General features: G+C 61.0%; 56 protein-coding genes, 2 tRNA genes and 1 pseudogene (2 of these 59 cut by a window edge). 26 read left to right on the forward strand and 33 right to left on the reverse strand.

The annotated features are described in order from the left end of the window. The 3 genes from IVB22_RS33225 to hflX form a co-directional block, all read left to right on the forward strand. Positions 1–1107 carry the 3' portion of a sigma-54 dependent transcriptional regulator gene (locus tag IVB22_RS33225; protein ID WP_247521377.1) on the forward strand. 264 nt of this gene lie to the left of the window's left edge, so 1107 of the gene's 1371 nt are visible here — the last part of the coding sequence; its start codon lies off the left edge, out of view; it ends in the stop codon at positions 1105–1107. A 304-nt stretch (positions 1108–1411) separates the two neighbouring features. Next, positions 1412–1660, forward strand: a complete 249-nt coding sequence (hfq, locus tag IVB22_RS33230; RefSeq protein WP_006020546.1) for an RNA chaperone Hfq — start codon at positions 1412–1414, stop codon at positions 1658–1660. 11 nt (positions 1661–1671) lie between these two features. Next, a complete protein-coding gene (gene hflX, locus IVB22_RS33235) occupies positions 1672–3051 on the forward strand; it encodes a GTPase HflX (protein ID WP_247521378.1) in 1380 nt (459 codons plus the stop codon). A 60-nt stretch (positions 3052–3111) separates the two neighbouring features. On the opposite strand, the gene mazG is transcribed toward hflX, so the two are convergent. After that, positions 3112–4005, reverse strand: coding sequence for a nucleoside triphosphate pyrophosphohydrolase (gene mazG / locus IVB22_RS33240; protein WP_247521379.1), 894 nt, complete (start codon positions 4003–4005; stop codon positions 3112–3114). 129 nt (positions 4006–4134) lie between these two features. On the opposite strand from mazG, the gene queC reads away from it, so the two are divergent. Next, positions 4135–4848: a 7-cyano-7-deazaguanine synthase QueC gene (gene queC / locus IVB22_RS33245; RefSeq protein WP_247521380.1), complete on the forward strand. Its 714-nt coding sequence runs from the start codon at positions 4135–4137 to the stop codon at positions 4846–4848. Here queC and IVB22_RS33250 read toward each other — a convergent pair. The 3 genes from IVB22_RS33250 to nthA are packed head-to-tail and all read right to left on the reverse strand — an operon-like array spanning position 4845 to position 6537. Then, entirely contained in the window at positions 4845–5231 is a 387-nt protein-coding gene (locus IVB22_RS33250; RefSeq protein ID WP_247521582.1) for a nitrile hydratase accessory protein, read from the reverse strand. The genes queC and IVB22_RS33250 overlap by 4 nt on opposite strands. Further along, a complete protein-coding gene (nthB, locus tag IVB22_RS33255; protein ID WP_247521381.1) occupies positions 5231–5890 on the reverse strand; it encodes a nitrile hydratase subunit beta in 660 nt (219 codons plus the stop codon). Before nthB ends, IVB22_RS33250 begins: the two co-directional genes overlap by 1 nt. Next, positions 5890–6537, reverse strand: a complete 648-nt coding sequence (gene nthA / locus IVB22_RS33260) for a nitrile hydratase subunit alpha (protein WP_247521382.1) — start codon at positions 6535–6537, stop codon at positions 5890–5892. The genes nthB and nthA overlap by 1 nt, the downstream gene beginning before the upstream one ends. Before the next feature lie 62 nt (positions 6538–6599). Here nthA and IVB22_RS33265 point away from each other — a divergent pair, with 62 nt between their 5' ends. The 6 genes and pseudogenes from IVB22_RS33265 to IVB22_RS33290 all read left to right on the forward strand — a co-directional run bounded on the left by IVB22_RS33265 (position 6600) and on the right by IVB22_RS33290 (position 12331). Continuing rightward, positions 6600–7361: a hypothetical protein gene (locus tag IVB22_RS33265; protein ID WP_249805527.1), complete on the forward strand. Its 762-nt coding sequence runs from the start codon at positions 6600–6602 to the stop codon at positions 7359–7361. A 73-nt stretch (positions 7362–7434) separates the two neighbouring features. Next, complete coding sequence (locus tag IVB22_RS33270) at positions 7435–8241, forward strand: enoyl-CoA hydratase/isomerase family protein (protein WP_247521384.1); 807 nt, start codon at positions 7435–7437, stop codon at positions 8239–8241. Positions 8242–8475: 234 nt separating this feature from the next. Beyond that, positions 8476–10383 (forward strand): adenylate/guanylate cyclase domain-containing protein, encoded by a 1908-nt coding sequence (locus IVB22_RS33275; protein WP_247521385.1) that lies wholly within the window; start codon positions 8476–8478, stop codon positions 10381–10383. After that, positions 10380–11652 (forward strand): annotated as a pseudogene (urtA, locus tag IVB22_RS33280) (urea ABC transporter substrate-binding protein). Before IVB22_RS33275 ends, urtA begins: the two are co-directional and overlap by 4 nt. Positions 11653–11687: 35 nt before the next feature. Further along, entirely contained in the window at positions 11688–11870 is a 183-nt protein-coding gene (locus IVB22_RS33285) for a hypothetical protein (RefSeq protein ID WP_247521386.1), read from the forward strand. A gap of 83 nt (positions 11871–11953) precedes the next feature. After that, positions 11954–12331, forward strand: a complete 378-nt coding sequence (locus tag IVB22_RS33290) for a rhodanese-like domain-containing protein (protein WP_247521387.1) — start codon at positions 11954–11956, stop codon at positions 12329–12331. A 34-nt stretch (positions 12332–12365) separates the two neighbouring features. Here IVB22_RS33290 and IVB22_RS33295 read toward each other — a convergent pair whose 3' ends face one another. Further along, positions 12366–13568 carry a Xaa-Pro peptidase family protein gene (locus IVB22_RS33295; protein ID WP_247521388.1) on the reverse strand — a complete coding sequence of 401 codons (1203 nt, stop codon included), beginning with the start codon at positions 13566–13568 and terminating at the stop codon, positions 12366–12368. A 382-nt stretch (positions 13569–13950) separates the two neighbouring features. Here IVB22_RS33295 and IVB22_RS33300 point away from each other — a divergent pair, with 382 nt between their 5' ends. From IVB22_RS33300 to IVB22_RS33310, 3 genes are read left to right on the forward strand one after another with little or no spacing between them, the layout of a single operon-like run. After that, complete coding sequence (locus IVB22_RS33300) at positions 13951–14970, forward strand: TRAP transporter substrate-binding protein (protein ID WP_247521389.1); 1020 nt, start codon at positions 13951–13953, stop codon at positions 14968–14970. A 15-nt stretch (positions 14971–14985) separates the two neighbouring features. Further along, positions 14986–16884, forward strand: coding sequence for a TRAP transporter large permease subunit (locus IVB22_RS33305; RefSeq protein WP_247521390.1), 1899 nt, complete (start codon positions 14986–14988; stop codon positions 16882–16884). Positions 16885–16911: 27 nt separating this feature from the next. Beyond that, positions 16912–18561: an acyl-CoA synthetase gene (locus IVB22_RS33310; RefSeq protein ID WP_247521391.1), complete on the forward strand. Its 1650-nt coding sequence runs from the start codon at positions 16912–16914 to the stop codon at positions 18559–18561. Between the two features lie 103 nt (positions 18562–18664). On the opposite strand, the gene IVB22_RS33315 is transcribed toward IVB22_RS33310, so the two are convergent. From IVB22_RS33315 to metG, 4 genes are all read right to left on the reverse strand, one after another. Next, positions 18665–19297: an antibiotic biosynthesis monooxygenase gene (locus IVB22_RS33315; protein WP_247521392.1), complete on the reverse strand. Its 633-nt coding sequence runs from the start codon at positions 19295–19297 to the stop codon at positions 18665–18667. Positions 19298–19456: 159 nt separating this feature from the next. After that, complete coding sequence (locus IVB22_RS33320) at positions 19457–20254, reverse strand: MBL fold metallo-hydrolase (protein WP_247521393.1); 798 nt, start codon at positions 20252–20254, stop codon at positions 19457–19459. Next, positions 20251–21042 carry a TatD family hydrolase gene (locus tag IVB22_RS33325; RefSeq protein WP_247521394.1) on the reverse strand — a complete coding sequence of 264 codons (792 nt, stop codon included), beginning with the start codon at positions 21040–21042 and terminating at the stop codon, positions 20251–20253. Before IVB22_RS33325 ends, IVB22_RS33320 begins: the two co-directional genes overlap by 4 nt. A gap of 14 nt (positions 21043–21056) precedes the next feature. Beyond that, the gene (gene metG / locus IVB22_RS33330) at positions 21057–22610 is read right to left on the reverse strand and encodes a methionine--tRNA ligase (protein ID WP_247521395.1); all 1554 of its coding nucleotides are present in this window, start codon (positions 22608–22610) and stop codon (positions 21057–21059) included. On the opposite strand from metG, the gene IVB22_RS41730 reads away from it, so the two are divergent. Further along, positions 22591–23115: a hypothetical protein gene (locus IVB22_RS41730; RefSeq protein WP_247521396.1), complete on the forward strand. Its 525-nt coding sequence runs from the start codon at positions 22591–22593 to the stop codon at positions 23113–23115. The genes metG and IVB22_RS41730 overlap by 20 nt on opposite strands. Here IVB22_RS41730 and IVB22_RS33340 read toward each other — a convergent pair. From IVB22_RS33340 to IVB22_RS33350, 3 genes are read right to left on the reverse strand one after another with little or no spacing between them, the layout of a single operon-like run. Continuing rightward, a complete protein-coding gene (locus IVB22_RS33340) occupies positions 23049–24089 on the reverse strand; it encodes a DNA polymerase III subunit delta' (protein ID WP_247521397.1) in 1041 nt (346 codons plus the stop codon). The genes IVB22_RS41730 and IVB22_RS33340 overlap by 67 nt on opposite strands. Beyond that, complete coding sequence (gene tmk, locus IVB22_RS33345) at positions 24086–24772, reverse strand: dTMP kinase (RefSeq protein WP_247521398.1); 687 nt, start codon at positions 24770–24772, stop codon at positions 24086–24088. The genes IVB22_RS33340 and tmk overlap by 4 nt, the downstream gene beginning before the upstream one ends. Positions 24773–24774: 2 nt before the next feature. Continuing rightward, on the reverse strand, positions 24775–25932 hold the full coding sequence (locus tag IVB22_RS33350; protein WP_374207784.1) for a D-alanyl-D-alanine carboxypeptidase family protein: 1158 nt from the start codon (positions 25930–25932) through the stop codon (positions 24775–24777). Between the two features lie 282 nt (positions 25933–26214). Between IVB22_RS33350 and IVB22_RS33355 the strand changes: the two genes are divergently transcribed. Beyond that, a complete protein-coding gene (locus IVB22_RS33355) occupies positions 26215–27159 on the forward strand; it encodes an alpha/beta fold hydrolase (RefSeq protein ID WP_247521400.1) in 945 nt (314 codons plus the stop codon). Here IVB22_RS33355 and IVB22_RS33360 read toward each other — a convergent pair. Beyond that, on the reverse strand, positions 27156–28079 hold the full coding sequence (locus tag IVB22_RS33360; protein ID WP_247521401.1) for a septal ring lytic transglycosylase RlpA family protein: 924 nt from the start codon (positions 28077–28079) through the stop codon (positions 27156–27158). The two genes, IVB22_RS33355 and IVB22_RS33360, sit on opposite strands and share 4 nt — an antisense overlap. A 1078-nt stretch (positions 28080–29157) precedes the next feature. Between IVB22_RS33360 and IVB22_RS33365 the strand changes: the two genes are divergently transcribed. Beyond that, positions 29158–29271 (forward strand) — tRNA-Ser (locus IVB22_RS33365). 227 nt (positions 29272–29498) lie between these two features. On the opposite strand, the gene IVB22_RS33370 is transcribed toward IVB22_RS33365, so the two are convergent. After that, positions 29499–29750: a hypothetical protein gene (locus IVB22_RS33370; RefSeq protein WP_247521402.1), complete on the reverse strand. Its 252-nt coding sequence runs from the start codon at positions 29748–29750 to the stop codon at positions 29499–29501. After that, on the reverse strand, positions 29747–30163 hold the full coding sequence (locus IVB22_RS33375) for a hypothetical protein (protein WP_247521403.1): 417 nt from the start codon (positions 30161–30163) through the stop codon (positions 29747–29749). Before IVB22_RS33375 ends, IVB22_RS33370 begins: the two co-directional genes overlap by 4 nt. 798 nt (positions 30164–30961) lie before the next feature. Here IVB22_RS33375 and IVB22_RS33380 point away from each other — a divergent pair. Both IVB22_RS33380 and IVB22_RS33385 read left to right on the forward strand, forming a co-directional pair. Next, entirely contained in the window at positions 30962–31255 is a 294-nt protein-coding gene (locus tag IVB22_RS33380) for a hypothetical protein (RefSeq protein WP_247521404.1), read from the forward strand. Beyond that, the gene (locus IVB22_RS33385; RefSeq protein ID WP_247521405.1) at positions 31248–31550 is read left to right on the forward strand and encodes a hypothetical protein; all 303 of its coding nucleotides are present in this window, start codon (positions 31248–31250) and stop codon (positions 31548–31550) included. The genes IVB22_RS33380 and IVB22_RS33385 overlap by 8 nt, the downstream gene beginning before the upstream one ends. A gap of 69 nt (positions 31551–31619) precedes the next feature. Here the strand turns inward: IVB22_RS33385 and IVB22_RS33390 are convergent, their stop codons facing one another. Beyond that, on the reverse strand, positions 31620–32621 hold the full coding sequence (locus IVB22_RS33390; RefSeq protein ID WP_247521406.1) for a hypothetical protein: 1002 nt from the start codon (positions 32619–32621) through the stop codon (positions 31620–31622). A gap of 178 nt (positions 32622–32799) precedes the next feature. Here IVB22_RS33390 and IVB22_RS33395 point away from each other — a divergent pair, with 178 nt between their 5' ends. The 5 genes from IVB22_RS33395 (at position 32800) to IVB22_RS33420 (ending at position 36435) form a co-directional block, all read left to right on the forward strand. Next, on the forward strand, positions 32800–33798 hold the full coding sequence (locus IVB22_RS33395) for a DUF2971 domain-containing protein (RefSeq protein ID WP_247521407.1): 999 nt from the start codon (positions 32800–32802) through the stop codon (positions 33796–33798). Between the two features lie 21 nt (positions 33799–33819). Further along, positions 33820–34557, forward strand: coding sequence for a hypothetical protein (locus IVB22_RS33400; RefSeq protein WP_247521408.1), 738 nt, complete (start codon positions 33820–33822; stop codon positions 34555–34557). 209 nt (positions 34558–34766) lie between these two features. Further along, entirely contained in the window at positions 34767–35399 is a 633-nt protein-coding gene (locus IVB22_RS33405) for a PEP-CTERM sorting domain-containing protein (RefSeq protein WP_247521409.1), read from the forward strand. A 596-nt stretch (positions 35400–35995) separates the two neighbouring features. Beyond that, on the forward strand, positions 35996–36295 hold the full coding sequence (locus IVB22_RS33415) for a hypothetical protein (RefSeq protein ID WP_247521411.1): 300 nt from the start codon (positions 35996–35998) through the stop codon (positions 36293–36295). Next, positions 36292–36435, forward strand: a complete 144-nt coding sequence (locus IVB22_RS33420) for a hypothetical protein (protein ID WP_247521412.1) — start codon at positions 36292–36294, stop codon at positions 36433–36435. Before IVB22_RS33415 ends, IVB22_RS33420 begins: the two co-directional genes overlap by 4 nt. 24 nt (positions 36436–36459) lie before the next feature. Here IVB22_RS33420 and IVB22_RS33425 read toward each other — a convergent pair whose 3' ends face one another. The 11 genes from IVB22_RS33425 to IVB22_RS33475 form a co-directional block, all read right to left on the reverse strand. Beyond that, the gene (locus IVB22_RS33425; protein ID WP_247521413.1) at positions 36460–36639 is read right to left on the reverse strand and encodes a hypothetical protein; all 180 of its coding nucleotides are present in this window, start codon (positions 36637–36639) and stop codon (positions 36460–36462) included. 1018 nt (positions 36640–37657) lie between these two features. After that, positions 37658–39124: a hypothetical protein gene (locus IVB22_RS33430; protein WP_247521414.1), complete on the reverse strand. Its 1467-nt coding sequence runs from the start codon at positions 39122–39124 to the stop codon at positions 37658–37660. 151 nt (positions 39125–39275) lie between these two features. Then, on the reverse strand, positions 39276–39884 hold the full coding sequence (locus tag IVB22_RS33435; RefSeq protein ID WP_247521415.1) for a hypothetical protein: 609 nt from the start codon (positions 39882–39884) through the stop codon (positions 39276–39278). Then, the gene (locus tag IVB22_RS33440; protein WP_247521416.1) at positions 39881–40090 is read right to left on the reverse strand and encodes a hypothetical protein; all 210 of its coding nucleotides are present in this window, start codon (positions 40088–40090) and stop codon (positions 39881–39883) included. Before IVB22_RS33440 ends, IVB22_RS33435 begins: the two co-directional genes overlap by 4 nt. Before the next feature lie 368 nt (positions 40091–40458). Beyond that, positions 40459–40713, reverse strand: a complete 255-nt coding sequence (locus IVB22_RS33445; protein ID WP_247521417.1) for a hypothetical protein — start codon at positions 40711–40713, stop codon at positions 40459–40461. Beyond that, positions 40710–41072: a hypothetical protein gene (locus tag IVB22_RS33450; RefSeq protein WP_247521418.1), complete on the reverse strand. Its 363-nt coding sequence runs from the start codon at positions 41070–41072 to the stop codon at positions 40710–40712. The genes IVB22_RS33445 and IVB22_RS33450 overlap by 4 nt, the downstream gene beginning before the upstream one ends. Continuing rightward, positions 41072–41788, reverse strand: a complete 717-nt coding sequence (locus tag IVB22_RS33455) for an ATP-dependent Clp protease proteolytic subunit (RefSeq protein WP_247521419.1) — start codon at positions 41786–41788, stop codon at positions 41072–41074. Before IVB22_RS33455 ends, IVB22_RS33450 begins: the two co-directional genes overlap by 1 nt. Before the next feature lie 3 nt (positions 41789–41791). Then, positions 41792–42292, reverse strand: coding sequence for a hypothetical protein (locus IVB22_RS33460; RefSeq protein ID WP_247521420.1), 501 nt, complete (start codon positions 42290–42292; stop codon positions 41792–41794). Between the two features lie 502 nt (positions 42293–42794). Next, entirely contained in the window at positions 42795–43073 is a 279-nt protein-coding gene (locus IVB22_RS33465; RefSeq protein WP_247521421.1) for a hypothetical protein, read from the reverse strand. A gap of 491 nt (positions 43074–43564) precedes the next feature. Beyond that, positions 43565–44776, reverse strand: coding sequence for a virulence-associated E family protein (locus IVB22_RS33470; protein WP_247521422.1), 1212 nt, complete (start codon positions 44774–44776; stop codon positions 43565–43567). After that, positions 44773–44994: a hypothetical protein gene (locus IVB22_RS33475; RefSeq protein WP_247521423.1), complete on the reverse strand. Its 222-nt coding sequence runs from the start codon at positions 44992–44994 to the stop codon at positions 44773–44775. Before IVB22_RS33475 ends, IVB22_RS33470 begins: the two co-directional genes overlap by 4 nt. A gap of 514 nt (positions 44995–45508) precedes the next feature. Here IVB22_RS33475 and IVB22_RS33480 point away from each other — a divergent pair. The 3 genes from IVB22_RS33480 (at position 45509) to IVB22_RS33490 (ending at position 47336) form a co-directional block, all read left to right on the forward strand. Further along, complete coding sequence (locus IVB22_RS33480; RefSeq protein WP_256467489.1) at positions 45509–46009, forward strand: Arc family DNA-binding protein; 501 nt, start codon at positions 45509–45511, stop codon at positions 46007–46009. Continuing rightward, complete coding sequence (locus tag IVB22_RS33485) at positions 46006–47178, forward strand: tyrosine-type recombinase/integrase (protein ID WP_247521425.1); 1173 nt, start codon at positions 46006–46008, stop codon at positions 47176–47178. Before IVB22_RS33480 ends, IVB22_RS33485 begins: the two co-directional genes overlap by 4 nt. Before the next feature lie 68 nt (positions 47179–47246). Continuing rightward, a tRNA-Ser gene (locus IVB22_RS33490) sits at positions 47247–47336 on the forward strand. Positions 47337–47788: 452 nt separating this feature from the next. Here IVB22_RS33490 and IVB22_RS33495 read toward each other — a convergent pair. The 6 genes from IVB22_RS33495 to IVB22_RS33520 form a co-directional block, all read right to left on the reverse strand. After that, the gene (locus IVB22_RS33495) at positions 47789–50482 is read right to left on the reverse strand and encodes a bifunctional acetate--CoA ligase family protein/GNAT family N-acetyltransferase (RefSeq protein ID WP_247521426.1); all 2694 of its coding nucleotides are present in this window, start codon (positions 50480–50482) and stop codon (positions 47789–47791) included. A gap of 177 nt (positions 50483–50659) precedes the next feature. Then, positions 50660–51028 carry a hypothetical protein gene (locus tag IVB22_RS33500; protein ID WP_247521427.1) on the reverse strand — a complete coding sequence of 123 codons (369 nt, stop codon included), beginning with the start codon at positions 51026–51028 and terminating at the stop codon, positions 50660–50662. A 161-nt stretch (positions 51029–51189) separates the two neighbouring features. After that, a complete protein-coding gene (locus tag IVB22_RS33505) occupies positions 51190–52020 on the reverse strand; it encodes a universal stress protein (protein ID WP_247521428.1) in 831 nt (276 codons plus the stop codon). 139 nt (positions 52021–52159) lie between these two features. Beyond that, the gene (locus IVB22_RS33510) at positions 52160–53062 is read right to left on the reverse strand and encodes a CHAD domain-containing protein (protein WP_247521429.1); all 903 of its coding nucleotides are present in this window, start codon (positions 53060–53062) and stop codon (positions 52160–52162) included. A 2-nt stretch (positions 53063–53064) separates the two neighbouring features. Then, positions 53065–54636, reverse strand: a complete 1572-nt coding sequence (locus IVB22_RS33515; protein WP_247521430.1) for a bifunctional aminoglycoside phosphotransferase/ATP-binding protein — start codon at positions 54634–54636, stop codon at positions 53065–53067. Positions 54637–54666: 30 nt separating this feature from the next. After that, positions 54667–54668, reverse strand: a 2-nt sliver of a protein-coding gene (locus IVB22_RS33520; RefSeq protein WP_247521431.1) for an HPP family protein. 424 nt of this gene lie beyond the right edge of the window; a 2-nt sliver of its 426-nt coding sequence is all that appears in the window; the start codon falls outside the window, past its right edge — the gene reads right to left on this strand; the stop codon is cut by the window's right edge — 2 of its three bases fall inside, at positions 54667–54668.

Genomic DNA, 54668 nt, shown 5'->3' on the forward strand with positions numbered 1-54668 from the left:
GAGACCGCGGTCGCGGCCATCAAGCGTGGCGCCTATGACTTCATCGAAAAGCCGTTCAAGTCCGACCGGCTGATCCTGGTGGCGACGCGGGCGCTGGAAACCTCGCGGCTCAAGCGCGAGGTGAAGGAACTCAAGCAACTGGCTCCCACCGCGAGCGTACTCACCGGCCGCTCCGCCTGCATGAACCAGTTGCGCCAGACCATCGACCGGGCGGCCAAGGCCAACAGCCGCATCCTGATCGTCGGCCCCTCCGGTTCGGGCAAGGAACTGGCCGCACGCACGCTGCACAATGCATCGAGCCGTTCAGAAGGACCGTTCGTCGTCATCAACGCCGCCGCGATCACGCCGGAGCGGATGGAAGTCGAATTGTTCGGCATCGAGCAGTCGAACGGCGAGCAGGCGCGCAAGCCGGGCGCGCTGGAAGAGGCCCACGGCGGCACACTGTTCATCGACGAAATCGCCGACATGCCGCGCGAGACCCAGAACAAGATCCTGCGCGTGCTGGTCGATCAGACCTTTCAGCGCTCCGGCGGCACCGCCAAGATTCATGTCGATGTTCGCATCATCTCCTCGACGGCGCGCAATCTGGAGGAAGAGATCGCGGAAGGGCGGTTCCGCGAGGATCTCTACCACCGGCTGTCGGTGGTGCCGATCCGCGTCCCCCCGCTGTCGGAGCGGCGCGAGGACATCCCCGAACTGATCGACTATTTCATGGACCAGATATCGGCGGCGACGGGTTTGCCGAAGCGGCAGATCGGCCAGGACGCAATGGCGGTATTGCAGTCGCATGTCTGGCCCGGCAACGTCCGCCAGCTCCGCAACAATGTGGAGCGCGTCATGATTTTGGCGGGCGGCGGTCCTGAAGCGATCATCACCGCCGACATGCTGCCGCAGGATGTGGGTTCGATGGTGCCGGCGATGCCGACCAGCAACAATGGCGAGCACATCATGGGACTGCCGCTGCGCGAGGCGCGAGAAGTGTTCGAGCGTGATTACCTGATCGCGCAGATCAGTCGCTTCTCGGGCAACATTTCGCGCACGGCCGAATTCGTCGGCATGGAGCGTTCGGCGCTACACCGCAAGCTCAAGGCGCTTGGGGTCGGCTGAGGCCTTGAGTGAATCGCCTGTTCGCTACGTGCCGGACTCTGCGGCTCATCTCGCTCGCTCCGAGCCGATCCATGCATTTGCTTTGGAATATTTATCTCTTTCCGCACTTTTATGGAGAATGGCCACTGGGTTCCTGCTAGGCGGAACGCGAACCGGCTTGCCTTAAAACCGCGCGTGCCCTCTAATCGTCCTGCCGAGCCGACCGGAGGGGGATCTCAGGGGAAGCCGGCGAGTCGGGGCAGGCTCCGTGAGAGAGCAACAACCGGCTTAACAAAAAGAAGCACGAGACGGCGGGACAAAAACAATGGCGGCAGACCGCGCACAAAATCTACAAGACACCTTCCTGAATCACGTTCGTAAAACAAAAACGCCACTAACGATCTTTCTGGTCAATGGAGTGAAGCTGCAGGGGATTGTTACCTGGTTTGACAACTTCTGCTTGTTGCTTCGGCGCGACGGTCATTCGCAGCTTGTCTACAAGCACGCGATCTCGACCATCATGCCGGGAGCTCCGATTCAGTTGTTCGAAGGCGGCGAGGATGCTCCGGCTTGAGAGTGAACTGATTGGAACCCCTCAACCGTGAAGGGAGCGCCGATCGTCCGCGGTCGGCGGAGGGTAAGCAAAGCGGGCGGGTGATCGTCATCGGCCCTTATTTGCGAATGCGCCGCGGCGATGCCGATGCGCAGGCGAGCGAAGTCGTGCGCGATTCCGAGGCCCGGATCGAGGAAGCGACGGGTCTGGCGCGCGCCATCGACCTCACGATATCAGAGGCGCTGATTGCGCCGATCAGCCAGATCAGGCCTGCGACCTATCTCGGCAAGGGCAAGGTCGAGGAGATCACCGGCCTGATCGCGGGCCACGACATCGAACTTGTGGTGATGGATTGCGCGCTGTCGCCGATCCAGCAGCGCAATCTCGAGAAGGCGTGGAACACCAAGGTTCTCGACCGCACTGGCCTGATCCTGGAAATCTTCGGCCGCCGCGCCAAGACCAAGGAAGGTTCGCTGCAGGTCGAACTGGCGCATCTCAATTATCAGCGCAGCCGGCTGGTGCGATCGTGGACCCATCTGGAGCGCCAGCGCGGCGGCTTCGGATTCATGGGCGGCCCCGGCGAGACCCAGATCGAGGCCGACCGCCGCCTGATCGGCGATCGCATCACGCGGCTGGAGAACGAACTCAAGAAGGTTCAGGCGACGCGGCGCCTGCATCGCGCCGGCCGGCAGCGGGTGCCGTATCGCGTGGTGGCGCTGGTCGGCTACACCAACGCCGGCAAGTCGACGCTGTTCAACCGCCTGACGCGTGCGGACGTACAGGCCGCCGACATGCTGTTTGCAACGCTCGACCCGACCTTGCGGGCGCTGAGCCTGCCGCATGGCGGCAAGGCGATGCTGTCGGACACCGTCGGATTCATTTCCAACCTGCCGACGCAACTCGTCGCTGCGTTTCGCGCCACGCTGGAAGAGGTGCTCGAGGCCGATATCATTCTCCATGTCCGCGACATCTCGCATGAAGACGCGGAGGCGCAGGAGCGCGACGTCGACACCGTGCTGCGTCAGCTCGGCATCGATCCCGACTCTGGCGCTCGCATCCTCGAAGTCTGGAACAAGATCGATCGCTTCGATCCCGAGGAGCGCGAAAACCTGCGCAACATCGCCGCGCGCCGTCCGCCGGAGCGGCCGTGTTTCCTGGTCTCGGCCGTGTCAGGCGAGGGGGTCAATGAGCTGTTGACCGCGATCGAGGATCGGCTGGCGGCGACACGCACGACGCTCGTTCTGTCTATCGATGCTTCCGACGGCGCCGGCATCAGCTGGCTGCATCGCAATGCCGAAGTGCTCAACAAGGAACTTCACGACGGACGCTTTGACATGACGGTGCGCGTCGACGAGACCAAGCGTGACATCGTGGTGTCCAGATTCGACGCCGTGCCGCATTCGGCCCCATAGCAGTTGTCGTCCCCGCGAAGCGGGGACCCATAACCACAGGCCGTGGTTTTATGCGCGATACTAGCCGCGTGCCCTATCTCGAGATTCCGCGGTATGGGTCCCGGCTCGCGCTCCGCTTGGCCGAGACGACGACAGGGATTGTTCTACGCCCTTCGCGTCGTTCCACAGCGCGTCCATCTCCTCCAGTGTCGCGTCCTCGAGTGAGCGTCCCTTCGCCGAGAGCGCACGCTCGATATAGGCGAAGCGGCGTTCGAACTTGGCGTTGGTACCGCGCAGCGCGGTTTCGGGATCGGCGCCGACGTGGCGGGCCAGGTTGACCAGGGCGAACAGAAGATCGCCGGTTTCGGCCGCGAGTTCCTCAGCGTTGCCGTTATCGAGGGCCGCCTCGATCTCGTCAGCCTCCTCGCGGATCTTGCTGAGCACCGCGCGAGGATCGTTCCAGTCGAAGCCGACGGTGGAGGCCTTGCGCTGCAATTCCATCGCCCGCGTCAAGGCAGGCTGGCCGGCCTTGACGGTCGCGAGCAGAGATTTGTGCGCCGTCTCTTCAGGCGGCCGTCGCGCCGCACGCTCGGCTTTTTCCTCGGCCTTGATGCGCTCCCAGGCGCTCTTGACGCCGGCGGCGGCGATATTGCCGTCCTTGTCGGCGAACACATGCGGATGGCGGCGGATCATCTTCCGTGTGATCGCTTCGACCACGTCGCCGAAGGCAAAGGCGTTTTGCTCTTCCGCCATGCGCGCGTGATAGACGACCTGCAGCAGCAGATCGCCGAGTTCCTCGCGGAGATCATCGAAATCGCCGCGCGTGATCGCATCGGCAACCTCATAGGCTTCCTCGATGGTGTAGGGCGCGATCGTCGCAAAATTCTGCTCAAGGTCCCATGGACAGCCCGTTACTGGCGTGCGCAGCGCCGCCATGATCTCAATGAGGCGGGAAATATCGCGGGAAGGGGTCATGGGGTTTCCGTCGCTTGGGAGAACGAGCCGCTTTATGCCGCAAGCGGCGCAGCGATCCCAGCGGAACGAACCGAAATCGGGCAATTTCCACCGGTTGGCCTCAAGACGCGGGAATGCTAATGGCCCCTCATGAGCGATCAATCACCGTCCGAAACCGCGTTGGTGCTGTTTTCCGGCGGGCAGGATTCCACCACCTGCCTTGCCTGGGCGCTGCAGCGCTTTGCCCGGGTCGAAATGCTCGGTTTCAGCTACGGCCAGCGCCACGCCATCGAGCTTGCCTGCCGCGACCCGCTGCTGTCGGGGCTGAAATCTTTGCGACCGGACTGGGCGGCAAGACTCGGCGACAGCCATACGCTGGAAATCCCGACACTGGCCGAAATTTCCGACACCGCGCTGACGCGTGATGTTGCCATTGCCATGGGCGAGGACGGCCTGCCCAACACCTTCGTGCCCGGCCGCAACCTGGTGTTTCTCACCTTCGCGGCGGCGCTCGCGTACCGGCGTGGCATCCGCCACATCATCGGCGGCATGTGCGAGACGGACTATTCGGGCTATCCCGATTGCCGCGACGAGACCATCAAGGCGCTGCAGTCCGCGCTCAATCTCGGCATGGCCAAGAATTTTGAGCTGCATACGCCGCTGATGTGGCTCGACAAGGCCTCGACCTGGAAGCTCGCGCAAGAGCTCGGCGGGGGAGGGCTGGTCGACCTGATCCGCGAGCACTCCCACACCTGTTACCTCGGCGAGCGCGGCGCGCAGCACGATTGGGGCTATGGCTGCGGCGAATGCCCGGCCTGCGCGTTGCGGGCGAAGGGCTGGCGGGAATATGCGGCGCTGGCCTAACTGCCGAAATCCCCAGGCGTCAGCTCGATCGGCGCGCCGTGCGGTGTGCGGTCGGCGGCGTGGTCCCAGGCGTCGCGGTAGCGATGCAGGACGTCCGATGTCGTGACACCCTTGGCGGCGACGAGTGTTTCCAGCGTGGCGAGCCAGTGCCGGTAATAGGTCTCGCCGGTGTCGGGATCGCCGGCAGCCTGCGCGCGCTTGATTTGCGCGCCCAGCGTCTCCGCCCATTCCTTCCAGGTGAAGACGCCGGCCTCGTGCAGCGCCAGTGCCATGGCGAAGGCGCGTGCCTCCCACGGCTCGCGAAATACCGGGCCGTCCTCGTCGCGGGGCACGCCGGGGACGGCGACAGCCGCCCGCATTGCCTGTTGCGGGGTCAGATTCATCACACGCGCTCCAGATAGGATTCCCAGGCATCGACGGAGACGCTGAGCGTCGGGTCGGCATCCTTGCCCCACAATTCCGGCCCGTCGAAACGCACGGTGTAGAGCCATTGCGGGTCTTCGCCCTTGCCGAGCGAGTTGGTGTCGGGGAAGACGTGACAGCCGTGATTGAGCTCAATGGTGCCGAGATGGCCGCGGACATATTGCGGCAACCGTGTATGCGTCACCGGGTGGATGTCCTTCATCCGCACAGTCTCGCCGACCGCAAACATCGCGGGCCGCTTCGCCTCGCGTTCGGTCGGGCCGCCGCGCCGGATCGCCGGCGTGACCTCAGTTGGGGCGATCGGCGTGACGCCCGGCTTCGGCGGCGACAGTACCTTGCCGGCTTCGATCTCCTCGCGCGTCACCAGCCCACGCTCGATCATCAGCGTTTCCAGCCCGGCCAGCCAAATCTGGAAATAACTCTTGCTGAGATAATCCTCGGGCGGTCGGTTCTCGCGCGCAAACCGCGACATGTCGATGTTCCAGCCGCCCGGACGCGCCATGGCGACCGTCAGCGCAAAGGCGCGGCGCTCCCAGTCGCCGTGAAACACCGGCTCGTTCGGCTCGGGCACAACAGGGCCAAAGCCCTTGGCGCCGCCCATGTCATGCGCGCCGTCCATCAGGCGGTCTCGCCCGGCTGTTTGGGCAGGCCCGTGCCGATCATGCTGTCGCGGGTGACAAGCTCGGCGAGCTGCTCGGCGCTCCAGCCCTCGGTACCCTCAGGCCGCATTGGCAGCACGAGGTAGCGGATTTCGGCCGTGGAATCCCAGACCCGGATCTTGGTGGTGTCCGACAGCGTCACGCCGAAATCTTTCAACACGCCGCGGGGATCGGAGACGGCGCGCGAGCGATAGGGCGCGGATTTGTACCAGACCGGGGGTAGACCCAGCACCGGATGCGGGTAGCAGGAGCACAACGTGCACACGACCATGTTGTGCTGCTCGGGCGTGTTCTCGACCACCACCATATGCTCGCCCTGGCGGCCGGAATAGTCGAGCTCGGCAATCGCAGCCGTCGCGTCCTTCATCAGCCGTTCGCGATAGGCGGGATCGCTCCAGGCCTTGGCGACCACGCGAACGCCGTTGCGCGGTCCGATTTTCTTTTCATAGAGATCGATCAGGAGATCGAGGGACGCCGGATCGACATAGCCTTTCTCGGTCAGAATCGACTCCAGCGCACGCACGCGCAGTTCGGTCTCCGACAGCTCGGAATGGTCGTGATCGTGGTGGTGGTGATGGTCGTGGTGATCGTGATCATGGTCGCTCATGCCGTCAGGATAGGCGCAAAATCCGGGCTATGTCGAGGTGGAGACTCTGCTAGCATTTGCCCATGGGGATCGGGGCAGGGTGCACCAAAATAGCGGCGGCTGTGGCCATTTTGGCCTGGCTTCCGGCCGGAAAGGCGCGGGCGGCGAATGGCGCCTATGCGGTCGACGCCGCCGACATTGGCGAGGCTGGCTCATGCAAGGTCGAGAGCTGGCTGTCGACGGCCTCTAACACCGATTTTACGGCGGTCGCCAATCCATCCTGCGTGGTCAATGCGTTCAAGCCCGTTGAGTTGAGCATGTTCACCAGCCGCGCGCGCAGCGATGGTGAATGGGGTACCACGATCCAGCCAAAAGCCAAGATGAACATTGCGCCAACTGGGGTCGGCAGGCTTGGCATCTCGTTCTACGCCGGCGGAGGTTTCGATGCGCTGACCGGCGAACACGTCTCGGCCTTTGCCGTGATCCCCGCGACGTTCCGGCTGAACGAGACCATGCGCATCAACGTCAACGGCGGCTGGCTGTGGGACCGCAGCGTCGATCGCCATTATCTGCTCTACGGCATCGGATTCGACTGGAAGTTCACCGACACCTTGCAGTGGACGATCGAAGCCTTTGGACAGGCAGGCCAATTGGATACACCAAGCGTGGTCCAGCCGCGGTTTCAGACCGGCGTGCGTTACCGGCCGAACGAGATTTTCTCTGTTGACCTGATCTACGGTCGCAACATCTCGGGCGAGAACGCCAACTGGATCACGCTCGGCACCACGATCCGTTTTCCGGTGCCCGGCGCCAAGCCGGAGCACCATCGCACGGGTCATCTGTAAGCTGGCAGGCATGCTGCAGCCCAACCTTATCTCGGCTAGAGTTCGGTAGAATAGCGAGTAGGGAGGCGACGCAGTGGCCGAATTTGTGAAGATCGAAAAAGGTCTGGGACCGGATGGCCGCATCGCGGTCGTGCGTTTCGACCGCGGCGACGGCATCAATGCGATGTCGCCGGAGGCGCTGCGCCAGCTCACGGACGCCGCCCGAAGCTTTGAGGATGACGGCGAAACCTCGGTCGTGGTGCTGACCGGCGGCTCCAAATCGTTCACCGCGGGTTTCGACCTGAAGGATCCGGAAGGCCGGTCCCGCAAGTCCATGGATCTCGGCGCGCTGCGCCGGCACCTGAAACTCGGACCGCGGCTGACGCGGGCCTGGCAGGACATGGAGCAGATCACCATCGGCGCCATCGAGGGATTTTGCGTCGGTGGTGGCGTGGCGCTGGCTGTCGCGCTGGACTTCCGGGTGATGGCCAGAGACGCCCATATGCGCGTGCCCGAGATCGGGCTCGGCATGAACATGAGCTGGCAGAGCGTGCCGCGCATGCTGCACCTGATGGGGCCGGCCCGCACCAAGCAGGCCGTCATCCTGGCCGATCAGCGCATCTCGGCCGCCGAGGCGTACGAATGGCGGCTGGTGGAGGAGGTGGCTGAACCCGGCAAGGCGTTCGATGCCGCGATGGCGCTTGCCGCCAAGGTCGCCGCCCAGCCGCCGCTGTCGGTCGCCATGACCAAGCTGACCGTCAACCGCCTGGCCCACGCGCTCGACGATCTCGCCAGTCACATGGACGTCGACCAGTTCGCGCTGGCGAGCATGTCCGAGGATCACAAGGAGGGCGTCGAGGCGTTCCTCGGCCGCCGCAAACCGCGGTTCAAGGGCAGGTAGAATGGCGTGACGTCGCCGCCAGGCGCTCCGCGTTGCGCGCTGGGCGCTCCTTGATTTATCGCAAGGCGCTGGCCTGATGCCGTTCCAGGGTTCGGTCAAATATCGCCTGCAGGGACTGGGCCGGGGAACCCCCGTGTTGATTTCGATACAGACATTGCGCTTGCGCGGAAGCGGCGCGTGAACGAACGGCGAAGAGACTTACCGGCTGTATCCTTTACGAGGAGGGCACACGGGATGTTCACATTTCGAACCTCGCTCACCTTCGCGGTAATGGCCTTTATCGTCGCTCTGGCCGTGCTGCTAATCGCAATTCAGGTGCTGGCTCTTCGTTGGGCCACGCATGAAGCCGCGTCTGCCTATATGGATGCGACCAGCGCGAAGGCGCTCGGGCGCCTCCGGACCGAGATTTCCACCATGGCGTCGTTGGTACATGTGCTGGCGACAAGTTCCAGTGTGGCCGATTCAAATGAAAGAACCGAGACGGGCCATGCGATCCCGCTATTCAAAGCCGCACTGCAAGAACTGCCCCAAATGGACAGTGTCTATGCAGGCTTCGAAAACGGCGCCTGGTTGCAGGTACGGCGCATTGACGGTCTCAACGACGAGCAGCGCGGAAGGTTGCGCGCGACGCCTCACGCTAACATTGCGATCAATTTGGTCCGCCCCACGCCCAGTGGCGATCTGCCGATGCGACGAATTTTCGAGGATCAGCAGGGCAACCAGGTCGGGCAGCTCGATCTATGGAAGTACGGATACGACGCGCGCAAGCGGAGCTGGTATCGCGAGACGGTGAAAGCCGACCGAGCGCTGGTCTCATCGCCATATCTTGCATTCAGCATCGGCGCACCGGTGATCACGGTTAGCGCGCCGTTGCGAGGCAAAGTGTCCGGCGTCCTTGCCGCAGATCTCAAGCTCGACAGCTTCAGCGAATTCGTCCAGGCGCAACGACCTGGAGCGCACGGCAGTGTCTTGATCTTCGACTCGACCGGCGCGCTTATTGCCCACCCCAATTTCGCACAATTCACTGTCGATGCGATGACGCATCCATCCCAACCGCAATTGCCAAGCATCAAGGAAATCAACTCCGGAGTCGTGCAGGAAGCCTTGCGAAGGTCGGATGGTCGCGACCACTACGATGGAAGCATCCGTGACGATCACGGGCGGGACTTTCTGTTCAGGATGACAAAATTCAACCTGGGTGAGCAGTACAACGCCAACATCTTGTTGCTGGCGGCCCAAGAAGACTTTGCTCAAGGTGTTCGCAAGCTCCAGTTCACCGGATTAATCCTCGCGATTATCGCCAGCGCTGCTTTTATTCCGGTCATTTGGATATTTGGCGGCGGAATGTCTCGATCCCTAAGAGACATTACTGCCCAAGCAGTCAAACTCCAGACGCTGGCTGCGCCCGGTCCCTCGTCGGTAACGTCACGCATCAAGGAAGTTCACGAGCTCGGCAGTGCAATGGAGCTCGCGCAACGCGCCATGTGGTCGTTCGCACATTTTGTCCCCAAGGAGATCGTCCAGCGGATCGTCGATGATTCCATCTCAACCGAGCTTGGCGGTGCTCGAGAGGAGATCACCGTCGTTTTCACCGACGTCCGGGATTTTACGACGATCGCAGAGTCCGCCGACCCTGACACTCTCATGCACCAAACGTCGCGATATTTTTCCGTGCTTACGGAGGCTTTCCTCGCCGAAGGCGGAACAGTCGACAAGTTCATTGGCGACGCAGTGATGGTGTTCTGGAACGCACCCAATCCACAGCCCGACCACGTCGAGCGGGCCTGCCGGACAGCTCTTGCGGGCAGGGCGGCATGTGAAGAGCTCAACTCTCAGTTTGAAACCGAGGGTCTGAAGCCGTTCTTCACGCGATTTGGCATTCATGTCGGGGAGGCCGTCGTCGGCAATCTCGGGTCGACGGAGCGCATGAACTACACTGCCCTTGGCAATACGGTAAATCTGGCGGCGCGCCTCGAAGGGCTGAACAAGCAATTTGGGACCACCATTCTTGTGAGCGAAGGCGTCTATTCGCGGGTTCAGCACTGCTTCCAATTCAGAGCCTTCGAGTCGGTGGTTGCCAAGGGCATGACGAAGGAAACCCGCATCTTCGAGTTGGTCGGGGCCGCGATAGGAAATCAATGATGCCAGGTGTCATGCCAAGGTTGTTCGGCTTGTTGCTGATGCTCGCTGTCTCAGCGGCTCACGCAGGCGAGGACACCATTAAAATCGGAATTCTCCATTCTTCGTCAGGAACCATGGCAATCAGCGAGTCGGCGCTCAAGAACACCGTTCTCATGCTGATAGCAGACCAAAACAAGAAGGGCGGGCTGCTCGGACGGAAACTGGAGCCGGTCGTTGTTGATCCCGCGTCCGATTGGAACGTCTTTGCGGAAAAAGCCAGGCAACTACTCTCGAACGACAAGGTCGCCGTTGTATTTGGATGCTGGACCTCCGCCTCGCGCAAGTCCGTGCTGCCGATTTTCGAGGAATTGAACGGCTTGCTCTTCTACCCTGTGCAGTACGAGGGTGAAGAAAGCTCGCGTAGCATTTTCTACACCGGAGCCGCGCCCAACCAGCAAGCAATTCCGGCCGTTCGATATCTGATCAGCAATGAGGGGGGCAAGGTTCGCAGATGGGTTCTGCTCGGTACCGACTACGTTTACCCGCGCACGATCAACCGAATCCTGAGCGCGTATCTTGCTGCAGACGGGGTGTCGCCAGATGACATCATGACGATCTATACGCCGTTCGGCCATTACGAATGGCGAGAGATCGTCAGGCGGATCAAGGCCTTCGGTTCGGAGGGAAAAAACCGCAGTCATATCAACCGTTAACGGCGATGCAAACACGCACCTCTACAGCGAACTAGCAGCCCAACACGTAGACGCCAACGTAATTCCGGTGATGGCTTTCTCGATGGGCGAGCGCGAATTGCTTGATGCGGACATTGCCCCCGTCGGGCACCTGGCGGCCTGGAATTACTTCCAGTCGGTCAAGTCAGCAGAGAACGACGCTTTCGTGAACATGTGGGCGGACTTCAACCAGCAACGAGACAAAACCACGAATGATCCGATGGAGGCCACCTTCATTGGCTTCAGGATGTGGGCGCAAGCCGTCGTCCAGGCGGGCACAACCAACATAGATGCGGTCCGGCAAGCCACGTACGGTCAGAGGATCAAGGCGCCGAGCGGCTTCGAGGTTGTAATGAACACCAATCATCATCTTTCCAAGCCGGTCATGATAGGCAAGATAAATTCTTCCGGGACCTTCAATGTCATCTGGCAGTCGATCAATCCGGTCCGAGCCGATGCGTGGAGCAGGTACATCCCCGACAGCGCCAACCGTACGGCCGATTGGACCTTTCCCTGGGTCTGCGGGGGATGCATCGAGCCGACGTACAAGGAGTGGTGACGGACGTGGCGGACCTGGTCAGGAAATCAAGCCGCATGGACGTCAACCAGTTTGCGCTGGTGAGCATGCCCGAGGACCACAAGGAGGGCGTCGCGGCATTTCTGAAGCGCCGCAACCGCCGCTTCCTCGAGGACGCGCTGACACGCACCGCAACGAGCATCGCGTGCGTGCGCTCGCCAGCGATGTCACGAAAAAATGGCGGACTCCTCAAGAATTAAATCGAACGACATCCAGTCAAAAAAGCTATACACCGTGGCCACAATCGATTGACTTGGCGTTACGCGTCCACGGAGGAGACAGAATGAAAACAGTACAAACGATGCTGGCTGAAGCCGAGGCCGAAGTGCCGCGCATCAGCCCGGACGAAGCCAAGGGATTGCTGGGCAGGGCCGACGTGTTGTTCCTCGACGTTCGTGAGCCTGCGGAGGTAGCAACCTCAGGCAAGGTGTCCGGCGCTGTTGCCGTGCCGCGCGGCCTTGTCGAGTTCCGCGCCGATCCGGCCTCGGCGATGCATGACAAAGCCTTCGACCGCGCCAAGACGGTGATCGCGTATTGTGCTTCAGGTGGACGCTCAGCGCTCGTCGGCAAGACCCTCAAGGAAATGGGTTATTCCAACGTGCGCAATCTCGGCGGCTTCAAGGGTTGGCTGGAGGCGGGCGGAGACGTGGAAAAAGCCTGACCGCCTTGTCGGAACGCGTTGAGGCCAAACGGCCTCAACGCGCCTGTCCACTGCCGCCGATGTTCCAGCCCCGGGCGCCTTCGCCAAAGATCTCATGGCCGGTTGCGGTCACCGCAACTGTGTCCTCCAGCTTGATGAAGCCACGGCGCGGATGCTTCATCGTCGTTTCGATCGACACTACCATGCCGGGCTCCAATGGCCGGCGCGCGTCCGGGTCATCGTAGGGAATGGGACCTTTGGCCGTCAGGCGAGGGGCCTCATGGCTGACCAGCCCCATGCCGTGAGCAAGAAAGTCGGTGCAGGCGTGCTGGCTGGACCGTGCCAGCTCCCTCTCGGCCGCGACGTAGATTTCACCGCCCATGGCACCCGGCCGAACTGCTGCGAACGCGGCCCGCTGGATGGCTTCGATTTCAGCCAGCAGGTCCTTGAGCTCGCTGTCCGGTTCGCCGAGCACCGCCATCCGCGCGAGGTCGCCGATATAGCCGTGATAGTTGCCGCCGGAATCCAGCGACAGCACGTCGCCGTTCTCCCAGCGCTGTGCCGAAGGCGCCCGGTTGTGGCTGGAGCCGCAAGCCAGCAGGCAATACTCGAACGTCAATCCGCGCTTCACCTCGACAATCTTCAGCGCATCGGAAAGCTGCTGCTTGGTGGTGCCCGGGCCGTGGTTCGCGATGACCTCGATCATGGAGTCGATCACCAATTCCGACGCCTTCTTCAGCCTGGCCAATTCGGCGGGAGATTTCACGGCGCGCAGGCGCTCGAGCACCAGCAGCGCGTCCTCGATCTCGCTGTCGGGCAGGGCATCCGAAAGGGCCCTGCCGGCGTCCATCGGCAGAAACGGCATCTCGACGCCGACCCGCTTCATCGGCACGCCCGCATCCTTGATCAGGCTGACCGCCTGTGAAATGGCGTCCACCGATCCGTTTCCTTCGGTACGAACCTGCGGAACCCACAGCGGCGCTACGGCCCGCTGATGGGTCTCCAGCCGATGCCCGATATAGACCGCCTTGTCTGGCGCGCCTTTCGGATAGATCACGACCGGCAGGTACCGGCTAACCCCGAGCGCATCCATGTAGTCGAAGAAGATCGCGCGCTCGGCGCCGAGCAGATATTGGACATTGTGTTTGGAGGTCGCGACCAGGATGTCGAGCCTGGCCGCTTCCATCAGCAAGTCGAGCTTGGCCGTGTCGAATGGAATGGCGCTAGGTTTGGTCGGACGGCTGATGTGTTCTTGCATGACGTACCTCCCGTTGCAGGGCTTCGAACCAGGCGCCGCTTGGACACGGCATTGTGGGCGGGAAGCCGGTTCCTACCAGCGATGAAATCGGCGAGCTCCAATGCATATTGGCCAATACTGGCTGTTTGACCCACAAGTCCGGAATTCGCATAAGGTATATTATGGAATATATATATCTACAATTAGATCAAATATTTAGCCGGATATCCTGACAAACCAAGCCAGCCCGGCGACTGTACGGGCGTTCGTTTGGCCCAAGCAATCCTGCTCCGCCAAAGCCTGTGTTGCCGCCGCGTGCGGACGCTGCAATAAGCGCGCGAGTACGCTGATGACTCGCGACTTCGGGTCATCGCAAGAACAACAATCCTCAAGGGAGAACCCAATGAGTTTTTCACGACGCACGCTTCTCAAGGCATCCGCTGCGTCAGCGGTTCTGGGCGGCATCGGCGCGCCGCTGGTGGCGCGGGCCCAGACCGCCGAATTTAGCTACAAGTACGCCAATAACCTGCCTGATGGGCATCCGCTGAACGCCCGGGCCAAGGAGATGGCGGCGGCAATCAAGGCCGAGACCAATGGCCGGTTCGACCTGCAGATTTTCCCGAACAACCAGCTCGGTTCCGATACCGATATGCTGAGCCAGATCAGGTCCGGCGGCGTCGAATTCTTCACGCTGTCGGGGTTGATTCTGGCGACGCTGGTGCCAGCGGCGTCCATCAGCGGCATCGGCTTTGCGTTCCCGGATTACGACACGGTCTGGAAGGCCATGGACGGAGGCCTGGGTGCCCATATCCGTGGCGAGATCACCAAGGCCAATCTCGTTGTCATGGACAGGATCTGGGACAACGGCTTCCGCCAGACCACTTCGTCGACCAGACCGATCAACGGCCCTGATGACCTCAAGGGCTTCAAGATCCGCGTGCCGGTGTCGCCGCTCTGGACGTCGATGTACAAGGCGTTCGATGCAGCGCCCGCCTCGATCAATTTCAGCGAAGTTTACTCCGCGCTGCAGACCAGGATCGTCGAGGGCCAGGAAAATCCGCTGGCGATCATCTCGACGGCGAAGCTGTATGAAGTCCAGAAGTTCTGTTCGCTGACCAACCATATGTGGGACGGCTTCTGGTTCCTGGCGAACCGCCGCGCTTGGGAAAAGCTGCCTGAGGATATCAGGACCATCGTCGCCAAGAACATCAACGCGGCGGCCGTCAAGGAGCGTAAGGACGTCGCCAAGCTGAATGCCGGCCTGCAGCAGGAACTGGCCGGCAAGGGCCTTACTTTCAACCAGCCCAACGTGACGCCGTTCCGCGATAAGCTGCGCTCGGCCGGGTTCTACGCGGAATGGAAAGGTAAATACGGCGACCAGGCTTGGGAGCTGCTCGAAAAGTCCGTCGGCAAGCTGTCGTAACGTCTGAGGGCCGTCATGGCTCATGCCGAAATGACCGAAGCTGTTGGCGGTGAGGTGGGGCAGCCCCCTCGCCGCCATCAGTTGTTGGCGTCGATCGAACACACCCTGGGAATGCTGGTCGAAATCCCGGCGGCCCTCCTGGTCGTCGCCGAGATCGTGATCCTGTTTGCCGGCGTGGTGGCGCGTTATGCGCTGCACCGGCCGCTGATCTGGTCGGACGAGCTGGCGTCGATCCTGTTCCTGTGGCTCGCCATGCTGGGCGCCGCGGTCGCGTTCCGGCGCGCCGAGCACATGCGAATGACTGCGGTGGTCGCCAGCGCGAAGCCTGCCATGCGCGCCTATCTCGATCTGGTGGCGACAGTAGCTGCGCTGGCGTTTCTCATCCTGATTGCCTGGCCGGCTTACGAATACGCCTACGAGGAAAGCTACATCACCACGCCGGCGCTGCAGATCAGCAATATCTGGCGCGCCGCGGCGCTGCCGGTCGGCATCGCGTTGATGGCGCTGTTTGCCTTCCTGCGGCTGGCGCGATCGGGCAATGGTCGGACCATGATGGCTGCGATCCTGTCGGTCGCACTTGTCATCGCGGTTTTCTGGCTGCTCAGGGGCTCGCTGAAGCCGCTCGGCAATCTCAATCTGATCATCTTCTTTGTCGGCGTCGCCGGCTTCTGCGTCTTTGCCGGCGTGCCAATCGCGTTCGGCTTCGGGCTTGCGACCTACGGCTATCTGGCGCTGACCACGGGCACGCCACTGATGGTGCTGGTCGGCCGCATGGATGAGGGCATGAGCCACCTGATCCTGCTGTCGGTGCCCCTGTTCGTCTTCCTGGGCCTCTTGATCGAGATGACGGGCATGGCGCGAGCCATGGTGGCGTTTCTGGCGAGCCTTCTGGGCCATGTCCGCGGAGGGTTGCACTACGTGCTGGTCGGGGCGATGTATCTGGTGTCAGGCATTTCGGGCTCGAAAGCTGCCGACATGGCCGCCGTGGCGCCGGTGCTGTTCCCGGAGATGAAGGCGCGGGGCGCCAAGCCGGGCGATCTGGTCGCCCTCCTCTCCGCCACGGGCGCACAGACCGAAACCATTCCGCCGAGCCTCGTGCTGATCACCATCGGTTCGGTCACCGGCGTCTCGATTGCAGCGCTGTTCACCGGCGGCCTGTTGCCGGGCCTGGTGCTGGCGATCACGCTGTCGGCGCTGGTGTGGTGGCGTTACCGGAACGAGGATCTGCGGCACGTCACGCGGGCGAGTGGCGGGGAGATCGTCCGCGCGTTCGCCATCGCCCTGCCCGCCATCGCGCTGCCGTTCGTGATCCGCTACGCCGTAGTCGAGGGCATCGCGACCGCGACCGAGGTTTCCACGATCGGCATCGTCTATGCCTTCATCGTCGGCTACCTGATTTACGGCCTCTTGATCTACCGCAATTTCGACTGGCGGCGGATCATGCCAATGCTGGTCGAAACCGCATGCCTGTCGGGCGCGATTCTGCTCATCATCGGCTGCGCCACCGGCATGGCCTGGGGCCTCACGCAATCAGGCTTTTCGCGGACGCTGGCGGCCGCCATGACCGGCCTGCCCGGTGGCTCGGCGACGTTCATCGCCGTGTCGATCGTGGCCTTCGTGATCCTGGGCAGCGTGCTCGAGGGCATTCCGGCGATCGTGCTGTTCGGGCCGCTATTGTTTCCGATCGCCCGCGCCGTCGGCGTGCACGAGGTCCACTACGCAATGATCGTTATTCTCGCGATGGGTATCGGGCTATTCGCTCCGCCCTTCGGAGTGGGCTATTATGCCGCCTGTGCCATCGGGCGCGTCGACCCGGCCGAGGGTATCCGGCCGATCTGGGGTTACCTGTTGGCGCTGATGGTCGGCCTGATTATCGTGGCGATCTTCCCGTGGATTTCCATCGGGTTCTTGTAGAGTCAACGACGTAATGGGACAAAGCCGATGAGCGCAGCCCAGAACCAATATTCAATCGGATTGGACAAGACGCCGGCGAACTACGTGCCGCTGACACCGCTCAGCTTCCTCGCGCGCAGCGCCGCCGTCTATCCCGATCACGTCAGCACGGTCTATGAAGGCCGCAGCTTTACCTGGGCCGAGACCTATGAGCGCTGCCGACGCTTTGCATCCTGGCTCGCCGGGCGCGGCATTGGTCACGGCGATACGGTCGCGGCGATGCTGCCGAACATCCCGGCCATGAACGAGGTGCATTTCGCCGTGCCGATGGCAGGCGCCGTCCTGAACGCGCTGAACATCCGGCTCGATGCGCCCTCGATTGCATTCCAGCTCGATCATGGCGGCGCAAAGATCATCCTGGTCGATCCCGAATTCTCCGGCGTGATCGCGGAAGCGCTGACGTTGATGAAAGGCGCAAAGCCCTTAGTCATTGATGTCGACGACGCGACATTTGCGGGCGGCAAGCGGATCGGTGAGCTCGAATACGAGGCGGCGGTCGCGGCGGGCGATCCGGCTTTCGTCGCAGGACTGCCCGGCGATGAGTGGGACGCGATTGCGCTGAGCTATACCTCGGGCACCACGGGCAACCCGAAGGGCGTCGTGACCCATCACCGCGGCGCCTATCTCAATGCCGTCAGCAATATTCTGGCCGGCAATCTCGGCCAGCATCCGGTGTATCTGTGGACGCTGCCGATGTTCCACTGCAACGGCTGGTGCTTTCCGTGGACGGTAGCGGCTTCCGCCGGCATCAATGTCTGCCTGCGCAAGGTCGATCCGGCAAAAATCTTTGAGCTGATCCCGAAGCACGGCGTGACCCACATGTGCGGCGCGCCGATCGTCTACAACACGCTGATCAACGCGCCCGGCGCGCCGAAGGGCAAAGCCGCGCGCCCCGTCGTCGGGCTGATCGCAGGCGCCGCGCCGCCAGTGGCGGTCCTCGAAGGCGCCGAAAGCATCGGCATCAAGCTGACCCATGTCTACGGGCTGACTGAAGTCTATGGCCCCGCCTCCGTCTGCGCCGAGCAGCCGGGCTGGGACGACCTGCCCGCCGACCAGCGCGCCCAGATGAAGCGCCGGCAGGGCGTGCCCTACCCGCTGGAGGAAGCCGTCACCGTGCTCGATCCTGTGACGATGCAGGAGGTGCCGCGCGATGGCGAAACCATCGGCGAAGTGATGTTCCGCGGCAATATCGTGATGAAGGGCTATCTGAAGAACGAGAAGGCAACGCAAGAAGCCTTCGCCGGCGGCTGGTTTCACACCGGCGACCTCGGCGTGCTCGACGAGCATGGCTACGTCATCATCAAGGACCGTTCCAAGGACATCATCATATCGGGCGGCGAGAACATCTCCTCCGTCGAGGTCGAGGACGTCCTCTACAAGCATCCGGCCGTGCTGTTCGCGGCCGTCGTCGCCAAGCCCGACTCGAAATGGGGCGAAGTGCCCTGCGCCTTCGTCGAGCTGAAGGAAGGCGCCAAGGCGACGGAAGCGGACATCATCGCCTTCTGTCGCAGTCACATGTCCGGCTTCAAGACGCCGAAGGCGGTCGTGTTCGGCACCATCCCGAAGACTTCAACCGGAAAGATCCAGAAATTCCTGCTGCGCAACCAAGTCGACTCGGCGAAGGCGATTTCGGCCTAGATTCGTAGGGTGGGCAAAGGAGCGTCAGCGACGTGCCCACCATCTATCACCGATCGCGCTTCAAAATGGTGGGCACGCTGTCGCTTTGCCCACCCTACGGGCCCTACGCCTTCTCTCGCTTGACCGGCGGATAATACTGCGGCGCCTCGGTGCGCTCGTACATGCCGTAGTCGCGCATCACCTCGAAAATGCGAAAGTACTGGGTTGTCGGGTCGGCAAACAGGCGCGAGCCGAATTCGATGCCGGCTCGATCGTCCGGTAAATCGACCAGATGTGCAAAATGCTCCTCGCGATAGACGCTCGCGAAAGCGTCACGGCGCCATTCGGTCTCCGCCGCTAGCGTGGCATTCTTCGATTCCGAGGCGAGGATGTATGTCGGCTTGCGCCTGGCGGGATCATTGTAGGGCGTGCGCCGCTCGGGCTGCCAGATCGGCTGTCCGTGCCTTTGTTCGTGAATGACCTGGGCAACGCGGATGCGATAGTCCGAAAAGACCCTCTCGCGGCCGATGGTCTGGACATCGTGATGGTAGGGATGGGCCCGCCATGCCGTCAGGGCCGCCTCGTCCTGCCATATCTGATAGGACAGCAGCAGGTTCTCCCGCGTCAAACTCCTGAAGCGATCGATGAAGAGGCAGCCGCCCATCGCCTCAAGGTCGGGCTTTAGCGAGGCCGCGAGATCGAGATATTGATTGCGGTGTCCGGGCCTTGTCTGAACTTCAAAGAACAGGCCAATCATCGAAATTCCTCCGCGGCCTGCGATCGAGTTTGCACTGCGCAACCGATCTTCTGTCCGGGTTCTCAAGCACCAGCCTCATCCCGTCATAGGCCGGCATGATGTCCGGCGGAAGGCCCTGCCGTGTCACCTCTTAGTAGAGGTCATTCCGCGCTGCGGGTCCTAGCCGAGTTCCAGCCGCATCCCGTCATAGGCAGGGATCACGCCGGCCGGCAGGCTCTGGCGCAGCACCTCGTAATCGAGATCGGAATGCATGTTGGTGATGACGGCGCGCTTCGGCTTGAAGCGCTCGATCCATGACAGCGCGTCATTGACGCTGAAATGGCTGGGATGGCCGGCATAGCGCAGCCCGTCGACGATCCAGAGGTCGAGGTTTTCCAGCGCGGGCCAGCTTTCCTCGGGAATGTCGTGGAGGTCGGGCGTGTAGGCGGCGGCCCCGACGCGGAAACCCAGCGCGGGAATCCTGCCGTGGTGAACCAGAAAAGCGGAAAGCTTCACCGGGCCGCCCTTCCCTTCGGTGGTGTGGTTTTCGCCCGCTTCGATCGAATGCCGCGTCAGGATCGGCGGATAGTCGCTGCCCTCAGGCGCGATAAAGCAATAGGAGAACCGCGCCATCATGTCTTTGGCGGTCGATTGGTTGAAGTAGACGGGAATGCGGCGGCGCTGGTGCAGCACGACCGAACGCAGATCGTCCATGCCGTGGGTCTGGTCGGCATGTTCATGTGTCAAGTACACCGCGTCGATGTGATCGACCTCGGCATCGATCAACTGCTCGCGCAGGTCGGGCGAAGTGTCGATCACGATCCGCGTAGTGCCGTGCGCGCCCGTGCGCTCGACCAGCAGCGAGCAGCGTCGGCGGCGGTTTTTTGGATTGTTGGGATCGCAGGCGCCCCAGCCGAGTGCCGGACGCGGCACGCCGGCGGAGGAGCCACAGCCGAGGATGGTCAGCGTCACCGTCATGCCGCGGCCTTTGGCGCCGGCACCTTGGAGAACAGGCGGAAGAAGTTTTCGGTTGTCTGCCGCGATATCTCCTCAAGCGAAACGCCGCGGGTTTCCGCCAGCACTTTTGCGATTTCGACCACGTAGGACGGCTCGTTGCGCTTGCCGCGAAACTTGCCGGGCGCCAGATAGGGCGCATCGGTTTCGACCATGATGCGGTCGGCCGGCAGCTCGGCGGCGAGTTCGCGCAAGGCTTCCGATTTCTTGAACGTCAAAATGCCCGTGAACGAGATCGACAGGCCGAGACCAATCGCCTTCATCGCCAGTTCACGCCCGCCGGTGTAGCAATGCAGCACCGCGCGGAACGGCCCCTTGGCGATCTCGTCTTCGAGAATGCGGCCGCAATCCTCGTCGGCATCGCGGGTATGGATCACCAGCGGCAGGCCGGTGGCGCGAGCGGCGGCGATATGCGCGCGAAAGCCGCGCTCCTGTGCCTCGCGGGAGCCGTGTTGGTAGAAATAATCCAGCCCCGCCTCGCCCAGCGCCACGACCTTCGGATGCTGGGTCAGCTCGATCAGTTCGCTGGCGGGAATGCCATCCTCCTCATCGGCATGATGCGGATGGGTGCCGACCGAGCAATAGACGTTGGGAAACCGCTCGGCGATGGCCAATAACCCGCCGAGCCGCTTCACCCGGGTCGAGATGGTGACGATACGGCCGATGCCTGCCGTCTCGGCGCGCGTGACGAGGGCGTCGAGATCCTCGGCGAAATCCGGAAAGTCGAGGTGGCAGTGGCTGTCGACGAGCATGGCTTGCAAACCGCTCAATCCGCCTTTGGTTCGACGTAGCGCGGAAATACGCCGACCGGCGGCGGCAGCGCCGTGCCGGCCTTGATCCGCGTGCCGAGCGCTGCGAAGTCACGTGTCTCCTTCTCGTCGGGAATGCCGAGACTGTCGAGCAACTTGCTCGAGGCATCCGGCATCACCGGCTGGGTCAGGATGGCGACCTGCCGCACGACTTCCGCGGTGACATACAATACGGTTTTCTGCCTGTCAGGATCGGTCTTGGCCAGCGCCCATGGCGCCTCGCCCGCGAAATAGCGGTTGGCTTCGGCCACGACGGCCCACACCGCGTTCAGCCATTGATGGATCTGTTGGGTGGCCATCGCGGTGCGCGAGGCTTCCAGCATGCTATCCGCCTGCGCCAGCATCGCCTTGTCGTTGTCGGTGAACTCGCCGGGCTCCGGCAGCACGCCGCCGAGTTGCTTGGCGATCATCGACAGCGAGCGCTGCGCCAGGTTGCCGAGATCATTGGCGAGATCGGCATTGATGCGCGCGACGATGGCTTCATGGTTGTAGTTGCCGTCCTGTCCGAACGGCACCTCGCGCAGGAAGAAATAGCGCATCTGGTCGACGCCGTACTGGTCGGCGAGATTGAAGGGATCGACGACATTGCCGACCGACTTCGACATCTTCTCGCCCCTGCTGAACAGGAAGCCGTGCGCGTAGACCCGCTTCTGCACGGGGATGCCCGCCGACATCAGGAATGCCGGCCAGTACACCGCGTGGAAGCGGATGATGTCCTTGCCGATAACGTGGACGTCCGCGGGCCAGTAGCGCCAGTTCGCGGCGCTCTCGTCGGGGAAGCCGACGCCGGTGATGTAGTTGGTCAGCGCATCGACCCAGACATACATCACATGCTCAGGGTCATTGGGCACCTTGACGCCCCAGTCGAACGTCGTGCGTGAAATCGAGAGATCCTTCAGCCCGCCCTTGACGAAGCTAATGACCTCGTTGCGGCGTGAATCCGGTCCGATGAAGTCCGGCTGGCTCTCGTAAAGCGCGAGCAGGCGGTCTTGATAGGCGGACAGCTTGAAGAAGTAGCTCTTCTCCTCGACCCACTCGACCGGTGAGCCCTGCGGGCCGCGGCGCACATTGTCCTCGCCGAGGACGGTTTCCTCCTCGGCGTAATAGGCTTCGTCGCGCACCGAATACCAGCCGGCATAGGTGTCGATATAGATGTCGCCGTTCTGCTGCATCCGGTTCCAGACCACCTGGACCGAGCGATGATGGTCAGGCTCCGTGGTGCGGATGAAGCGGTCGAACGACACGTTGAGACGCTCGTCCATTTCCTTGAACCGCCCGGCATTGCGCGCGGCGAGGTCAGCAACTCCCATTCCCTCGCTTTCGGCGGTCTGCACCATCTTCAGGCCGTGCTCGTCGGTGCCGGTCAGGAAGAACACGTCCTTGCCGTTGAGCCGCTGAAACCGCGCCAGCGCATCGGTTGCGATCGCCTCGTAGGCGTGGCCGATATGCGGAATGCCGTTGGGATAGGCGATCGCCGTGGTGATGAAGTAGGTGTCGCGCTCGGCAGCCACCGGTGGCTGGGCTGCGGCAGCCGGCTTCGCGCGCGGCGTGGCTGGCTTTGCACGTTTAGCTACGGGGGCTGCCTGTACGACGGGGATTGTTTCCTGCACCGTTACCGTGCGCGGCTTCGTCGTTTTGTTCGCGGATTTCTTCGCCGATTTCTTGGCAGGTTTCGCGGCTGCTTTCTTAGCAGCTTTCTTTGGCGACTTTTTCGCGACTTTCTTTGCAGCTTTCTTCGAAGCCTTGCCGGACTTCTTCACGACGCGCTTGCTCTTGGCTGCACCTTTCCTGGCGGCACGCTTTTTCGCCGCGGCCTTCTTGCTGGCGCGGGCGGGCAGCGCTTTACGAGTTTTCTTCGCCTTGCGCTTTTTCGAAGCTTTCTTTCCAGCCGTCGCCACCACGAATTCCTTTATACGTCATAATTGTCGGGATTGTTCTCAGGCGGAGCGTTACCGCGTCGCTTCCGCGAGCATCCCAAACACCGAGAAAACCAGCGGTTTTCGCTCCAAATTATAGGATTCGGTGTCGCGCGCGGCGCGGACGATCTTTTCCCATACCTCAGCCAACCGTGCAAGGCGGGCCAGATTCGCGTTGGCATCGTCAGTGCGCAGCTTTTCGCCGATCCAGCGATCGATGCCGTCGATGAAAGCCGCCAACGCCACCCGGTCGCTGGTGCCAAGCGCGTCGCCCAGCGCATGCAGCTCGCGCGGGTCGACCTGCGGCAGCGTCGCCAGCAGCGCCGCGGTCCGCTGCTGCAGCTTCAGCGCATCGCCGCCGAGCAGCGTCAGCGCGCGGGACACGCTCCCCTCCGCGGCATCGGCAGCCTCCGATAGCGCCGGATCATCGGGCGCCATGTCAGCGGCCCGCGACGCCGCGCGAATGACGTCGTCGGTCGCGAGTGGCCGCAGCGGCAGCTTGCGGCAACGGGACAGGATCGTCGGCAAGGCCCGCGCCGGCGAGTGACTGACGAGAAGGAACAGCGATCGTTGCGGCGGCTCTTCGAGGATCTTGAGCAGCGCGTTGGCAGCGTTCGGATTGAGCTCGTCCACGGTGTCGACGATGCATACCCGCCAGCCGTCCACCGCCGCGGTCGAGCCGAAGAACGAAATCGTCTCCCGCGTCTCGTCGACGGTAATCACGGTGCGCATCACGCCGCGATCGTTGAGGCCGCGTTCCAGCACCAATAGCCCGCCATGCGCACCGGCAGTAACCTGGCGCGCGACGGGATCATTCGGATCGAGCGCAAGCGTCTCGGCGTGCTGCACCGAAGTCGCCATGGGCTTGGAATTCGCGAGCACGAAGCGGGCCATGCGATAGGCCAGCGTCGCCTTGCCGATGCCCTGTGGGCCGCCGATCAGCCAGGCATGCGGAATGCGCCCGCTGCGATAGGCATTGAGCAACGCCATCTCGGCCTCACGGTGGCCGAACAGATCGACCGTTACGCGGGGATGCCTGACCGCCACGTCCTGCTCAGTCTTGCGCGCGCTCATGCCGTGCCCGCCGGGCTCGGGACTGTGAACACGTGATCGCGCAGCGCAGTCCAGACGCGGGTGGCGACCGTGTCGGCATCGGCATTGGCATCGATCAGCACGCAGCGCTGCGGGTCCTCGGCGGCGATCTGCCGGTAGGCGTCGCGCAGATCCTGATGAAACTGCAGATCTTCCGACTCAAACCGGTCAGGCACGCCGCTGCCGCGGCGAGCCGCGGCCCGCTGCAGGCCGACTTCCACGGGGATGTCCAGAATGATGGTCAGGTCCGGCTTGAGATCGCCGATGGTGACGCGCTGCATGGCGTTGAGCACGATGGGCGAGACCTGCCCCAGACTGCCCTGGTAGGCGCGGGTCGAATCCGAGAAGCGGTCGCACAGCACCCACGTTCCCTGGCCGAGCGCGGGCTGGATGACGGTGCGAACGTGATCGTCGCGGGCGGCAGCGAACAGCAACGTCTCCGCCTCCGGTCCAAGCAGCTTGCCCATTCCCGACAGCACAAGATGCCGCATGATCTCGGCGCCCGGCGAGCCTCCCGGCTCGCGGGTAACGATGGCGCGCAACTTTGCCGCTCCAAGGCGCTCGGCGAGCTTCTTGATCTGCGTGGACTTTCCGGAGCCCTCGCCGCCCTCAAATGTAATGAACTTCCCGCGTCCGGAAGGCCGCTGCAGCGTTGCCTGGGTCATGCTCAGAGCTTCTCTGCGCTCGCGCGGAACATGCCGATGACGAGCTCGCTGGCTCCGTCGATCGCGCGACGCATGGTCGAGCCGGTGCCGATCGCTTCCGCGGCATAGACCGGCGCCTCCACCGCGATATTGGCGCCGCGCCACACCTTGACGACGCCGACCGGCTGGCCGGCCTGCACCGGCGCCTGCACCGGGCCCTTGTAGACGATGCGCGCGATCAGCTTCTCGTTGCCGTTTTTCGGTACCATCACCTTGATCGGCTCGGGGCTTGCAAGCTTCACCGAGCGGCTTTCGCCGCCAAACACCTTGGCATAGCCGACCTGCTGGTTGGCTGCGAACAGCGTGCGCGTCTCGAAATTGCGAAAACCCCATTCCAGCATCTTCTTGGCCTCGGAGGCGCGATCGTCGGAATCCTCGAGTCCATTGATCACGACGATCAGCCGCGTGTCGTTCTGCACGGCGGAGCCGACCATGCCGTAGCCGCCCTCCTTGGTGAAGCCGGTCTTCAACCCGTCGGCGCCGTTGAGCGTGTTCAGCAGTGGATTGCGGTTCTGCTGCCGGATCTTGTTCCAGATGAACTCCCTCTCGCCGAACAATTTGTACATGTCGGGATAGGTCAGGATCAGGTGGCGGGCGAGTTTTGCCAGTTCCCGAACTGTCATCTTGTTGGCCGGATCAGGCAGTCCGCTGGAATTTCCGAACGTCGACTTCGGCATGCCAAGCTCGCGCGCCCGTTTGGTCAGGAAGTCGGCGGCAAAGATCCGCTCGTTGCCGGCCATGCCTTCGGCGAGCGCAATGCAGGAATCATTGCCGCTCTGGATGATCGCGCCCTTCAACAGGTCGTCCACCGACACCTTGCTGTTGAGAATGGCAAACATGGTCGAGCCGCCGGCCGGCGCACCACCCTTGCGCCAGGCGTTCTCGCTGATCCGGTATTCGTCCGTCGGCTTTATCTTGCCTTCCTTGATGGCGTTGAACGCCACCTCGACCGTCATCAGCTTCATCATGCTGGAAGGCGCCCGCAATTCGTCGGCGTTCTTCTCGAACAGCACGCTGCCGCTGGACGCTTCGACCAGGATCGCAGTCGGTGCGTCGCCGTCGAAGCCGCCCTCCTCCTTCTTCGGCGCGCCCTGCACGCTGTTGTTGGCGGCGTACACCATCCCGCCCCAACCGACCGCGAGCGCGAGGACGGCGGCCATCAGGCCACGCCACGGGTTGATGGCCGCGGCGTCGGATTTGCGGGAAACGGAAGTCTCTGCTGCCATCGGCGATGTCCTGAATCCGTGCGTTCTAACAGTTGGAAGTATCGCAAACAACACAGTGTTTGGACTTGCCTTTTGGACTTGCCGCCGTGTCGATCGGATTGCGGCACCGAACGAAGGAACGTATCGTGGCGATACTGCAATTTCCCGACAGGATACGAAAAACAGGGCGGAAACGCGATGCCATCCTCACGCACCATTTCCGCCAACGGGCTGGAGCTGTTTGTGCTCGAACAAGGCCAGGGCCCGCTGGTGCTGCTCTGCCATGGCTGGCCCGAACTATCCTACTCCTGGCGGCACCAGATCGGAGCCATCGCGGATGCCGGTTTCCATGTCGTCGCCCCCGATATGCGCGGGTTCGGCCGGACCAGCGCGCCAGAGGACGTCGGCGCCTACACCATCTTCCACAATGTCGGCGACATGATCGCGCTGGTGGCGGCACTCGGCGAAAAGCAGGCCGTCATTGTCGGCCATGACTGGGGTGCGCCGGTCGCCTGGCACGCGGCGATGTTCCGGCCCGATATCTTCACCAAGGTCGCGGGCCTCAGCGTTCCGCCCCCCTCCCGCGGACGCGGCCTGCCGCTCGAAACCTTGCGGCAAAACGGCATCACCAATTTCTACTGGCAGTATTTTCAGGCTCCCGGCGTCGCCGAGGCCGAGTTCGAGCGCGATGTCGCCGCGACAATGCGGATCGTGCTGGGCGGGCGCGGGTTCTCCGATCCGGCGGCCCATCAATATGTTCAGGAGGGCAAGGGGTTCCTCGCCGATGCCGATCCGAATCGGCCGTTGCCGAACTGGCGGACCGAGGCTGACCTCGCCTATTTCGCGGAGGTCTATCGAAAGTCAGGCTTTCGCGGCGGGCTCAACTGGTATCGCAACATCGACCGCAATTGGGAACTGACTGCGCCGTGGCAGGGCGCGCAAATCCACCAGCCGTCGCTGTTCATCGCGGGATCGAAGGATGGCGTCATCACCGGGCTGATCGGCGCGAAGCTGGTCAAGGAGATGGAGCGCGTGCTGCCGAATTTGCGGCGGAAGCTCATTCTCGATGGGGCCGGTCATTGGATTCAGCAGGAGCGACCCGACGAGGTCAACGCTGCCCTGATCGATTTCCTGAATGGCTAGTACAGCCCGCGGCCGTTGAGGACTTCGCTCGGCCCCCGCGGATCGACCGGCAGGTAAGCCCGGCTCGGAGTCGCATAGCGTGCATCGTTCTCGTAGGACACGGCGCGCGGGTTCTCCGCGGGACGCCCGCGCGAGCGGCTGGAGGCCGACATTTCCGAAGTCGCATTGATCGAGGCGTAGTCGGCCGAGGTATTGCCGAGGCTATAGGGCCGCCCTTCCGGCATCGGAACTTCTCCCCGGATTCGGCCCGCAGACGACGACATCTCCGGCACAAACGGACGGGCCGAAGCGACCCGGACCGTGGAAGGGGACGGCGCGGGCTCGCCGGTCCGAAGCGTCGCCAGGAGCTGGCGGTCGTCGGAACCCTCTAGTGGCGCCCGGCCGACATACTCAACGCGGACCTTGGCGACGCCATTTGCTTTGAATTCAAGGAGTTCCGCGGCCTTGTTCGAGACGTCGATGAGGCGGTTGCCGTGGTAAGGGCCGCGGTCGTTGACCCGCACGATGAGCGATTTACCGTTCCGGACATTGGTGACGCGGGCGTAGCTTGGGATCGGCAGCGTCGGATGGGCAGCGGTCAGCGAGGTCATGTCAAAAACCTCGCCATTGGCGGTCAGCCGGCCGTGGAAGTCATCGCCATACCAGGAAGCCATTCCCTCGGCGCGATAGTTCGGATCCTCTTCCGGCACGTAGACCCGGCCTGCGACGGTGTAGGGCTTGCCGACGCGGTAGGTTCCCCCACCCTTCGGCACGGCCTCCCCAAACGCCACCACGCGAGGGCTCGAGGAGACGCCATATTTTGGGTCGACGCGGCTGGCGAATTTGCCGGATGAGGCGCAGTTGGCAAGGAGAAGGCACGTTGCCACGGCAACAGTACCACGTGCCGCCAGGACGATTGTTTTTGGCCGTCGAATCCCCATCGCCCCGATTACCATTTTCAGCGGCCGACTGCCTACGTTGAAGCGTTGCGGCCTTAACCCCACGATGCGACCCACCTCCGCATCACGCTGTGAAGATATCGCAACCGGAACACGGCGGAAATGGGGTCTGCTCCGGTGTGGTGAATGAATGGTTGCTTTGCGTATCCGTTGATCTACGGGCATAGCGCCTCGATTCACCGTGTATGCGCCCTTCGTCGCATCCGTCCTGTGCCCCACTCAGACAATCTGTTGCAGTAAATCATCACTCACGACCGATCTGCGATTCCAGCCTGTGAATCTTTTTGACTGTGCAACGGTGGAGTCGTTCTGTGGATTGCAGGGGCGCGAAGGATTTGTGCGATGATCGAGACGGTTACAGCGGTGATGGGTTTGGTGAGCGCGGGCATTTTCCTTGCACACGCGTTTGAAGGCTATCGTTCCAGAGCTTGAGGTTTGAGCGGCTTGAGGTTTGAACGCTTGGCGGTTCGGGGGGACCGCGGCTTCGGACAGACGGCTCGGTAGAGATTCAGAAAGCTTTAATAAATTCGGACGAGCATCTGAGTGGTAGGTGTATCATGCGCAACCACGACATTGTCTCCAACGGATTTCTTGCCCTGACCACGGCCAGCTTCATGCTCCTGTGCTCGAGCCTGCTGGCAGTTGTGTTCGGCTAAACAAGCGTCCGCTCCAATTGCGGCAACGGTGCCGGGACGATGCGATCCCGGCCAGAATTAGCATCTGCCTGACGAACCACTGGCGAGCGTATCGCGGTCGATGCCGCCAGCAAGATTCTTGGTGCGTTTGAAGTGCTCCACACAACCAGTTGCGGGAGCCGGATGCATCGGCCGCTCCGTCGATTGTCTTGAAGCACGTGCCTTGCGCACGAAAAGAGATGGGATCAGGTCAACATTGATCGCGCGAGTGGCGAGCTGTCGTGTTCGGTAGCCCCGCCAGGTTCGCAGCACATTGGCGCCTCGTCGCTGGGTTTCTTCCAAAATGCCGGGATGGGCGCACATCGGGGCCACGTCCGCATTGCGTTCGAGCCAGCCCTACGCTAAGCGACTGAGATTCCTAGTCCGGAAGGGTGGCCGAGTGGTTTAAGGCACCGGTCTTGAAATTCTGGAATGGGCATCCTCGGCTATTTCGGGATGTCCCATTGAGTACGGAAAAGCTTGGGTAATCCCCTCTTCCGATCTCCTTTCGTCCCCGCTTGTTCGATGTCGTCCCAACGAGTTGGGTAGCAAATCGGGTAGCAAGCCCGCCGCGCTTCCGACATTCAGGGGGGCGCAATGGAAGCTTTCTTTTGGACGCTATTGATACTCGCTGCGCTCTACATCGCGCTCCGCATGGCACTGCGCTACTGCTTCCCACCTGACAGATAGGACAGCCCGCCGGTTGTTAGCCGGCGGGCCTGATACCTCAATTCGCCGTGCGCGGCTCAACCGCCAAGAGTTCGAGAGACGTCCGTGTCGGATCGGTGCCCGCGGCCATGTAGGCCAAGGTCGCCATAACCTCAGCCGGCACTATCAACTTGACGACGATCTGCTCGTACTGGCCACCCTCAACGCTCGGCACCGTAAATATTAGGCGCCGATTTGGGCCCAGTTGATCAATGCGGGCCAGCTTATGGCAATACACGTCCGTCGCCTGATCGATTAGGTGCTCGGTCATGCCGTCACCCCTTCGTCTTCGCACTGGTCCCCTTCGAGGTCGAACTCGCACCGCAGCTCGGACGGCAGATAGCAGACAGCCCCCATGGGCGCGATCTCATGGTTACCAAGGGTCGGCTCGTCGTCGGCGTTGTCCTCGAGGTCAGGGTCCAACCCTTCGGTCTGGTCCATCCAGTTGATCAAGTTCTCGATCAGGTCCCGGTACTCGACCAGAGTAGGAGGCGACGTGATCGGCCGGCCCATTAGTTCGGAGAGTTGCGCCGTCAGGCGCTCGGTGGAATTGGCCAGCCGGATAACAGCATGCTGCCAGGCGGGCGTCGGGAAGGCAGGGACGGCCTCAACTGGCGCGGCGGCTGGATTGGAGCCTCGGAACGGACTTAACGAATCCTTGGGCTCCGCACGGGGCGGGAGCATAGGTCTTTGGAGTGTCATGGTGGTGGCTTTCGGTTTGGCTTCTGACAGCCGCGCCCAGTGACAGACCGGGCAGCCGGGGGGTCAGAACCTGCCGAAAGACAGGTCGGCAGCGCTTTTAAGCCTCTCGGCTCTGGACATGGCGCACCGCCCCCGGCATAAAAGCCAGATCGGCGCGCCCGCCAAGGCGCTCCATAGCGCCTAGAAAGCCCGCCAAGGCTTGCTGCGCTTCCGGCAGCAATCGACGCCAATCGATCGCCAGCCTATTTCGGTCCGGGTTCTGACACCCACGGACATGCTGCTCCTGATTTGCTTAAAAAACAATTCCCCTCGTGGGGCGCTATCGCGCGTGCGCAATCTGCGGTAGCTTCTTGCCGTGGGAAACACCGGGGGGAAATACGATGGCAAATATCAAGGGGCCGCGAGACCATTCGCCGAAGATCGAAAAGCTGGCTGCTCAGAAGCTGCGCGACCCAAATGCATCGCGTGACACGAAGCGCCTGGCCGGCGCTGTACTTGCTCATGCTGACGGGAAACCATCTAAGTCCGCGTCAAAGCCACCGAAGCGGAGATAACGTCGCGGCGATCTCTGGGGCTAAGGCGAAGTCCAAAGGCTGGTTTGGTTGAAAATCAGCGCCTTTCGGGGTGGGCTTTGCATGCTTTGGGCTTATGGTATGGCAAGCCCGACGCTCCGAAGGATCGAATCAAAGCCAAGTTAATTGACTGTGTGTTAGATTCGACGTCACACTAGCCGCGTTGCGAAGTCCTTGAACTGAGTTCGCAGCCCTCACCCGAGTCCAGATGCCCATCTTTGTTCTTCTGCCTCAAAATGAGCCAGCGCAGCGTCTCCTGCCTGCCGCGGTGGCGCGTGAATTTCCCGACGCACACAAGCCCCTCGCCAACAACAATTGGCTGGTTGCAGGAAAGGGCACTGCGCAGGACATATCCGCAAAACTAGGCATTACGAACCCAAAGGAACCGACCTCCTCTGCGATTGGCACAGTGATGGTACTTGAGGTTGGGAGCTATTACGGCCGCGCGGCCAGCGATGTTTGGGATTGGATAAAGGCGAAGTGGGAGGCCACAAGTGGCTAAGAAGCCAGTGGATCCCAAAGAGGTCACGACGCCAACCGAGTTTCCCGCCGTTGTGCCGCGAGATCTTCATCCGACCACTGACATTCGATTCGTAATTCACGAGCTCGGGAAGCTTACTTCGTTGGTCGCGCGATTGATCGACGACGTTGACACTCACGGAAAAAAGATCGGCGAGGTCAAGGACGCAATCAATTTCGTGAAAGGAGCGCTTTGGGTAATCGGCGGCGTGGTTGTGCTCGGTGGTGCCATTACTAGCTTGATTCTTTCCGGCAAGATTTCGATCGCATTCCACTAGGACGCGTAAGTGGTTCCCGCCGGCCTGCCGGCTTGTAGAGCTTGGACTGAACGTGAAGGGAAAGCCCGATTAGTCCCAAAGCCCGCGGCTGACGGTGTCGCCCCTGGTCGCGGTACCGCTGTCGAAAAGCACTTCGTCCAGGGAGACCAAGGGACTGTCACCGAACTTCGCGTACTTGGTTGGAAATCTCCGCTCGTGGTCTTTGATGTACCACTTCACCCGCTCAGGAACGTCCTCGCGCCGAAGCGAATTCTCACAAAGCGCGACGAAAATGTCGTGCGCGATGTCCTCCCGACCGGACAGATAGATCGGCAGCATCCCAACGATCCGCTGATAGTCGTTTGCTTGCTCTCGCCGCTCGGCTGTCGCAGCCCGCGCCCGATAGAGGGCCCAACGAAGTTTTTGAGAGTTTCGGATGCTGTCAGCAGTGTGTTGTCTAACAAACAAGTCAAATGCAGGGTCCGCCTTGCGAGCGTTTCGGAAAAGAGCCGAATTGACTATTACCGGACGCTTGATGCCCCGCAGCGTTTTCCCAGTAATCTCGGCTATCGGCTTGCCGGTCATCAGCATGGATTCAACCTGCCGCAACTTGTTCGGCGGCAGCGGCTGAACCTTATCCCTTCGCGCCTCATGACATGTTCTGCAGTTTCTCATGACCCAGCCCTCTGGGCTAACGTGGATGTAGGCGTCAGCCAAGGAGTGACCTCGCTTGCAACGCGTTTGATTGCGTCGGTCGCCGCCCTTGAGCTTGTCGGCAGCCTTTGTATTTTCAGATGCGAGCCGCGCCGCCTCAGCACCCCACTCCGGATAGCCTTTGCAGTGGTTTCGGAATTTGCCGGACGTAACGATGATCACGTTCTCCTTGCTACAGCCAAATATCCGCCTCAACGTCGTTTTGTTTTTCAGAGCGTCCATGCACTTTGTGGCCTGCGCCGGCGTCATCAGCCGGGGATGTTGGCGGTGGGTTATCGCGAGATGCTCTGCGTTCACATCATCGAGACAGGCGCCAACTTTTCGGCAGTCATTCTCGTGCGGACAGATAGCGCAGCATTGCAGTTGATCGCATGACATCGGCATCTCCCGTCGAGCGCGTGATTGCACCGGTAGATGCAGAGCCTGAGTCGCGGCGGACCGGTGGCGCGCGGTGACATCGTATTTCCACGGTTCGCGAGATCAGCGGCGTGAGTCGGCTCTTGCTCTCGATCGAAGGTTGCGGTTGGATGTCGTCGGGTCTGGGAGATCATCGAAAATGGCGCAACAATCGTTCACAACGGACAACGAAATAATCGCTCAATTCAATCCGCTCTTTGAGCAACGTGAAACTGAATCGGGTTTCGCGGCCAGACCATTGCTGGCCCACTATACTTCGATCAAGGTAATGGAAAATATTCTTTCCACCAGCGAAGTTTGGTTCTCAAACCCGCTATTTATGAATGATCATCAAGAGTTGGTTTCTGGCTTGGGCGAAGGGACTCGTTTCTTTTCTAATTTGGACAACCTGAAGAAGCCGGCAGGCGGATCACCAGAACGCGCACAGATACTGCAGAACGCGTACTTTGGTTTCTTTCGTCACTTTGACGAACACCAAGCTTTCGACACCTATATTTTTTGTCTCGCGGAACACAGGCCAGAAGACGACGATGGGTTGCTTTCGATGTGGAGGGGCTATGGCCAACACGGAAATGGAGCCGCCCTAGTCTTCGATTCCTCGAAATTAACAATGGTCCCCACGTCACCCCTTCTGTTTTCGAAGGTGTCATATGTTTCAAACGAAGAGCGAGCCTCTCGAGTTCAACTCGTCATGGAAGCTTGGTCAACACAGACAGAGAGTCTACAGCTTTCAGATGAAAAACTTCATCTCGCGTCCTATGTCGCATTCTCCTTGATCAAGATGCACGCGCTGACCACAAAGCACGCTGGCTTCTCAGAAGAGAATGAATGGCGCGTCATTTATTATCCAGATAGGGATGTCGCCAACGCCTTGAAGCCGTATCTGCAATATCACATTGGCGACAGAGGCGTTGAACCAAAATTGAAGTACAGGATCGGGCACATCGCTGGCGTAAGCGCTGACGACTTGGCGCTGGAGCGATTGATGCATCGGATCATTTTGGGACCTAGCGTCTCTTCTCCGCTGGCCAGGAGGGGCGTGGAAAGAATGCTTGAGAATATCGGTAGGGAGCAATTCAAGCCTCTTCTGCGATCCTCGGGGATCCCACTGCGCCCGACCTCCGGAAGTTCATTTTAGGACGCGGGAGCCATCATTTCCATGACCGCAAGCGACCTAATTGGACCGGCAGTTGTCGCCGCGATCGTTTCTGGCAACGTGTCGACGATCGGCATCCTGATTTCGAATCGCACCGCTAACCGAATTCATTCTGAGAAGCTCAAATCTGACGAGGCTCTTGCAGAAAAGAAATTTCGCTTTGACGTCGATTTAGCTGAGCGAAAGTTTCGATACGATCAGGAGCTACACGATCACAAACGAAGAGTGGAGTTTGGCGAGGAGTTGCTGGCTAGTTTCTATAAAATTCGTGACGTTATAGCAGCCGTCCGATCGCCCATGGCATATGGCGATGAAGGAGCTAGCCGGCCACGAAATGACAATGAAGGCGCAACATCCAGCAAAAACAAGGATAATTACTACGTGCCACTCGAACGTTTGAACAAGAACAAGGACTTTATCTCGGATTTTTTCAGTAAGAGATCTCGCGCTCGAGCAATATTTCGAGGAAGCGAGATAGATGAAGCATTTCGGTTGGTGAACGAAGTTATCGTCGCAATACAAGTTTCGGCCGGGATGTTGATTAGAGCCGTTGGCGATGAGCGCCGCGACCATGCGTTTTGGCAAAAGCGCGAGGCCAATATCTGGGATGGTTTTGGCGACGACCGAGACGAACTGAGCCCGAAAATCAAGACAGCGCTAGGAGTTGCGGAATCGGTCTTGGGGCCGGCCCTTGAGGCGTCTTCCCGACCGTCAAACCCTACTCGCGTTAACGCAACGTGACCGACAAAACGACCCGGAAGGCGTCGCCTTCGGATGATGTTCTGGAATAGGCGTGCGCCTTTCAGCAAGAGCTGGTGCCCCTCACCCAAATGGGTGAGTCGCCTGCCCGCCGTAATTCTACGGTGGCGCGCCGGAAAATGCTCGCTTGTCCGACTATGGATCGCCCGATAGGCTCGCCGTGTTTTATTGACAATATTTGGGGGCTTCCAATGAAATCTGGCCTAGTGGGCGCGCTTGTAGCCACCATGGTCCTCGGGCTGGCGGGCCAGCCAGCTTCCGCGACTGTTCTGTTCAATTATGGCCCCGGTACGGAACAGGTGCAGTTCTCCGGTGACGACGGTGGGGGTATAGGGCTGACCACTAGTCAAAACATCTTAATCACGGACATTGCATTTTCCGGTTATCTATCTGAGGGCGGCAACGTCAGATTTTTTATAACTGACCAACTTGCGCTTAACACGCTGCTCTTTCAAACGACGGTGACGTTTGGGCCGTCAAGTACATCATCATGGCTCCATTCTGGCCCGGTGTCGTGGAACTTAGAAGCTGATCACGACTACTACTTCTCAATTATCGCTGACGCTGTGCTGACCTTGGATTTCCAGCCGTCAACACCTCACTCCGAGAATGGACTATCAACGTTTGGTAAGGGTGCTCAGATAAGGTATACCGATTACAACAACCCGCAGTTCGCGAAGAATAACACGAAGGGAGGGCTGAACAGGGTCCTTCAACTCGAAGGCGAAATTCCGGCAATCCCCGAGCCAGTAACATGGGTGATGATGCTGATCGGGTTCGCTGGTGTGGGCTTTCTGGCTTTTCGCCGGACGATGCCTGCGTAAATTCACCGGCATCAGAGAGACCGCCTTCGGGCGGTCTTTTCTTTTGAGTCCAGATAGTGCCGGCAGATGCAGCGCCTCCCCAGTAGCTCGCGCCGTTCCAATCCTCAAGGCGACAACGGCTTGGTGCCGCAATCTGTAGCTGGTTGCTGACGCCACTCGCTCGGGCCCATTCTTTGCCCCATGGGCGGACCCTCCAAAGAGCGCCAGTGGGGTGAGACGATACGGCAAGCTGAACAGCGCGCCAGGGAGACGCGGTTCATTGCCGATGTCGCGGCCTGTGACGCCTGGAATTATCGCATGGAGGGCTACGGCGGCCCCGCACAGCCCTCCCCGCCAATTGGCGACGCACTGAATGCCGGATTCCGGTATCTGGAAGTCAAATGCGCTGGCTGCAACACGCACAGCACGGTCGATCTCACGACACTGCGGCGCCCTAGCGAAACGCCCATCTGGCAGCTTGAACAGCGGATGCGTTGCCGGCCGTGTTCCGAGACTCGCGGCTATCCCTACAAGCGCGGGCACCTAGTTCGGCTCCGGCGCACGAACATCACGACTCGGCAAGAGCCTTGGTATCCCGGCGACGAGCGGGACCGGCATTGACGAGCAAGGCCGGCTGGCAGCGCAAGTTCGAGGATCCGATACCACTTCCCGACGGGCGAAAGCTCGTCACGTTACGAGACGCGGCAGACTACATCACCAGCCTGCCGAAGAAGGAATCCGACTTGCTGGAATGGCAAGCCGCGATCGAAGCGCTGATGCTGTGCAGCCGCGGCGGGCATACGATGATGGCGCGGATTGGCGTCATGCGAGCGCTGAACCGTCATGTCGAGCGGGTGTTCAATCCCGATCGGAAAGAGACACACTGGGGGAAGCGGAAGCTCAAGAGGGACCAATGACCGTCTTTGTCTACGTCAACACCAGCAAGCAGGTTGGCCCCGAGCACATCAAGGTCTTCGCCACCGCGGATGCAGCGGCAACGTGGTTCGAGGAAAACGACCCCGAAGGCATGGCCTTTGAGTACGAGGTTCTGGAATAAAAGAGGCCGCCAACTGAGGCGGCCTTAGGTCCCGGTCTTTCGTTGCAATATCGCCTGTTCAACCTGGTCCGCGAGGACCGTGAGGTGACTGTGCAGTCGGTCAAACAACTCGCGCTTGGCTTGGTCCGTTGCGAGGTCGCGGATCAGAGCGCATTCGGCTGCATCTTTCCGGAGCTTTTCGACTTGCGCCAGATAGTCCTTCATCGCCGAGGTCCCCCCTTTTATTTCCGGAGGTTCGACCGGGGAACAAGCGAGAGTCAATGCCACAATCGTCCCAACCGCCCCCGCAACAGACCAAGAATGGCGGCATTCTCTATCCGTTCATGGCGGAATGATTTCCTTGACGTAGCTCAAGGTTTCATTGTGCCACGAGAACAAAATAAGAAAGGCGAATGAAAAAGCCGCGTGGACCGGCGGGCGCTCCTTGCATTTGGGAACGGGAGGTCGCTAGGAGTGTTGATTCTTGCGCCAGAAGCTTTCCAGCATGGCGCATTGGAATGACGGTCCCAGTTCTTGAGAGGTGCTGGGGCCGTTTCTCTGAGCGATTTGGAGTCGAGCAATGCTGGCAATCTTGGCGCTCGTCGTCGTCATAATCGCGATTTACGAGATCGTGGCGCGCATTAGAGATTGCCGGTGGATTTCTCCGGACTTCACCGTAGTGCCGCCTCACGATAGAGAGGCCAACTGAGGCGGGCTTACGAAAGCCATTCGGAAATAGCGCTACCGACGATTACAATGATGACAATGGCAAAGCCAATTAGCAGCCATGGCATGTCTTTGCGCTCCCGCGGCGTCACTCGGCCATCCTCTACTGCGGTCTCTTACTTGAGACAAAACGGTCTCAGCGCCCCTTGGAAGAAGTGCGCTAAGACCGTTTCGACAGGTCCGGTATCCGCCAGACGTTCCTATAACTCGCGCTATTGCCACTCGTTCCCGATTAGGCGCATCCGTTGCCCCCGATCGGCACTACGGTAGCCGCGCCTTGTCCACCCGGCCGGAGACAACAAGGTCCGAAGGTGTAAACCACACCGGTCAGAACTCCTTCGCGCTGCAGGAAATGCCAGCTACAGATGACGTGCCGCCTGTCGTCGCGAGGATAAGATCGAGCCAATAGGTGGTGCCGGGAGACAACCCTGTAATGGATTTAGCCCTTACTCGCCTTGAATTATTGCTCGCTTTCATTTGCTCAGCAAATTCTCCGGCTTCAGCGGTGATAGTCCTGTCAATTCCGAACCGTGACGCTCAGCGTCGAGGTGGCCCCCGAACCAAACGTGTTGGCATTGGCCCCGTCACTTGACTCGTTGGCGCTTATTGTGTGGAAGCCGAGTTGTGGCACGACGGCGTAAGTCGTAGCGGCTGCTACCACAGTGCCCAACGCGCCGGAAAGAGCAAGGGGTCGGCCTGAATACGTCGTCGTAGAGTCAAGGCCGCATCCTGCAAGCGCGGCGGCACCGGCAGCCGCAAGATTCAGCGCCTGTCCATAGCTGCAGGTCGCTCCGTCTTCGGCTAACCCCGACAAGAACGACACCTGGTTGCCGCCGCTCGCGCGCGCCTGTCGGATTGTCGAGGAAGTATAAGTGTACGCCGCACCGTTGTCGGTCACGTTCGCAGAGGTAGTCACGCGGTTGTACATATTCCAGACATTCAGTGATCCCGCTGTCCCGCCGGAAGCCGCCCCTCCCAAATTCCAGTCAATTGTCGAGTCTGCCGCACGGATGCGGACCGTCCCCACATAGGTGCCTCTATTCGCGGCAACGGTAAACGTCGTCGTGTTGTTGTAGCGGCAGGTCAAGCTGACCTTGTTCATCAGCAGCCCGTTAGTGCTGACGCGCTCAAGCTCCGTCGTTCCGGCGCCCGTTCCCCGCGCAGTGCTAGATGACCATGCAGGCCCGGTGCACGCGCGTATGGTGCCGCTGTCGCTTGCAATGAAGACGTCGTAGTTGGTGCTGGTCGTCCAATTGTTGCCGAGCACGATCGACAACTCCGAAAACAGCATCGGGACCGTATTCGTGCCATCGAAAATCGGAACGAACCTGCCCAGATATGGCGTGTAGTAGACCGCCGCGTTTCCCGTCGTGGTCGATGGCATGACCGGCGTGCCTGATGTCAACGTCAGTCGCCCCTGCGGCACAAAATATGACGCAAGCGCCCCCGTCTGACCGTTGAGCGAGGCAACACCCGCCACACCGCCGGCGACCTGCGCATCGACGTAAGCCGTAGTCGCAACCTTGGTGCTGTTATCGCTCGGTGTTGCCGTCGGCGCAGTCGGCGTTCCCGTGAGCGCAGGGCTCGCGAACGATCCACCGGTAACCGTCTTTCCTGTGAACGTAAGCGAAGCAGGAAGCGATGCAGTCGGGTTGCCGGAAACTCCATCACCATTGGTGATGGAAATTTCGTTAGCTGTTCCGGCGATCGTGCGCTGAGCCCAGGTATCGGTTGTTGTCCGGACTGCAAAACCGGTGCTCGCGAGAGACTCGACTGCGGCGAGATCATTTGCCAGCACAAAGGTTGGATTGCCAGCAATGCCGCCCGGGTTGGTGATGGTCAGCCCCGCTGCTGGCGCAGTCAGGGTCCGTGCCGCGCCCGTGCCAGCGCCGGTATGCGCCCAAAAGCCGTCCGTCGAATTGGCGGCAAGCGCCGACAGATCCGCATCGAACGCCTGCACATTTGTGCCGATTGCCAGGCCCAAGCTGGTCCGGGCAGCGGATGCGGTCGCAGCGGCCGTGCCGCCCTTCGCAATCGATAGCGGCGAGGCGCCTTGGCCCTGCGCGAAAGCGGCACCTGCCCACAGCAGGGCGGCTGCAATAAGGCTGATTATCTTCAATGTGAGAAACCTTTCTTTAGGAGATTGAAAACCAGCCAGTGCCGTCCGAAAGCGGATAGAGCGTGATTGAACCGCCGTTGCTATCGATGGTGTAGGTAGAGGCACCCATGATGGTCTCCGAACCATCTGCATCGATCGTGATGTTGTTGGTTAGAGCATCATATTTGCCGTCAACGATACTGACCGGATCGGTTCTGTCGGCGGACGGAGGAAGATTGACGGTGGTTGCAGCTCCGACCGTTTTCTTAATGATGACGATGTCGGCGTCGTCGGCTTCGATAGTGACAGCCCCGGCCGCAGTTACGATGCGCTGGGTCCGACTTCTGATGCTGTCGGATTCCGCGTTCAGCCCGATTGCGACGTAGCGAAGGAAATGTTCGTCCGTCGGCGCCCCGCTTGCGCCGGTGTAGACGCGGATTTGATACGCTCCACCGACTACATAGAACCTCGCAAATCCATCGCTGTCGGCATCGAAGGGATTGCCAATGCTGATCGTGCCAGCGCGATCGCTATATAGCGCGGCCAAGGGCTGACCCGGGATCTCTTTCCTGACCTCGATATGCGCGCCAGGGACGACGTTGCCGCCAGGATACTGAACAAAGAACTGATGGATAGCGCGCGTCATCGATGACAGTGCTCCCAGGCGTCGTCAAAGGAATTGCCACCGCCGGTATTGACCGGATCGCTTGCGGGAAGTGACGGCGCGGTTGTGACGGTCCACTGCTTCAGTCCAGGGCCATAATTGATCGCGACCCTGAAAGGCTTACCGCTTCGCAGCCTTTCAATCAGCGCGCGCTCCCCTGGTGATAGGTTGATCGGCTCTGAATTCATCAATGCAACGCTCCCGCGCGCCGCGCTTTTTCGGCCCCTATGGCATCACAGATCGCCCCGTAGTCGGTCGGCGGCACTGATGCCGCCCGTTCCGCCTCCTGTCGGCGCCTGATCTCAGCCTTTGCCAATACCTTGGCGCGGCGTTCCGCGCGCTTGCGGAAGCTGTAGCGCCCGTGTCGAAGGGCGTTGTCGTTGCCGGGCTGACCGCCTCGCTTCCTAAGGCAAAGCATTCGTTTCACCCCCCTCTCTCAAAATGTGCGGAATTGCGCTTTGTTGGACGCCGCCGGTGTCCACATCGATCGGCTTGGACCCTTCGACCGCCCCCCAGGGGGTTCGCCCTTCGCTCGCGCTCATGACTTTGCTTGTTCTCATTCCTCGAATCCTTCGAGATACGGCCGCGGATCAAACGCATTCTCATCGATCTTTTCCGGCAACTCGAAGCTAGCAATGATCCATGAATCGGCGCCGGCGGGTACTTCCAGGAGAACCGTGATGTTGTCCTCGCAAAGGGTGCATTCAACGTCTCTCAACGGTCGCGCTAACCCGCGATCGTAGACCTGAAGGTAAATCGACAGACATGCCGCAGCGTATGACACCAGCGATCGTCGCTCGGCACTGGTCATCGCGCATCCCGGCCTTTCTTCGCGGCTAAAACGAAAGCATCGCTGGATCCCGGACGTTCATTCACGCTGGCGCGCTGGGCGTGCCAAAGACTGCCGCCGTCAGTGACGAACATTCCGGTCCTATAGATTGCGTCGGAATTCCAAATCCCGGCATATTTCAGCGCGGGTCGCTCCTCCAGTTCTTTCACGCGGTTCTGAAGATCGGCGAGGTCTCGTCCGACTGGCTCAAACACCTTTTGAAGAAGATCGTGAATAACCGGTGCGAAGCCGCGGGCCACTGCCTTTATCAACCCGGCTTCGCTCGGGTTTTTCCGAGCCCACTCCGCCGTGCGGATATCCAAATCCTTTTCGGCAGGCATCAGCTTGCTCCGTACAGGGATGCGACACATCGGCACGCGCAATAATAGTTAGCGCTCCTCAGATGCCTTGGCAGATAGACGTCGCGCGGAAGTGCCTTGACGACATCGGGCCATGACGGATGAACCCGCTGCGTCAACCCAGTTACCTCGTGCAGCAAACCGGACTGGATAGCATCGGCAATGCTTAAATGATCTTCAGTCTTCGCTTCGGATATGAACCATTCGACTGGATATCCCGTCCTGGCGGCAAATACGTGCGCGATGCGATCGTCGATTTCATCCAATCGATCCGCAAGCGCGCGCAAGATCGGTGCGGTAACAGCTTGCGGCAGCGTTTCCCGCGGCCGGTGGACTGGATGGTTCAGAAGAGTGACCTCTCCGGACACCAACCTAAAGTCTCCAACCGCCAACAGCACCATTGCCATCGAGAGGCACTTCTCGACTGCCTCAGAGGAAACAGGAACCGGTTGAGATCGTAAGTATTCATAGATTCGCTGCCCTTCGCGCACGTCACCACCGCTAGAATTGATTTTGAGGTGCAGGTGGCTGAAGTCGTGAACTGCAAGTGTGTTTCGGACGCGGGCTAGCGAAATGGGTTGGTCCTCTCCGATCGCGCCGCTCAACTCCAAACAAAAGACACCAGCCGCGAACTCGCGTGGCGAGCCTACTTGAGCGGTAGTTACGATCGGTTTTTGTTGAAACTTCTTCATCTGCATCGGTCAGAGTCTCTCGATCTTCGCGATGAAATGATCGAGTACTTCAAACCGCTTCGGGATAGCCAACACCGTAACGGTGCCAGACTGCTTTAGTGCATCGGATGAGGCATTGAAGATTTCGATTGCCGAGTAGAGAGTACCTACCGCCAGCAAGATATCGTTGGCAGCTCTAGATCGGATCGGCGCAAGCTTGGCGGCGACGGCTGCAGTGTATGCTGGCTTGATCGTCGAAATTTTTGATTGGATTTCGTCGGCGGTTCTCGACAGCGCCGATTGGGTCGCTTCGAGTTCTGCAATCATTTTCTCCGCTGCCTCTATCGTGGCGTCAGTTTTAGGTGCCAATGGCGTATGGATTTGCGGATTGGTTTTTTCCCTCAGTGGTTCGATTCGTTTATAAACCGACTGATGCTTTTGCATGGCCTCACAGAGCTGCTGCTCGAGTTCAACGAGCTCGGCGGGTTTAGCTGATACTAGGATGTCTGAGATGGCTGACGTCGTTTTCACCCGAAATGGTCTCCACATGCCAACCAACCTGTCATGGCTGCGTTGTTCGAATCCATATCAGGCCGAGTTTCGGAACCGCGTTACCGACCGTTACCGTCGTCTGAAGTCCGACCAAGCAGTTTGAGTGCTAGGTCGAGCGCAAGTTCATGGGCACGCGCGATAGCCTTAGGATCTGCTTCATCCCACGCCCGAAGCGTGCCTAGCTCCTCACAGAAATCGAGGATCTTACCCAGGCTGCTCACGCGAAGGACTGCAGCGTCCGGCGCGGCCAGGCGCTTGCGTTTCCTGTAAGCTTTCTGAATTTCGGCGCGAGATTTAGCCATGCGTCATCGGCATGCTGGTGCAAAGTGCGCACCGGGTCGGGGCAGAGACAGTTGATGGTGCTTGCCTATTTGCTGGTGCGCAGTGCGCACTTCTCCCCCAGCAAGGAAAATTCTGCGAATGAGGTGTGGGCCGGTGTGCGGGCGACGGCTGTCGCCAAACCCCGGATCTACCCCCCGGGTCACTGGCCAATCTCCTGCGCGATGTACAAGGCCGCGAACTGGCTTGCAGACATACCGAGAGCACGGCGGATGTCGTCGATCGGCGCCCCCAGCGAAAGCATCGCCACCACGAATGACAACGGGCGCGCGCCCTTTACAGCGCGGGCCAATGCAGCAGCACGCGGATCATTGCAATCCGCACACGATGGGCGCCTATCCCTGCCCGGTTTACGTCCTGCACCAAGTCTAGACCCGCCGTGACCGGTTCGTTTGATTTCTTTGAATTCGGTCTCTTTCATACCCGTTCCTTCAAGAATTCAAGATCGCCGTATTTTCAATGCCTTGCTGCTGCTGATGACTGCCGAAAGCCGATACTCCCCTTCAGATTTCGTCCTCGCTGCAAATGCAGGGTGGGCGCCGGTGCGGATAGCGTCGCAAGTTGAGACGGAAGCCACCCCCCCAGCGCGTGGCAATTGCAGATAGCCTTTGCCAGGACATCAATCTGCATTTCTGCTTTTTTTTGCCCACGCGCCGGTGTCCTGTCGGGCGAGGCTGAGAGCGGAACCACCCCCGGGCGATGCTGTCACCGGTTGTCACCACGTCACCGGTGACAAATCGAAAGTCCAAAACCCTATATGCGCGTATTAGTATCTTAGAGATTATCAGTGGTGTTACTGGTGACAGTGGTGAGAAGCCCGGCGACACAACGGTTTCTCGCGTCACCGCATCGATTGATGTCACCACGTTCTGAGTGGTGCAGTTGCCCAGATGTTCCAGGAGGCGCCGCATTTCAGGCTGGCCTCCTGTATTTCCAGACCCTTTTGTCCCCACTGCGGACCTGGATCCGCAGCCAGTCGCGAGCCTTCAGGCATCTGGCAACGCGGTTTTGTTCGACCTGTCCCCAACGCGATCGATCGAGGTAGACCGCCTCCGCCAACACCTCCGCCACGCTGACCTCGGTCCGGGTCGCAAGGTAATCGGCAATGAGCGGATCCCATGGATCATCGATCAGACGGTCAGCCTGTTCCTGCCGGGCCTGCTGCACGACCTCCTTGTTGATGAACCACCACGGCGCGCCGCCGGTGTAGAGCCGGTAAGCCTCCGCCCAAAGCTGGTCCCGGTCGCGCTCCAGCCCCGCCAGATCGAGGCGGCTTGCTCGCACCGGCCAGAAGCGGCGGTTTCCGGTCTCGTCCTTTAAGTAGCTGTCGTTGTTCGTGGTGCCCACGAAGACACAGCCTCTCGGAAGTTCGATCACTCTGGTGCCGTAGGGCGGCCTGAAGCGATCCGTGGTGCGGGAAACCCAAGCCTTGATCCTGCCGGCCTCTGCCCTCGAATACGCGTCCAGCTCCGCTAGCTCGAAGCCCCAGACGCCGGGCAGCTGCATCGCCGCATCCTTGGACCCCAGATCCCCGATTTCGTCGCAGAAAAAATCGCCAAATAAGATTTTCAGCGCGCGAGATTTCCCGATGCCCTGCGGTCCCTCGATAATAGGAACGTGATCGTGCTTGCAGCCAGGATTGAAAACCCGGGCTACGGCGCCGATCATGAAGCTGCTGCCGACGTTGGCTACGTATTTGTCGTCGGCGGTGCCGAAGTAGGCTGCGAACATGGAACGCAGGCGATGCTTCCCGTCCCATTCGCTATGACCGAGATATTCCTGAACCGGGTGGAACGGTCTCTCCCGCGCAACAAGTTCAACCGCCTGGGCGGTTGTTGAGACCTTGGTCGGAATACCGGCGATCTGCACATACTCTGTTGCCGCGAGATCGTCTTGGGCGCTCCACGGTCGCGGAGAAAAGTTGCCCGGATCTAAATCCCACGGCGGTGCCGATCTAAGCACCACACTCTGAGCGAATTCATCGAAGGCCAAGAGAAGCTGCAGATCAGGTGCCGACCGGAACGTCGTGCAGACGTTGGCCAAGCTCCCATGCGGCGCGCCGCTTCCATATCGTTGAAGCGACTTCGTCCAGTCCGGCGCCGGCATCGTGACAACGTTGTTCATCGGACCTCCGCACCAAGGAAATCCGCCAATGTGAGCGCGCCTGCATCGGCCTGGTCGACGTCAGGGAAGCGATGTTTCGAAAGCCACCGCTGCGCGCCGCCCCGGTTCTCGTAGCTCACCGCATAACGAGCGGCACCGTCCGCCGGGTCGCGGATGATGGTGACGGATACCGTGCCGCCGATCGCGCGGGTAATGACTTGATGCGGCATGTCGGTCATCGGGAAATCCCCCCTTCGCCGAAATGCAAAGCCGCTATTACCGCCGCGAACGGGAGGTTCAACGCAAATCGGCGACTGAGCCGAGAGGCTTGAATTTCTCGAAGTGATTTTGTAGGTTGCGAGGAGTTCGAACCGCCTGCTTGAACCATTTCGCAGACCCGACCGTCACAAGCGGTCGGGTTTTGCATTTCTACCAATTCACGCAGCCTCGATGCCGAGCATCTTGCGGAGCGGTGCAGTGGGGACTGCTATCTTTCCTCCAATACGAATGCTTGGAATCTGGCCCGACTTAGCGGCGGCGTAAGCGGCGTTCCTGGCAAGGCCAAAGCAGATTCTACCGACGTCTGGAACAGATGCTGTTGGCTTCGAGAGTAGATCTTTTAGCTCATCATTCATTGTCCACCTATATTTTCGCGCGGCGTTTCCCGTGCGAATATGACTAGGTGTATATGGTCTGTTCCCTTGCAGTCAATGTTTCGCACGGTGTATACCGTGCATATCCACAGGGGTCATTATGGCTAAGTCTAGATCAAACCCGACCGCAGGAAGACCAACTCGGCGCCAAGGCGAACGATTGAGCAAAAACCGAACGTTCAGGGTCAGAGGCCCGTTGGATGAGCTGCTTGTTAAGTCGGCTGAGAATTCTGGCCGATCGGTCAGCGAAGAAATCGAATATCGGCTGGAGCGCTCCTTCAGTGAGGAAGGCGCATTCGGTGGTGGCCCGGTTAAGCACATGGCCATTAAAATGGCTGTTGCTTTTGGAAATGGAGGGCGGGCAGCGGCCTGCGCCAATGGCCATCCGGGATGGACAGCCGCCGAATGGATATTGGATTCTAGCTGTTACCGCACGGCTACGTTCGCGGTGATCGAGTCCCTTCTCAAGGTATTTCCCGGGGCGAATCTTACAGAGATTTTACAGGTGGCTGACTCCATCCCCTTAATGGTCGAAGCGCTGAAATCGGACGCAGCCACTCATTTCGTAAATTCCAAGCGGGCGTTGGAGGAAGACCAATGATGGGCCACGTTCGCGAGCGCGGCAAAGGCCGTTGGTATGCCGTCATTGAGGTACGCGATCCGGCAACGGGCAAGCGCAAGCGCAAATGGGTGTCCCTACCCGACTGCAAGGGAAAGCGTGACGCTCAAACCGCTTGCAGCAAACTGATAACGGAAATGAATGGTGGAGGGTACATTGAGCTTTCCAAGCTAACGCTGGCTCAGTTCTTCGACCGTTGGCTGAAACATATCAAGCCGAATGTCTCGCCGCGTACCCATGAACGATATGAGCAAATCGCGCTGAAAAACGTCGTCCCGCTGCTTGGCGCCAAGATCCTCTCCAGGCTGCAGCCGGTCGACATTAGCGAGGCCTACGCTAATCTTCTGGAGAGTGGCCGGCGCGATGGCAAGGGAGGTTTGTCGCCTCGCTCTGTGCACCACGTCCACCGGGTTTTGTATTCCGCGCTCAGCCAGGCGGAGCGCTGGAAACTGATCGCCCGCAGCCCTGCTGCTCTTCTCGAGAAGCGCGATCGCCCCAAGATCGAACGCAAGTCGGTGCGCACGATCGATGCACCCTCCACTGCCGCCGTTTTCGACGCGGCTCGCGAGCGGCGGCTATTTGTTCCGTTGGTGCTGGCATCCCTCTGCGGGCTTCGCCGGGGTGAAATTACCGCCCTGCGGTGGAAAGCCGTGGACTTGGACAATGGTCAGCTTGCGGTAGTCGCCAGTACTGAACAGACGGACGCCGGCGCCATCCGAGAAAAGGAAGCTAAAAGCGGTAAGGCCCGAACCGTCGCCCTTCCAGCAATGGCCGTCGATGAATTGCGCCGCTGGCGCGTCCAACAAGGCCAGGAACTACTTCGGCTAGGCGTCCGAGCCGATCACGACTGGCACGTCGTTACGCAAGCTGACGGAAGACCGCTGCAGCCTCGCAGCCTCACCCATGTTGTTTCGGCCTTCCTGAAAGAATGGGGCATGACCCTGCACGGCCTACGGCACAGCCACGCCAGCCACATGCTGGCGTCGAACATCCATCCCAAGATCGTCCAGGAGCGGCTTGGGCATTCCTCGATCGCGATCACGATGGATATCTACTCGCACCTGATGCCGAATATGCAGGGCGAGGCCGCCGCGACGGTTGACGGGGTGATGCGCGCCGCCATAAACAAGCGCTCCGACGACGTTGGGTAGCAAACGGGTAGCAGAGTCCCCTATATGTTCTCTGTGAAGCGACGAAAAGCTAAGCAATTTCAAGGCTCGGAAGGGTGCGAGAGTGGTTTAATCGACCGGTCTTGAAAACCGGCGTGCCTGCAAGGGTACCGTGGGTTCGAATCCCACCCCTTCCGCCAATAGGCGAAATCCGCGGGTCGTTCGCGGCTATTGGTATTCGTAGCCACATATTTCCCCCACGCAGCGAATTTCTCACAAGCGAGACTGCTTCTGAAGCAGCCGCTGCATCCGCAGCGAATTCCGTCTTGCAATTTTCGCCCTGGCGGCGTGCACGGCGTTTGCCCTGGTCGCTTCCTTTGGTCCTGTCGTTTGAATGCTTTCGACCGGCGCCGTGGAAGGCGACTGGGTGGCGGCGATCGAAGGGTGACTGGCAGGCTGCACAGTCATGGGTGCGGTTACTGGTGTCCTTCGCCGGGGCATCCTTGGCAACTCCGATCGAACGAAGTTGTTCAATCGCGAGCCCAGCACTCTAGTTGGCGCGGCGCACGACGGGTTCCGGACGACATGCTGTTAAAAGCATAACAGTTTGTGCATCGCACGCCGGCTGCACAAGCCGCGTGCTCAAGGACAACTAAAGCGCCAGCTTGACGTTGCAGATGTCGTGTTCGACCGGGTCTGACTTCACCTCGAAGCCGAGGCTCCGGCACATTGCCAGCATCACGGTGTTCTCGGCCAGGACGTCGCCGGAGATCGCTTTCAATCCTTCCGATTTCGCATATTCGATAATCATCTGCATCAGGGTCCAGCCGAGTCCCCTGCCCTTGAGGTCCGACCTCAACAGGATCGCGTATTCGCCGCTCTCATAGATCGAGTCCGAATGGATCCGGACCACGCCGACCAGTTCGTTGGTCGCCTCGTCGAACGCGACAAAGGCCATTGCGCGTGCATAATCGAGCTGGGTCAGGCGGGCGATGAATTCGTGGGAAAATTCCTTCATCGGGGCGAAGAACCGCAGCCGCAGATCATGCATCGTGATGTGTTTCAACATCTCGTGGATCAGCGGCTCATCCTCGGGCAGGATCGGACGCACGAAGACGCGCCAGCCATCCTTGACCTCGATGTGACGTTGCCATTGCGAGGGATAGGGCCGCACGGCGAAATTCGCCGGGCCCGAACCACGAAACTTCCGCGCCACGCGGCCGATCACGACGCGCGCGTCGACGGCGAGCACGCCGGCTTCATCGGCCAGCAGCGGATTGATATCGAGCCCGCGGATTTCGGGAATGTCGGCTGCCATCTGCGCCAGCTTGACCAGGACCATCGCGACGGCGTCCGGCTTCACCGCCGGCACGTCACGATAGGCGCGCAACAGCCGCGAGACGCGGGTGCGTTCGATCAGGCTGCGCGCCAGTTGCAGGTCGAGCGGCGGCAGCGCCAGCGCCTTGTCGTTGATGATCTCGACTGCCGTGCCGCCGCGGCCGAACACCACGACGGTGCCGAAGGTCGGATCGTCGGCGAGGCCGAGAATGAGTTCGCGCGCCTTCGCCCGCACCACCATCGCCTGCACCATCACGCCCGAAATCCGCGCCTCCGGCCGCAACGATCTTGCGCGCGCGAGAATGTCAGCGGTTGCCTTGCGCACCGCGTCGGCGTTGGTGAGGTTGAGCACGACGCCGCCGACGTCGGATTTGTGCACGATATCGCGCGACATGATCTTGAGCACGACGGTCGAGCCCTGCGCGAACAGCGCGTTCGCATGAGCGACCGCCTCCTCGGCATCGGCAGCGGCGAAGGTGGGCACGACCGCGATATCATAGGCGTCGAACAGCCGCCTGACCTCGATCGGATCGAGCCAGGAGCGGCCATCGGCCAGCGCCGCGGCCACGATCTGCCGCGCTGCATCGGCATCAGGCGCGAACTCGCTCGGCATCGCCGGCGGAACCTGCGCCAGCGTCTCCAGCACCTCGCGATGGCGCACCAGATGCATGAAGCCGAGGACGGCGTCGCCACCGGTCTGATAGTTCGGAATTCCCGCGCCGCTCAGCAAGTCGCTGATCGACTGGTCCGCTCCGACCCAGACCGCCAGCACGGGCTTTGGCAACATGCGGCGTTCGGCGCGATATTTCCCGACCACGCCGATGACGGCTACTGCGATGTCGTCGGCACGGGCGATCGCCGTCTGGACATTCATCACCAGCACGGCGTCATTGCTCGCGTCGGCCAGCAAGGCTTCGAGCGCTGCCGCATAGCGCGCCGGATCGGCGTCGCCGACGATATCGACCGGGTTCGATTTCGACCATGTCGGAGGCAACACCGCATCGAGCTTCTCGCGGATTGCCGGCGAAAGTGCCGCGGGAATGCCGCCGAGTTCAACCAGCCGGTCAACCGCCAGCACGCCGATACCGCCGCCATTGGTCAGGATCGCCAGCCGCTTTCCGGGCGGCGACTTGAGCCGCCCGAGCGTCTCGGCACAGTCGAACAGTTCTCGAAGATCCGATACGCGCAGGATGCCGGCGCGCTGAAACGCGGCGTCGTAGACGGCGTCAGTCCCGGCCAGCGCGCCGGTATGGGTTGCAGCTGCCCACGCGCCTTGCGCCATCCGGCCTGACTTGACGACTACCACGGGCTTGACCCTGGCAGCGGCGCGCGCCGCCGACATGAACTTGCGGGCATCCTTGATCGCCTCGATGTAAAGCAGGATGGCGTGGGTCTTTTCATCCAGCGCGAAGTAATCGAGCAGATCGGCGATATCGACATCGAGTTGGTCGCCGATCGAAACAATGCCGGAAAAGCCAACGGCGCGCTGCGCCGCCCAATCCACCATGCCCGCGGCAATGGCGCCGGACTGCGAGATCAGCGCCAGATTTCCCGCGGCCGGCATATGTGCGGAAAAGCTCGCATTGAGACTGACGCAAGGCATCATGATGCCCAGGCAATTCGGACCGATCAGCCGCATGCCGTATTTTTGCGCGGCCTGCTCCGCTGCATCCGCCAGCGAGTCCGGGCCGTGCCCGAGCCCGGCACTGACAATAACTGCGCCCGCGGCACCCCGGCGACCCGCCTCATCGATCAGGCCCGCGATGGTGTGCGCCGGCGCGGTAAGGACAACGAGTTCCGGCGCAAAAGCCAATTCTGCGATGCTGCCGACGGTCGCGACGCCGTCGATCTCGTGATAACGCGGGTTAACAAGGCCGAATTCGCCCTTGAATTGGGCTTTGCGAATATTGTTGAGAATGGCGCGGCCGACCGAGCCATGGCGCGGACTGGCCCCGACCAGCGCGACGGAATGCGGCGAAAGCAAATTCTTCAGACGATAGGTGGACATTGTTCTCCGGTGCCGGCAGGTCGCGGGCTTCTGTGAACCCAGGCAGATGTTCGACGCACCCTGCCCCTTTGCGCGGCAGGTTAGCGCCGGAATGGTTCCCGCGCGTGACAAATCGTGCTCAGCCGGGTGGGCTCGTCGAGATTCAGTGACGAACGTAATCGTCTGGCTATTGGCCGATCAGTTCAGAGTGCGGCCACTGATCAGGTTCGACGTGGCTGCAATCATCCGCTCGCCATGCTTGAACAGCCGCTCGGAGTCGCGGCGGAAGAAGTCGAGCTGATGCTGGCCGCATTCCTCGCACATCGTCTTGATGTCCCTTACGGAATGCGCGCCGGCCATCTTCGTGACGAACTCGGTGAACAGATGCATCTCGGTCTGCGTTCGCTCCAGCATCTCGTCGCCGAGAAACACCATTTCCTCCAACATCATCTTCTGCGCGCCAAGCATGAACTCCAGCGCGCCCTGGTTCAGTTTGGTGGCTTCCGCTTCTGCATTTGCGCCTGCTGGAAAGGAACCGGAAGCGGCCTGCTCAGACAGTTCTGACATGACAATCTCCGATTTCTGAAGGTCCGCCGAAACGATAGTGACTGGCTCGCGCCGAACATTGAGGCGCATCAAGCTGGCGTCATTACGACCGCAGCCATAGCCAAAAGGTACAAGGCCGGGAACTCGCCGGGACCAAAGGTCACATCCCCGCCCACCCGAGATCAGTGCGACATCAGCACCGGCACGGTCATGCAGTCGAACATGCTGCGCGTGACACCGCCCAGAATTCGCTCCTGCAATCTTGAATGGCCGTATCCGCCCATCACCAGCAGGCCCATATTGCTTTCGGCCGCGACCGACAGAATGGCGCCCTGAACGTCGCCGCGATCCGCCGTCAGCCGCTGCACCCGGGCCGCAATGCCGCGCCGCCCCAGATGTGCGGCGAGTTGATCCGAGGAAGCTTCACCCGCCTCCTCATTGGCCGCAATCACGGTGACGGCCTTCGCGCCCATCAGAAACGGCATCGCATCGCGCCACGCGCGGGCCGCAAGGCGGCTGCCGTCCCAGGCGATGCCGACATGATGGGCGTCGAGCGCCCCCTTGTGGATATAGGGAACCATCAGCATCGGCCCGCCGGAATTGAACAGGATCTGCTGCGGAATCTCGTTGTCGTGGCTGGCTTTCGCAAATTCCGGCTGCAGCACGATCGTCATGTCGTAAAGCCGGGCAAGCGCGCTCATGGTCCGCCCGGCCTCGGCGGGAATTGTCGCGAAGGTCCTGGTGCCGTAGGCGATTTTGGCGAGCTTGGCCTCGATCTCGAACATGGCCATCGCAGCGTTCGCTCGTTCCCGGGCGCGCTCCTGTTCAGCCCCCATGACGGCGCCAACAGCGGCGCCGCCCTCTACAATCATCCCGGCGGCACTCATCGATTCATAGCCGATGGCGACCGCATCGAGATGCGACCGGCGCGCAATGGTCAGCGCGACCGCGACGTCAATCACCGGCCTTACCGGCCGCTCGGAGGGAATATGAACCAGAATGTTCCTGAACATCGCCATTCTCCAACACATTCGCGAGGGCATGCGGCCCCCCGTCCCGGTTGCTACCGGCAAGGTAACCGACGGATCGATGGCCGAAGTTGACGCACATCAAACCGGAAATGCCGAACGGCAGCGCATGCGAACGGCGACGTCAGCGGACCCTGGCGTACTTGAGATCGTGATGAGCCGCGATGGCGGCGCCGAGCAGCTTTTCCTTTCGATGGCGATAGCCCGGCGGATGCTTCTTGCCTCGTTTGCCATTTTCTACCTGCGGCGACCCGCTGGCAAGGCCGGCGAAGCGCTCGAGATCGCGCATGTCGCCCAATGCGCGCTGCATTCGTTTTGCCGGCCGGTGCAGGTGATGGAATTTGCCCCGGCCCCACAGCGCGACGGTTTCCGTCAGCGCTTCGAGCATGTAGCGGAAGCGTTTGGCCTTGATACGCAGCCGGTGACGGCGTGACGCACCCAAACTCTTCAGGCTTTTCCCCTTACGGACCAGCCGTTCGTGCCAGCGGTCGAGTTCGCCCGCGCAATAGGATTGCAGAGCCTCCGCGTGCTTCCGCCGCCTATAGCGCGGCAGCCACGGTCCTTGCCTGATCCAGGCCGCCATGGCCGCGACCAGGCGTTGCGTACGAGCGGAGCGCAGACAGCGCACCAGGCGGCGGTGGTCCCGCATCTGGCGCTGATCGAACTGCTCGCCGACCATGTCCTGCATCCAGGCGCGGTATTGCCTGCGGCGGGCATGTTCCACGACGACATCGATGTCGCGCGCCGCGCCGAGCGGGCCATTCAGCCAGGCGATTTCCTGCTTCAGACGCCGCCATTCCGCATCGACCACGATCGGCGCGAAGAACGACACGGCGGCGCGCAACCGCGTGATCGCGACCCGAACTTGATGCACGGCCTCGGCATCGCCGGCGCACGCGCTGCTGTGATGGGCCTTGATAGCGGCGACGCAGCCGAGCGCCATCTTCTGGAATGCGGTTGCACAATCGAGACCCGCCGCTTCAGCGGCCTTGCGCCGGCCGGACGTTCCGGTTGGGTGGTCTCTCATCGTCAACGCTCGTCCGGCACCGCAAACAAAGAAGTACGGGCGCTGCGGAGCGACTGGTCCGGCGTCCCCGAGGCATCGATTATATGCCAGTCTACCGCGCCGATCGCAAAAGTCTCCTGCTTCAAGGCAACATTCCGTGTTGCATCAGACGCATCGCCCTTGCGCTGCTCGATCCGCGCCAGCCGCGTCGCGCGATCCGCCGTGAGGAACAGGCCGACGAAGCGTACGCCGCAAGTGGCTGCGAGATGTGCGATTTCCGTCCGTTCCGCTTCCTGCAGGTAAGCGGCATCGATCATGACCGAACAGCCCTGGGCGAGGACACGCCGCGCGGTGCTCGGAAGCACCTCGTATACAAGTTTCGTGGTTTCGGGCCGATAGGCGGATTCCGGCAGAGCCGTGGTCTCTCCGGCGCCGAACAGGTGCTTGCGAACGACATCCGAGCGGACAATGACTGCGCCGGGCGGGGGTTCGACCAGGCCCGCGAGCCCGCGTGCGAGCACCGATTTTCCCGTCCCCGACAACCCGCCGATCGCCACCAGCAGCGGTGGCTTGGGCGCGATGAGGCGTCCCGCCAGATCGAAGTAGCGCTTGGCCTCCCGCCAGACCGCGTCGCTCTCTCCGGCATGTTCGCTCTTCATGAACAGCACATGCGCGCGGATCGCCGCTCGCATCGACAGAAACAGCGGCAGCAGACGCAGGCCATCGAGACCTTCATCCCCTGCTCCCGCAAGGTAGCGATTGAACACCGTGTTCGCCGCCGCAGCCTGATTGAAGTGGATCAGATCCATCAGCGTGAACGCGAGATCGTAGAGCACGTCCGTCGTGGCGATGACGGGGTCAAATTCGATGGCGTCGAACAGCAGCGGCCGGCCGTCCAGCAACGCAATATTGGCGAGATGCAGATCGCCGTGGCAGCGGCGCACGAACCCTTGCTCGGCACGCTGCCTAAGCAGCGGTTGCAATGTCATTGCAGAAGCGCGGCTGACGGCATCGAGTTGATCGATGGCAGCGGCATCGAGTCTGCGCACGGTGCGAAATTTTGCGGTATTGCGCTCGATGATGGGTAGAAGCGAGGTAAGCCAGCTTTCACCGTCCTTGCGCGGCGCCTTGTCGTGGGATCGCAGAATCGCGTCGGCCACGGCTGCCGCAAGCGATGGATCGATCATCTTCGATGCCGCAACGCGATCGAGCGACTGCTTGTCGTCGAACCGCGTCATTTCGACCGCCCATTCGACGGGTGTACCCGCGCCGTCAATCTCGAGGGCGCCGTCGGAATTGCGCGTGATGGCGAGAACGCGCCGATAGAGCTCGGGAGCGTTGTCGGCGTTGACCTTCAGTTCTTCCTCGCAAGCACGCTTGCGCTTCTCCAGTGTCGAATAGTCGAGGAACGGCAGTCGCACCGCACGCTTGATCTTCAATGCCCGATCGGCGCCGAGAAAAACCATGGACGCATGGGTGTCGATCCGCTTGCCGCCCTTGGCGGGACCGAAGCTGGAACCGTCGAGGAAGTCGAGTACCTGCCGCTGGAGGTCGGCATCCGTTACGGCTGTGTTGGCGGCCGGTCGCACGGTCATGGCTATGGCGTTCCGCTATTGCTCGAGCGCTT

Origin of the sequence: Bradyrhizobium sp. 190 (genome assembly GCF_023073415.1) — a bacterium.
Lineage (GTDB): Bacteria > Pseudomonadota > Alphaproteobacteria > Rhizobiales > Xanthobacteraceae > Bradyrhizobium.

What these genes read in the sequence shown, in the direction of transcription:
- IVB22_RS33390 (WP_247521406.1), bottom strand. Translation starts at nt 32,621, where the DNA reads ATGTCATGCGATCAACTGCAATGCTGCGCTATCTGTCCGCACGAGAAT.
- IVB22_RS33380 (WP_247521404.1), top strand. Translation starts at nt 30,962, where the DNA reads ATGCCCATCTTTGTTCTTCTGCCTCAAAATGAGCCAGCGCAGCGTCTC.
- IVB22_RS33450 (WP_247521418.1), bottom strand. Translation starts at nt 41,072, where the DNA reads ATGCCTGCCGAAAAGGATTTGGATATCCGCACGGCGGAGTGGGCTCGG.
- IVB22_RS33435 (WP_247521415.1), bottom strand. Translation starts at nt 39,884, where the DNA reads ATGACGCGCGCTATCCATCAGTTCTTTGTTCAGTATCCTGGCGGCAAC.
- IVB22_RS33505 (WP_247521428.1), bottom strand. Translation starts at nt 52,020, where the DNA reads ATGTTCAGGAACATTCTGGTTCATATTCCCTCCGAGCGGCCGGTAAGG.
- IVB22_RS33350 (WP_374207784.1), bottom strand. Translation starts at nt 25,932, where the DNA reads ATGGTGTACGCCGCCAACAACAGCGTGCAGGGCGCGCCGAAGAAGGAG.
- mazG (WP_247521379.1), bottom strand. Translation starts at nt 4,005, where the DNA reads ATGACCCCTTCCCGCGATATTTCCCGCCTCATTGAGATCATGGCGGCG.
- IVB22_RS33320 (WP_247521393.1), bottom strand. Translation starts at nt 20,254, where the DNA reads ATGACGGTGACGCTGACCATCCTCGGCTGTGGCTCCTCCGCCGGCGTG.
- IVB22_RS33370 (WP_247521402.1), bottom strand. Translation starts at nt 29,750, where the DNA reads ATGACCGAGCACCTAATCGATCAGGCGACGGACGTGTATTGCCATAAG.
- IVB22_RS33440 (WP_247521416.1), bottom strand. Translation starts at nt 40,090, where the DNA reads ATGAATTCAGAGCCGATCAACCTATCACCAGGGGAGCGCGCGCTGATT.
- IVB22_RS33510 (WP_247521429.1), bottom strand. Translation starts at nt 53,062, where the DNA reads ATGAGAGACCACCCAACCGGAACGTCCGGCCGGCGCAAGGCCGCTGAA.
- tmk (WP_247521398.1), bottom strand. Translation starts at nt 24,772, where the DNA reads ATGACCCAGGCAACGCTGCAGCGGCCTTCCGGACGCGGGAAGTTCATT.
- IVB22_RS33395 (WP_247521407.1), top strand. Translation starts at nt 32,800, where the DNA reads ATGGCGCAACAATCGTTCACAACGGACAACGAAATAATCGCTCAATTC.
- IVB22_RS33265 (WP_249805527.1), top strand. Translation starts at nt 6,600, where the DNA reads ATGGGGATCGGGGCAGGGTGCACCAAAATAGCGGCGGCTGTGGCCATT.
- IVB22_RS33300 (WP_247521389.1), top strand. Translation starts at nt 13,951, where the DNA reads ATGAGTTTTTCACGACGCACGCTTCTCAAGGCATCCGCTGCGTCAGCG.
- IVB22_RS33325 (WP_247521394.1), bottom strand. Translation starts at nt 21,042, where the DNA reads ATGCTCGTCGACAGCCACTGCCACCTCGACTTTCCGGATTTCGCCGAG.
- IVB22_RS33455 (WP_247521419.1), bottom strand. Translation starts at nt 41,788, where the DNA reads ATGCAGATGAAGAAGTTTCAACAAAAACCGATCGTAACTACCGCTCAA.
- IVB22_RS33375 (WP_247521403.1), bottom strand. Translation starts at nt 30,163, where the DNA reads ATGCTCCCGCCCCGTGCGGAGCCCAAGGATTCGTTAAGTCCGTTCCGA.
- nthB (WP_247521381.1), bottom strand. Translation starts at nt 5,890, where the DNA reads ATGGACGGCGCGCATGACATGGGCGGCGCCAAGGGCTTTGGCCCTGTT.
- IVB22_RS33400 (WP_247521408.1), top strand. Translation starts at nt 33,820, where the DNA reads ATGACCGCAAGCGACCTAATTGGACCGGCAGTTGTCGCCGCGATCGTT.
- IVB22_RS33305 (WP_247521390.1), top strand. Translation starts at nt 14,986, where the DNA reads ATGGCTCATGCCGAAATGACCGAAGCTGTTGGCGGTGAGGTGGGGCAG.
- IVB22_RS33465 (WP_247521421.1), bottom strand. Translation starts at nt 43,073, where the DNA reads ATGAAAGAGACCGAATTCAAAGAAATCAAACGAACCGGTCACGGCGGG.
- IVB22_RS33275 (WP_247521385.1), top strand. Translation starts at nt 8,476, where the DNA reads ATGTTCACATTTCGAACCTCGCTCACCTTCGCGGTAATGGCCTTTATC.
- IVB22_RS33405 (WP_247521409.1), top strand. Translation starts at nt 34,767, where the DNA reads ATGAAATCTGGCCTAGTGGGCGCGCTTGTAGCCACCATGGTCCTCGGG.
- IVB22_RS33340 (WP_247521397.1), bottom strand. Translation starts at nt 24,089, where the DNA reads ATGAGCGCGCGCAAGACTGAGCAGGACGTGGCGGTCAGGCATCCCCGC.
- IVB22_RS33485 (WP_247521425.1), top strand. Translation starts at nt 46,006, where the DNA reads ATGATGGGCCACGTTCGCGAGCGCGGCAAAGGCCGTTGGTATGCCGTC.
- IVB22_RS33515 (WP_247521430.1), bottom strand. Translation starts at nt 54,636, where the DNA reads ATGACCGTGCGACCGGCCGCCAACACAGCCGTAACGGATGCCGACCTC.
- IVB22_RS33355 (WP_247521400.1), top strand. Translation starts at nt 26,215, where the DNA reads ATGCCATCCTCACGCACCATTTCCGCCAACGGGCTGGAGCTGTTTGTG.
- IVB22_RS33470 (WP_247521422.1), bottom strand. Translation starts at nt 44,776, where the DNA reads ATGAACAACGTTGTCACGATGCCGGCGCCGGACTGGACGAAGTCGCTT.
- IVB22_RS33420 (WP_247521412.1), top strand. Translation starts at nt 36,292, where the DNA reads ATGACCGTCTTTGTCTACGTCAACACCAGCAAGCAGGTTGGCCCCGAG.
- IVB22_RS33290 (WP_247521387.1), top strand. Translation starts at nt 11,954, where the DNA reads ATGAAAACAGTACAAACGATGCTGGCTGAAGCCGAGGCCGAAGTGCCG.
- IVB22_RS33480 (WP_256467489.1), top strand. Translation starts at nt 45,509, where the DNA reads ATGGCTAAGTCTAGATCAAACCCGACCGCAGGAAGACCAACTCGGCGC.
- IVB22_RS33495 (WP_247521426.1), bottom strand. Translation starts at nt 50,482, where the DNA reads ATGTCCACCTATCGTCTGAAGAATTTGCTTTCGCCGCATTCCGTCGCG.
- IVB22_RS33425 (WP_247521413.1), bottom strand. Translation starts at nt 36,639, where the DNA reads ATGAAGGACTATCTGGCGCAAGTCGAAAAGCTCCGGAAAGATGCAGCC.
- nthA (WP_247521382.1), bottom strand. Translation starts at nt 6,537, where the DNA reads ATGAGCGACCATGATCACGATCACCACGACCATCACCACCACCACGAT.
- IVB22_RS33310 (WP_247521391.1), top strand. Translation starts at nt 16,912, where the DNA reads ATGAGCGCAGCCCAGAACCAATATTCAATCGGATTGGACAAGACGCCG.
- IVB22_RS33360 (WP_247521401.1), bottom strand. Translation starts at nt 28,079, where the DNA reads ATGGGGATTCGACGGCCAAAAACAATCGTCCTGGCGGCACGTGGTACT.
- IVB22_RS33475 (WP_247521423.1), bottom strand. Translation starts at nt 44,994, where the DNA reads ATGACCGACATGCCGCATCAAGTCATTACCCGCGCGATCGGCGGCACG.
- queC (WP_247521380.1), top strand. Translation starts at nt 4,135, where the DNA reads ATGAGCGATCAATCACCGTCCGAAACCGCGTTGGTGCTGTTTTCCGGC.
- IVB22_RS33285 (WP_247521386.1), top strand. Translation starts at nt 11,688, where the DNA reads ATGGACGTCAACCAGTTTGCGCTGGTGAGCATGCCCGAGGACCACAAG.
- IVB22_RS33315 (WP_247521392.1), bottom strand. Translation starts at nt 19,297, where the DNA reads ATGATTGGCCTGTTCTTTGAAGTTCAGACAAGGCCCGGACACCGCAAT.
- IVB22_RS33250 (WP_247521582.1), bottom strand. Translation starts at nt 5,231, where the DNA reads ATGAATCTGACCCCGCAACAGGCAATGCGGGCGGCTGTCGCCGTCCCC.
- IVB22_RS33445 (WP_247521417.1), bottom strand. Translation starts at nt 40,713, where the DNA reads ATGACCAGTGCCGAGCGACGATCGCTGGTGTCATACGCTGCGGCATGT.
- hfq (WP_006020546.1), top strand. Translation starts at nt 1,412, where the DNA reads ATGGCGGCAGACCGCGCACAAAATCTACAAGACACCTTCCTGAATCAC.
- IVB22_RS33500 (WP_247521427.1), bottom strand. Translation starts at nt 51,028, where the DNA reads ATGTCAGAACTGTCTGAGCAGGCCGCTTCCGGTTCCTTTCCAGCAGGC.
- IVB22_RS33295 (WP_247521388.1), bottom strand. Translation starts at nt 13,568, where the DNA reads ATGCAAGAACACATCAGCCGTCCGACCAAACCTAGCGCCATTCCATTC.